The organism is Jannaschia pohangensis (assembly GCF_900113875.1).
GTDB lineage: Bacteria > Pseudomonadota > Alphaproteobacteria > Rhodobacterales > Rhodobacteraceae > Jannaschia > Jannaschia pohangensis.
Genome location: NZ_FORA01000007.1, coordinates 1 through 54,509, shown reverse-complemented (window position 1 = coordinate 54,509; position 54,509 = coordinate 1). Strand labels below are relative to the sequence as shown.

Here is a 54,509-nt window from a genome sequence, read left to right as displayed (position 1 = left end):
AACCCGCTGTCGAACACGCCTTCGTCTGACAGAAGCTGTGCGACGTGACTGCCGAAACCGCCCACGGCGCCTTCTTCGATGGTGATCAGGGCCTCGTGGTTTGCGGCCAGGGTCAGGATCATGTCCCGGTCCAGGGGCTTGGCGAACCGCGCATCGGCCACCGTCGGGGTGATCCCCCGGGCCATCAGCCGTTCGCGCGCCACCTCGATCTCGGCCAGCCGGGCACCGAAGGACAGGATCGCCACGCGCTCCCCCTCGTGGATCATCCGGCCCTTGCCGATTTCCAGCGGAACGCCGCGCTCGGGCATCTCGACGCCGACGCCTTCGCCGCGCGGAAAGCGGAACGCGATCGGACCCTCGTCATGGGCGGCGGCCGTGGCGACCATATGCCGAAGCTCCGCCTCGTCGGCGGCGGCCATCACGACAAAGCCCGGCAGGTTGGACAGATAGGCGATGTCGAAGCTGCCGGCATGGGTCGGCCCGTCGGCCCCGACCAGCCCGGCCCGGTCGATGGCAAAGCGCACCGGCAGACCCTGCAGGGCGACGTCGTGGACGATCTGATCGTAGCCGCGCTGCAGGAAGGTCGAATAGATCGTGCAGAACGGCTTCATCCCCGACGCGGCAAGGCCCGCGCAGAACGTCACGCCATGTTGTTCGGCAATCCCGACGTCGAAGCATCGCGCAGGGAAGCGTTCGGCAAAGAGGTTCAGGCCGGTGCCATCGGGCATGGCGGCGGTCACGGCCACGATGCGGTCATCGGCCTCGGCCTCCTGAAGCAGGCTTTCGGCAAAGACCTTGGTATAGGACGGCGCGTTGGACGGGGCCTTGGCCTGCTCGCCGGTGACGACGTCGAATTTCGCCGTCGCATGGCCGCCGTCGGCCTTGCTTTCGGCATGGCGGAAACCCTTGCCCTTCTTGGTGATCGCATGGATCAGGATCGGCCCGGTCGCCCGCGATTTCACCGCCCGCAACACGCCCAGAAGACCGTCCATGTCGTGCCCGTCAAGCGGGCCGATATAGCTGAACCCCAATTCCTCGAAGAGGGTGCCGCCCACGGCCATGCCCTTGAGCATTTCCTTGGCGCGCTTGGCCCCCTCCTGAAACGGCGGCGGCAGGAAGCTGACCGCGCCCTTGGCGACGGCCTTCAGTTCCTGGAACGGGCCCTGCGCGTAAAGACGGCTCAGATAGCTGGACATGGCGCCCACGGGCGGGGCGATCGACATCTCGTTGTCGTTCAGGATCACGATCAGGCGCTTGCCAAGGTGCCCCGCATGGTTGAGCGCCTCATAGGCCATTCCGCCCGACAGCGCGCCATCCCCGATCACGGCAATCGCGTCGCCGTTACCCGGCGCCCCCAATTCGCGCCCCATGGCAAAGCCGAGCGCGGCGCTGATCGAGGTGGAGGAATGCGCCGCGCCGAAGGGGTCATAGGGCGACTCGGTCCGCTTGGTGAAGCCGGACAACCCGTCCTTCTGGCGCAGGCTGTCCATCCGGCGGCGGCGACCGGTCAGGATCTTGTGGGGGTAGCACTGATGCGACACGTCCCAGATCAGCCGGTCGCGCGGCGTGTCGAACACCGCATGAAGCGCGACGGTAAGTTCCACCACGCCAAGACCCGCGCCCAGATGCCCGCCGGTCCGGCTGACCGCGTGGATCGTTTCGGACCGCAACTCATCCGCCAGCTGCCGCAACTCCCGGTCGGTCAGGGCCTTGAGGTCGGGCGGTCCGGCGATCCGGTCGAGAAGGGGCGTCTTCGGGGCAGTCATCAGCAAGGCCTCACTTGTCGCGCGTCACGACATATTCCGCGATTTGAGCCAGAGTAGCAGCCCGGTGGCCATAGGGCAAAATGGCGCCTTGTGCAGATTTCACAAGATCTTCTGCACGGGCCCGCGCGGCATCGACGCCCAGGATGGACACGAAGGTGGCCTTGCCGGCATCGGCATCCTTGCCCACGGCCTTGCCCACGGTTTCCGCGTCCCCCGTCACGTCGAGCAGGTCATCGGCGATCTGGAACGCCAGCCCCAGTTCGGCGGCATAGGCCAGCAGAGGCGCGGGATCGGCGCGGCCCAGGATGGCGCCGGCACGACAGGGCCACTCCAGCAGGCGCCCGGTCTTCTGGCGCTGCAATTCGGTGATCTGCCCCAGGGTCAGCGGCGTCTGCGCCGTCTCGGCCGCGATGTCGAGCGCCTGACCCCGGACCATGCCCGCCGCCCCCGATGCCTGTGCGAGCGTCAGGACGAGGTCTGCGCGCAACCCCGGGTCGGAGTCGGTGGCCGGATCGGCCAGCACTTCGAAGGCAAAGGTCTGGAGCGCGTCCCCGGCCAGAACCGCCGTCGCCTCGTCCCATTTGCGGTGAACCGTCGGCTGGCCCCGGCGCAGGTCGTCGTCGTCCATGCAGGGCAGGTCGTCATGGATAAGGGAATAGGCGTGGATCGCCTCGATTGCCGCCGCGACCCGCAGTGCCCGGCCGCGGGGCACATCGAACAGCGCCGCCGTTTCGAGCACCAGAAACCCGCGCAGGCGTTTGCCGCCCGACACCGCATAGCGCATCGCCTCGGCCACCGGCCCGTCGAAGGGTGACAGAAGGGTGTCGAGGGTGGTCTGAATGTCGGATTGCGCCGTCGCCAGCGCGGTCATGAGCGGAAGGGCCAGCGTCACATCCTCTCGGCCGGACGGGCGCCGGTCGGCTTGCCGTCGGCGTTGAGCGTGATCTGTTCGACCTTCTCTTCCGCCTCTTTCAGCTTGGCTTCGCAACGGGCCTTCAGCAGCGCGCCGCGTTCATAGAGCTTGATCGAGTCTTCCAGCGGCACGTCGCCGGAATCGAGCTGGTTCACCACCCGCTCCAACTCCTGAAGGGCCTGTTCGAAGCTCATGTCCTTGGTGTCATCCGCCATCGTCAGCCCGCCTTTCGCAACACGTTCACATGCGCCAGGACCGATGTCGCCAGCGCGTCGAGGTCATAGCCGCCTTCCAGGCAGGACACCAGCCGCCCACCCGCGTGACGCGCCGCAAGGTCGCAGAGTTCGCCGGTGATCCAGGCGAAATCATCCTCGACCCAATTGAGCTGTGCCAGAGGATCGTCGCGGTGCGCGTCGAACCCCGCAGACACCAGGATCAGTTCAGGCGCGAAGGCATCCACGCGGTCCAGCGCGGGCCGGATCGCGGCGCGAAACGTCTTGCCATCGCTGTCGGGCGGCAGGGGCACGTTGAGGATGTTGTCATGCGCCCCCCTTTCGGAGGTGTCGCCGGTGCCGGGCCAGAGCGGCGATTGATGGGACGACACGAAGAACGCGCGCGGCTCGTTCCAGAGCAGGTCCTGGGTGCCATTGCCGTGGTGGACGTCGAAATCGAAGACGGCGACCCGCGACAGGCCGTGATGCTCCATCGCGTGCCTGGCGGCGATGGCCACCGTCCCGAAAAGGCAGAACCCCATGGGCTTGGCGGTTTCCGCGTGGTGGCCGGGCGGGCGCATGGCGACGAAGGCATTGGCGACCGAGCCGTCCATCACCGCATCGACGGCCCCGATGGCCGCGCCGACGGCATGGCGCGCGGCGCGCAACGTTCCGGGGGACATCCACGTGTCGGCATCCAGCGGGATCGTGTCTTCCTCGGGCTCACGCTCGACCAGCATGTCGATGTAGGATTGCGGGTGACACAGGGTGATCTGCGCATCCGTCGCCGCCTCGGCGGGCCGTCGGTCCAGCGGCGTGTCTGCCAAGGCGCGGAGGATCGACTTCAGGCGGTTCACCTGTTCGGGGTGGCCCGGCGGCGTGACGTGCTTCAACGCGCAATCGTGGGTAAACAGGGCGGTGCGGCTGGCGGCTTCAATCGGGGGCAAGCATGTATCCTTCGCCGCGCACGGTCTGCAGATAGCGGGGTTGTTTCGGGTCGAGTTCCAGCTTGCGGCGCAGCCGCGTGATCTGCACGTCGACCGCCCGCTCGCCCGAGGCCTCGCCGTCGCGGCCCAGTTTCTCCACCAGATCGCCCCGGGTCACCGCCTCGTGCGGGGTCGCGGCCAATGTGCGCATCAGGACGGTTTCCGTGGCGGTCAGGCGGATCTGTTCGGACCCGCGCCACAATTCGCCCCGGTCGAGATCATAGCGGATCAACCCGAGGTGCAGCGTCTTGGGCATCGCACCGCCGCCCGACGGGGCACGGCGCAGGATCGCCTTGAGGCGCAGCAGCAGCTCCTTCGGCTCGAAAGGTTTGGGAAGGTAGTCGTCCGCCCCCGCCTCAAGCCCGGTGATCCGGTCCGACGTCTCGCCCTTGGCGGTCAGCATCAGGATCGGCATGTTGCGGCTTTCCCGGATCTCGGCGCAGAGCACGAAGCCGTTGTCGCCCGGCATCATCACGTCAAGGATCGCCATGTCGAAATCCAGCCCCGCCAGAAGGCGCCGGGCATGGTCGGCATCGCGGGCCGCCGTCGTCAGATACCCGTTTCGCATCAGGAATTTCTGGAGAAGGCCGCGAATGCGCTCATCGTCGTCGACCAGCAGAACATGCGCCTGATGGCCGGGAACCCCGTCGTCGTTCATCTCTCGCCTTCTTTCACGGCAGTGAAATACCGCCTGAGTTCGGGGTCCATCATATGTTCAAGAACCTCGCGAAATCCAGTGACCGCTGCGGGGCCCGCTTCGCGAAAGGCGGCGCGCATCCGGGTTCGCTGCGCATCCGACAGCTTGCGCTCCAGCGCCTCGCCCGCATCCGTCAGGTAGAGATGACGCTCCCGCCGGTCACGGGTGCCTACGCGGCTCTGGACAAGGCCGTCCTCGACCAGGGTGCGCAGCACGCGGTTGAGCGATTGCTTGGTCACCCCCAGGATCGCGAGAAGATTGTTCACCGTCGTCCCCGGGCTGCGGTGAATGAAATGGATCGCCCGGTGATGGGCGCGGCCATAGTCCATCTCCGACAGGATGCGGTCCGGGTCGGCGGTAAACCCGCGATAGGCAAAGAACATCGCCTCGATCGCGCGGCGCAACTGCTCGTCCGTCAGGAACAGAAGATTGTCGCTCATCCCTTGTGCCATGGTCTTTCCCGTCCTGTCGCTGACGCCCAAACTAAGTCAGTCTTGTTGACATTCAAAGGTCGCATTGCTAGCCACGGCCAGTTTTTACGCAAGAATATGTCCGAAGCGGGCGCATTCACGAAACGAATGGGATGGAGAGTGTCATGGCAGGGTCCTATGCGGAACTCGACGGCAAGATTTGGATGGATGGCAAGCTGGTCGACTGGAAGGACGCGAATGTCCACCTTCTGACCCATGCCATGCATTACGCCAGCGCCGTCTTCGAGGGGGAGCGCGCTTATTCCGGCAAGATCTTCGAGAGCCGCAAGCACTCCGAGCGGCTGATCGCGTCGGGCCGGGCACTCGACATGGAGATCCCCTGGACCATCGACGAGATCGAGGCCGCGAAATACGAGACGATGAAGGCCAACGGGCTGGAAGATGCCTACGTGCGCGTGCTGGCGTTCCGCGGCGCGGGCGAGGATATGGGCGTCAGCAGCCGTCGCAACCCGGTGCGCATGGCCGTGGCGACCTGGGCCTGGGGCAATTACTACGGCGACGCCAAGATGAAGGGCGCCAAGCTCGACATCGCCAAGTGGAAGCGCCCCAGCCCCGAAACCGCGCCGCATACCGCCAAGGCCGCCGGTCTGTATATGATCTGCACCATGTCCAAGCACGCCGCCGAGGCCAAGGGATGCTCGGACGCGATGATGTTCGACTATCGCGGCTACGTGGCCGAGGCGACGGGCGCCAACATCTTCTTCGTCAAGGACGGCGAAGTGCATACGCCCCTGCCGGACTGCTTTCTGAACGGGATCACGCGGCAGACGGTCAAGGGCATGCTGGCCGACCGTCAGATCAAGGTTCACGAGCGCCACATCATGCCCGACGAACTGGAAGGCTTCCAGCAATGTTGGCTAACCGGCACCGCCGCCGAGGTGACCCCCGTGGGACAGATCGGCGACTACAATTTCGAAGTCGGCAGCATCACGCGCGAGATTTCCGAAAGCTACGAAAAGCTGGTCCGCGCCTGAGCGGACCCCGTGCCCGTTCGGATGGGCCTGCCTTGAAATGAAAACGACCCCGTTCACGCATGAACGGGGTCATACTCACTACGGAAAAGCCGCAAGAGTGAGCTTGTCCGTGGAGGCCCCCGGCGGCGCACTGGGTGGGGGCAATAAGGCACCACCGGGGGCTGAGCGTTAGCTCCTGTCGACTTGTTTGATGGACCCTCGCGGCGAATCCGGGGAAGGCGCGGGGAATGGGCAAGGTCTTTTCATGGCCGCATCAAGGCATCGGCAATTGAAAACGCCTGCTTGGTTTCCCGCGCGGGCGATCAGATGCCATTCGGCGGTCAGACGTTCATTCGTTTTCCTGGCTCTTGGCCATCAGACGACGGAAAATCTCGGCTGCCATGGTCGGGTCACTCAACAGGATCGTGACGCCACCGGCCCCCGTTCCGGTCACATCCATTGCGCGGTCGGCGTCCATGTTCAGGTGGTTGAACACGTCGGACAGCGTGGAACCGGGGGTCAGCTCGACCTGGGTCAGGCCGGTCGGAACCATGCGGCGATCGGACGGGCTATCCTGACCCATGTTGAAATGCATGATCGCGAAACTTTGCGTATGACCTTCGGCAAACGCGGGTACCGCAAGAACCGCGGTCGCAAACGCCGCAGTGGCAAAAAAATTCTTCATAATCTTTCCTTCGCTTACAGTTTTATTAAACCAGCGCCGATATGTCGGAATTTGATTCAGCGCGTGTCTAATTCATGGTTTCTTCCGGTATTTCGCCAAAAGAAACATTGGCACGTTTCAATTGGCTATTTCCTGATTCCGAGTCTGTCTGGGAATAGACCGCCCAATAAACGTCCTTGTGATGGAAGCGGAGCGGATGTCATATCCGGACTTGATCTGGGAGCTTTCCCGCGCCACCTTCTGGGAATGAATGCACCGACCCCGTTCCCAGACCTGTCCCAGACGGTGAACTTCCACCGTACGGAGCTTTCGGTGATCCTGTCGCTTTACGGGCGGTTCGTCGCGGCGGGCGAATGGCGCGACTACGGCATATCGGGCCTGCGGGAGGTCGCGGTTTTCTCGATCTTCCGACGGACAGCCGAACAGCCGATGTATCGTATTGAAAAGCGCCCCAGGATGGCCGTCAAGCAGGGCATGTATGCCGTGATCGGGATGGACGGTCGTATCCTGCGGCGCGGTCACGATCTGAAAACCGTGCTGCGCGTGCTGGAACGCAAGCTGATCCGGGCCGTCGATTGATTGCCTTCCATCGCGGACAATCGTCCGGTCACACCAGAAAGACCAACCATGCATGTCCAGGCTGACAAGGTGCGCGCCCGGCTGACGATCCGCGACATCCCGGATCTCGCCCCTCTTGGCCCCGACGCGGATGCGCCCTTTGTTCCCGCATCCCTGGCCGAGCCGCTTTTCGGCGGGCCACAGGCCACCTATGCCGTCCTCGACGCCGCCACGATCCCGGTCTTGCCCGAACTCCTGGCGGCTCAGGATCTGCCCCACGTCTGCCTTGCGAAGGATGGTTCAGGTGACATCTTGGCCGCCGTCTCCCCCTGGCTGGTCAAGCTGGAGCCCGACACGCCGCTGCTGCGGGCGCTATTCACCAAGGGCGAGGCGCATATGACCTGCTTCTGGGGCACCGACGCCGGAATTTTTCTGCGCAGCGATGCACCGCTGGACAAGATCGCGAACCATCTGCGGGCGCTGCTCAAGGTACGGAACACCGACGGCAAGATGGTCTGGTTCCGGTTCTGGGATCCCGCCGTGATCGCCGCATACCTGTCTGCCGTGACCGATTGGCCCGAACGCATCGACAGCCTTTTCGCCTCCCGCTTCCTGAGCGATCCGACTCTCATCGCGGTCGAAACCGGCAAGGCGCGCGCCCGCGTCGTCGTGCCGTCCGGGGCAAGAAGCCGGGGGCTTCCCTTCACGCTGACCGAACGGGACCTCGCGATTCTGGCCCTGCCGCAACAGGGACGGATGAAGTCGGAACTGGCCGACTGGCTTCTGCGCCTCGACCCGGGGCGGTTTCGCCCCTTTGGGCCCGCGCGTCGGCTTGCGGTGGCCGAACACGTCGCGCTGCAAGGGGCACGCTACGGCTTCACCTTCTTCGAGGAATACGCCCATCTTCTCTACCGCATGACCTATCTGGGCGGCTGGTTCCACCTCGCACCAGACTTTGCGCCTTTCACCGAGGCCCTGTCCCCCGTGCGGCCCGCGCGCATGCCCGAGATGTCGGCTGATTTCCCCCGCGAATACGCGCGCCTCATGCCGTCAGAGGAGGAGCGGACGGCGATCCTGACGCGGCTTGCGCAGGCGGCCCGAAATCCTCGGGGCCGGTTCAACCGTGCCGCGCCGGAGGAGCTGCGCGCGCTGACCGCGATTGCGGAGGGGCTGCTGCCCAAGGGAGCGGGCCCCGAGGCCGCGCGCTCCGAAACGCGCGCCGCACTGCCCGACGCCGACATCCATGGCCGGGCCCTCTTCTATCTGCTGCGCCTGACCTGTGGCCCGCATCCCCACGGCGACCCACTCTATCCCGCGATCCGCGAGAAGGGTCTTGCGACATCGGCAACGGACGTTAACCTGGACACAGCAGCCGATTTTTACCTGCGACGATTGCAAAGATTGATTTAGAGACCATGGGCGGACCTTCCTCCACTCTTCCGGCGAGCCCACCAACGGGCACAACCTCCGGCACGGGGCTTTGTTGCGCATGCGAAGTGTTCGACTCGTTTTCAACGAACGGGTTCGGAAACTATTTCATCACAACATACCCGCACTGGCCGACGATGATGAACGAGGGTCTGATGGAGGTGACCCGGACCGAGACCGGCGGCAGGGTCAAGATCACGAAGACGGTAAGCTACGAATATATCAACGGTGCCGACCCGAACATCGCTGCCGGAGCGAACTATGTCAGTTGGGCAGTGAACGAGCTGAACGCGGGCGCGCGTATGTATCGTGTCGAGCTCAATCAACCCGGTTGCAAGACCCAGACCCTTTCGATCCTCTTTGAACTAAAGCCCGTCGCATCTGGTGGAAATGCCGTGATCAAGTTCGACGGCACGCCGAATACACCCGGAACGAACACCCGGTCCTACGTGTTGGACGGCAACGAAATGGTGTTCTTCTTGAATGGGGACGGTGACCCGAAAGAAGTGATGCTCCACGAGGTGTACCACCTCTTCGGGCAACCCGACGAGTATTCCGAGCTTCCCGGTATCGGCAGTCCACCATCTGCGGGTGGTGTCGTGACCTACAGCCCCCCGACGCCCGGCCCGATGGAAGTCACCTATATAGGTACTGCCACCCAAGGGGACACTCCGATCTCTCTTAGCTATTTTGGACCGACGCCGCACGATCCGGCCATGTTCCTCTGGAACGTTCCATCATCGTTGATGGGCGATGGATCGCTTGCATATTACGGCGAGAGCTTCTTCTGGATCGCCATCGAAATGGAGAAGATATTCGCGACAGAGGGCACTCCCGTGACGGCAAAGATCGTTTTGCCATGATCCACTTATCCACAACCCCGAGGCCGCGATGACTCCGCCAGATTGCGATACGACACCGCGCCATTTTGATTCGGTGGAATGGCCGAAGTACCGGCTGGATTTTCTGGCCTCGCCCGAAGGTTGCATATTCCAGACCGCCTTCAACGCATGGGATTCCGTGCCAGCCGTGGCATTGGTGCGGATGGTGAACACCTCCGACGAGACGATAGAGGTGTCTTTCGTCCCCTCCGGCGTCCTGACGCCCAAGGCTCTCTGGGATGCGGAATACCCCGAGCAGATCCTCGATTGGAACCGCCAGCGCAGCGCCGGCGGAGAGATCGTGACCGCCCCGCTCGTCCCCGGCGAGATGCGGGAATTCGGGCCGACCTGGATGACGCATAGCCTGTTGTCCGGTCGGATGGCCAAAGGGGTGACATTCGCGCAACCGCCCCTGCCGGTGGACTACATCGAAGGTCGAACCCTGGTCGCCGACCTCGAATTCGTGATCCGGATGGGCGGCCCCGAGAGCATGATGGCCCTGCGTCGGAAATTCCAGGCGACCTTCACGGCCCGCTATTTCCCGCTGCCGCCAGACCCGGAATAGCCGACCGTCAGCTCAGCTTGTCGAGGCGGCGACGCATCTCGATCTCGCCCTTGCCCTGACCTGCGCCCGAGTTGTTGGCGGCAATCCGGGACTTGGCCTGCGAGAGGGGTTCATAGGCGACGGCCATGTGGTGGGCGTTCGCGTGCAACAGGGTTTCGGCATCCGACATGATCCCGACGTGGCCCGCCCAGAAGATCAGGTCGCCCCGTTGCAGCGGCGCATCAGCGGGAATGTCGCGGCCAAGGCCCCTCTGCTGATCGCTGTCGCGCGGGCAATCCACGCCGCAGGCCACAAGCGCCTGCTGGATCAAGCCGGAACAATCGACGCCCCACCGGGACGACCCGCCCCAGAGATACGGCGTCCCGAGGAACATGTCCGCCACGCCGACCGGGTCGGAAAACCGTGCCCGCAGCGGTTGCAGATGACCGGACGGAATGAAGTGCCCGGTCGACACCTTCTGGAATTCCCCCATGTCGGAGGTGACGCGCACGTGGCTGCCAAAGAAGATCGCGACCTCTGGCGGGGCCTTCAGGCGAGGTTTCGGATACAAATGCGTGGCCGGGGCCGCGACCCAATGCGTCGCCGCCTCCTGCCGGGTCAGGGCGGCAGCAATCACATAGCCGCAATAGCCATCCCGCAGGCTTTGCCCGAAGGCAAAACCATCGCGTTCGTCGATCACTCGGAAGGCCTCGCCAAACAGTAGCTGGCTCGTCCGTTCCCCGCGCGGCGCACTGGACAGGTTGACCAGCGGCTGCTGCACCGTCTTGACTGTGCCCTTGACGTAGCGAGTCGCCTCGACCACGCCGCGCAGCTCGTGGGCGGCGGCATGGCCATTGGCCGGCGTCATCCGGGGATCGAACGCGCTCATAGGTCCAGAACCTTCGGCAGGGCGTCAAACAAGGCCCGCGCGCCCATGCCGACGCCCCCCTTGGGCCGCGCCGGGGCCGCCGTCGGGTTCCAGCCGTAGATGTCGAAATGGGCAAAGCGCGGCGTGTCCTGCACGAAGCGGTCGAGGAACAGCGCCGCCGTGATCGACCCTGCGAACCCGCCCGATGGTGCGTTGTCCAGATCGGCGATGCCCGGTTCGATCATCGTCTCATAGGGGCGGTGGAACGGCATCCGCCAGAGCGGATCGCGCACCCGGCGGCCCGCCTGTTGCAAGGCCATGGCCAGCGCGTCGTCGTCGGTGAAAAACGGCGCGAGATCGGGCCCCACGGCAACCCGCGCGGCCCCGGTCAACGTCGCCATGCAGATCATCAGATCGGGCGGCGTCTCGTCCGCCAGCGCCAGCGCATCGGCCAGCACCAGCCGACCCTCGGCGTCGGTGTTGTTGATCTCGACCGTCAGACCATTGCGCGCGGTCAGGATATCGCCGGGGCGAAACGCATTGCCCGCCACCGAATTCTCGACCGCCGGGATCAGCACCCGAAGCCGCAGCGGCAGCCCGGTCGCCATGATCATATGCGCAAGGCCCAGAACCGTCGCGGCCCCGCCCATGTCCTTTTTCATCAACCCCATGGAGGCGCCGGGCTTGAGATTGAGGCCGCCGGTGTCGAAACACACGCCTTTGCCCACCAGAACAAGCTCCGGCCCGCTGTCGCCCCAGCGCATGTCGATCAGGCGCGGCGCCCGGTCGGCGGCGCGCCCGACGGCATGGATCATCGGGAAGTTGGCGGTCAGCAAATCGTCACCCGTCGTCACCGACACCTCGGCGCCATGGGTCCGGGCCAGATCGCGAACGGCTGCCTCCAGGGCATCGGGCCCCATGTCGGACGCCGGGGTATTGATCAGGTCGCGGGTCAGGAACTCTCCGGCGGCAATCGCCTCGATCCGGGCGGCATCGATGCCACGCGGCGCGCGCAGCTGCGGACCCGGCTCGGATTTGCCTGCATATCGGCTGAACCGATAGGAGGACAGAAGCCAGCCGAGCGCTGCTTCTTCCCATTCGTTCGCCGTCAGATCGCCGTCGAGGGCATAGGTCCCGGTCTTCAGCGCCGTCGCGGCCTGCGCGGCGAGAAACCGGCTCCGCGCCCGGTCCTTGGCCCCGCCCCAGCCCAGAAGGACGCGGGCGACGGACATGTCGGGTGCGGGCAGGCGCAGGATCTGGCCCGCGGCGCCGTCGAACCCATTCGCCTCGACCCAATCGCGGACGGGTTCGTCCTGCGTCGCCAGCCAGTCGTCGAAGCCGCCCTTCGGTACGATACGGACAGGTGTGGCGCGCAGGTCCGGCGCGGCAAATCGAGGTGGCTCGGTCTGGGTCATATCGGTCTAGGGCTCCTGCGTCGCGCGGCCCGGCGCGGCGCAGGTCAATCTAGACGACAGGCCTGTCGCCGCAAGGTCTTGCGGCTCCGGCCGATCCCGGGGCTAGGCGACCGTGTCGGGCAGGGCACCCTCCTGCAGCGACCACGCGTCGGCTGGCGACGATTTCGACAGCCGCACAAGTCGATGCAGACAGGCCGCCGTTGCATGTGCGTCCCCCGCAGCCAAGCCGTCGAGGACACCGCGCGCCGCATATTCCACCGACAGCATCCCGATGTTGTCGGCCAGCTTCACGATATCTTCGCAGGTGCGTCGCAGCCCGCCCGGCTCGGCCGACAAATGGCGAGCCTGATCAATCTTGGCTTCGATATCGGTCAGGAAGGTGGCCAGTCGCGCCTCGGCGCGGTGACCGTGAGCATCGCAGATCGACGCCAGTTTGATATGGTCGAACACCACGCGCTCCGGTGTCATCAGGGCAAGCAAGGTCTGGGGCATGGGGGCCTCTGTCTTGGGCGGCAGCATCGCCGGTTTGACCCTTCGTGCCGCCGGATCGGGGCAAAATCTTGGCTGCGAATTGACGTCCGGCCCCAGAAATCTCTCGAATTGACCGGGTCTTGTGCGTAGAACCCGGCCAACAGCGACAAGAGGACCCCTCAGATGCGCCATGCCAAGCCGCTGCCCGGATCCCTGGTCCAGCGCTACCTGGGCTGGAAAGCCACCACATTCGCAGAAAATGCCCCCTGGTATCGACGCCTCGCGACCGAGGGTCAGCGCCCGCGCGCCATGGTGATCAGCTGCTGTGACAGCCGGGTCCACGTCACATCCATCTTCGGCGCCGAACAGGGTGAGTTCTTCATCCACCGCAACATCGCGAATCTCGTTCCGCCCTATGAGCCGGACGGCCTGCGCCATGGCACATCGGCGGCCATCGAATATGCGGTGACCGAACTCAAGATCGGACAGATCATCGTCCTGGGCCATTCGCTCTGTGGCGGCGTGCAGGGGTGCGAGGCGATGTGCTCCGGCCAGGCCCCCGAGCTCGAGAGGCCCGAAAGCTTCGTCGGGCGCTGGATGGACATGCTGCGCCCCGGGTATGAGCGCGTGAAGGGGATCACCGACCCGGCAGCCCGTCGCGAGGCGCTGGAGAAACAGGCGGTGCTCACTTCGCTCGACAACCTGATGACCTTTCCCTTCGTCGCCGATGCCGTCACCGCGAACGAAATCCAGATCCACGGGCTCTGGAACGACATCACCGAAGGGGTCCTGGAAATCTACGATGCCAAGGCCGACGCCTTCATCCCGCTCTGAGGGGTGTCCGGAGCACAGGTTGAATGTCACCTGTGGCCTCGCTAGCCCGTCACTATCCAACAACGAGGAATGATCGTGGACCTTCTCGACCTCGCCCTGGGCAACCTCCTGTCCCCCATCATCCTGTGTTTCGCCCTCGGCCTCTTTGCGGCCCTGGCGCGGTCGGACCTGACCATCCCGGAGGCCGTGGCCAAGGGCATGTCGATCTACTTGCTCTTCGCCATCGGGTTCAAAGGCGGCGTCGCGGTGGATACGGCGGGCTTTTCGGGCACCTTGGTCGGGGCGCTTCTGGCAGGTGTTTTCCTGTCCTTTGCTCTGCCCCTGATCGCCTTTGGGCTGCTTCGGGTGATGACGGCCCTGTCGACGCTGGATGCGGCGGCCGTGGCGGCGCATTACGGCTCGATCTCCATCGTGACCTTCGTGGCCGGAACCTCGGTTCTCGACAGCGCGGGGCTGACATATGACGGCTGGATGGTGGCCGTCGCCGCCGCGATGGAGGCCCCTGCGATTCTGTCGGCCCTCTGGCTGGTCGCGCGGTCCGGGTCGGGGCGACAGATGGACAGCGACCTCTGGCGCGAAATCCTGCTGAACGGGTCCATCGTCCTTCTGGTGGGCAGCTTCGCGATCGGCTGGATCACCGGCCCCGAGGGTCTGGCCCGGATCGAAAGCTTCATCGTCTCGCCGTTCCAGGGGGTGCTGTGCCTCTTCCTGCTCGATATGGGGCTGGTGGCCGGGCGCGGGCTGCGGGGCGCGCGCGGCATCCTGCGCCCGGGCCTGTTGGCCTTCGGCATCCTGATGCCCCTGATCGGCGCGACCGCGGGTGCAGCCGCGGGCGTGGGGCTTGGCCTCGGCACCGGAAGCGTCATGCTGATGATGGTTCTGGGCGCCTCGGCCAGCTATATCGCCGTGCCCGCCGCCATGCGCGTGGCCCTGCCCGAAGCGAACCCGTCGGTCTATCTGACCCTGTCGCTCGGCGTGACTTTCCCCTTCAACCTGACCCTGGGCCTCGCGATCTATCTGGCTGTCGCCCGCATGCTGACCGGAGGCTGACCCATGCAGACCCATCCCGCAAAACGCGTCGAGATCATCATCGAGGAGATGATGGAGAGCCGCCTCTGCGAAGCCCTGCTGAAGGCCGGGGTCAAGGGCTTCACGGTGCTGCCCGTCCATGGCGGATCAGGTCGGTCGGGCCACTGGACGCGCGCCGGTCAGATCGGGCGCGCGGGCGGCATGCGCGCCGTGGTCTGCATCGTCCGGCCCGAGGCGCTGGACACCCTGCTCAATGCCGCCTTCTCGGTGGTGGAGCGGCACATCGGCGTGGTCAGCATCGTCGATTGCGAGGTTCTGCGGGCCGAGCGGTTTTAGCGGATCGTTAACCATCCTGCGGCAAGGCTGCGGGCATGGAAACGCGTGACGTCACGATTCGAATGCCCCTGGAAATGGCTGCCGCGATCGAGAGGCTGGCCCAGCGGTTCGATGTAACGCCCGGGCAGGTCGTCCGCCGCGCCGTGTGCGAGGAATTGAAGCGCCGGTCGAAACCCCCGAAGACGCCCAATCGGGCGGATGAGGGGCTTGTCGCATCCTTGCAGTCGCTCCTCGCACCCGACATGGCCGAAGCCCGATCCTGGCCCGATCTGGAGGCCCGGCTCTCCAGACGGGGCTATCGCCTATCGGCGGCAGGCGGCGGCTGCGCCCTCTTCACCACCACGGGCCGACGTCTCTGCAAGGGCAGCGAGCTGGGCTTCACCTACCGCCAGCTTGTCCGCAGGTTCGGCGCCGCGATGCCGGGTCACCCCCACGGGGCCGTCGGATTGACCGACCCCGAAGGTGACCCGCTTCTCGACTGACCTTCCCTAGGGTTGCCAGATCAGGTCCAGACCCTCCGGCCATTCCAGATCGACACCGACCTCCACCGCGACTTCGGCCCCCGCCGCCACGTCGAGGGTCCACTGCGCCACCCCGCGCAGGTCTTCCACGTCGCGCACATCGGGGTTGGGCGATGTCGTCACGGTGACTTCGAGGGTCTCCTGCTCCGAGAACGGCAGCGCGATGCGCGTCTCCACGACCTCGGCGCTGGCCGACAGGTTGCGAACGCGGAACACCAGGTCCTGCGTCCTAGTCCCCGAGCTGACGAAGATGCCGCGATCTCCCGTCTCGTTCTCAAGTTCGCGGTATTCCAGCCGCAGATGCTGCTGCGGCCCGAAGGCCAGTTCGTAATCGCCGCCCGCAGGCATCAGCGGCAACCGCGCCTCGCCGACGCGGGCCCCCTCGCGGAACAGCGTCACCGGACCCGACAGCAAAGGCTCCGCCGTCGCGTTCACCATATCGGCCACCAGATAAGCGGTCTCATCGGCACGCGGAATCGCCCGGTTGAAGACCCGCGCCTCCAGCGTGATCCGGTCCAGCGACAGGGTCACGGGCTGGCCATTTCCGGACAGGCTGACCGGCACCGGATAGTCATAGGTCACGATCGGCCCGTCGGTGTTGGCCGCCATGACCACCATCGGCTCCGGGGCAAATGTGGCCACCGCGCCCATCTCCGCATCCATCGTGACGCTGCGCTGCATCGACGGGCCGCTCGTCGCCGCCGACTTCTTCGGGTCGAAGATCTGCGCGAGGTTCGGGAAGGCCTCGGACGGTTCGGTCCGGGCAAAGGGGTCCGCCGTGCTGAGCGTCAGCGCGATATCCGTCATCGGAACACCGCTGCCCTGCTGGACGACAAGGCGACGGGACAGCTCGACCTGATCGTCCGAATTCAGGTTCGCCTCGTATTCTGTCGACCACCCGGCGTTCTGCGTGAAGGACGCGAGGGTCAGCGACACCTCGGATGCCACGTCCAGAATTGCCGAAATCGCGACCAGCGACACGGGTCCGAAATCGGCCCCGGTCGCGTCCAGTTCCTGTTTGGCCTGTTGCAGGGCAAGGCTGGCGTCCTGGGCGCGCCGCTCGGCGGCCCGCAGCGCCGCCCGGGCATCGGCGCGGGTCACTTCGGCGTTTGCCGTGCCGTCAGCGACGGCGTCGGCGGTCGCCGCAATCGTCGCGGGGTCCAGCGTGGTCAGGGCCGCGCCCGTCATCGACCGCAGGAACGCCAGCCGATCCCCGGCCGCCGTCAGCGTGGCGGCGGCGCGAAACCGTTCATCCTCGGCCACCTGATAGGCCTCTGTCGCGGCGCGCCACGCCTCATGCGCCGCCGCCTGATCTGCTGTGAACAGCGCCCGTCCGTCGATGACGCCGCCCGCGACCATCTCGACCGCACCCAGGGCCGCCCCCGACAGCTCGACTCGTGGCAGCCCGTCGAAGTTGCCCGTTGCAGGCACCAGGATCCGATGGTCGCCGGCCGGCATGTCCAGCACGGCCCCGCGCGTCACCAACGCCCCCTGTTGAAACACGACCGCCGACAGGACCGGGGCGGGGATCGTGAAATCCTCGGCCATCAAGGTGCCCGGCATCAGCAGGGCAAGGGCGATTGGGATCTTCGGGATGCGCATGGCAGGCTCCGGCGGCTTCTGATGTTGACGCCCCGACTCTTTCAGCCCCGAACCCGCACGTCCAGCGGCACGTTGCACGCGTGCCGGATCGCCGGTCCAAACCGAAAGGGCCACCGCCGCGCCTGCGACGATGGCCCGATGCCCGACGGATACCGGCCCTCAGCGCTTGCTGAACACCCGCTCCACCAAAGTCTCGGCGATCTGCACCGCGTTCAGCGCCGCGCCCTTGCGCAGGTTGTCGCTGACGACCCAGATGTTGAGACCGTTGTCGATGGTGCTGTCCTGCCGGATGCGGCTGACGAAGGTGGCGAAATCGCCGACACATTCGACCGGCGTGACGTAGCCACCATCCTCGCGCTTGTCGACGACCAGAACCCCGGGCGCGGTGCGCAGGATGTCGCGGGCCTCGTCCTCGTCGAGGAACTCCTCGAACTCGATGTTGACCGCCTCGGAATGGCCCACGAAAACCGGAACGCGGACACAGGTCGCGGTGACCTTGATCTTGGGGTCGACGATCTTCTTGGTCTCGACCATCATCTTCCACTCTTCCTTGGTCTCGCCCGAGTCCATGAAGACGTCGATATGCGGGATCACGTTGAAGGCGATCTGCTTGGTATAGACGCTCGGCTCCCGCTCCTGACCCGGCACATACATGCCCTTGGTCTGGTCCCAGAGCTCGTCGATGGCCTCTTTGCCGGTGCCCGACACCGACTGATAGGTGCTGACCACGACGCGCTTGATGCGGGCGCGGTCATGCAGCGGCTTGAGGGCGACGACCATCTGCGCGGTGGAGCAGTTCGGGTTCGCGATGATGTTCTTCCTGGCATAGCCGTCCACCGCCTCGGGGTTCACCTCGGGGACGACCAGCGGGATGTCCGGGTCATAGCGATAGAGCGACGAGTTATCGATGACGACACAGCCGGACTTGGCCGCGATCGGCGCGTATTTCTTCGTCGCATCCGATCCGATGGCAAAGAACGCGATGTCCCAGCCGGTGAAGTCGAAAGTATCGAGGTCCTTGGTCTTCAGGGTCTTGTCGCCAAAGCTCACCTCCGTCCCGAGCGAGCGACGCGACGCCAGCGCCGTGATCTCGTCGACGGGAAACTCGCGCTCGGCGAGGATGTTCAGCATTTCACGGCCCACGTTTCCCGTGGCGCCGCAGACGACGACCTTATAGCCCATCTCATCTTCTCCTGAGGGGTTGGAAGCGGTCGTCGCCTATACCCGTTGCGGCGTCGGGTAAAGGCGGGGTTGGTGCACCCCCGGTTCCGCGCGCTGCGGCTCGCCTTGGCGACGACGCTGACAGCGGACCAGCGGACAGTTGCGCGTCGCAAGGGCAGCGGGCTCCGGGTATATTGAGAACACGCTGCTCCGGAAAACCCAATCTCAAGATCTTCTGTTGATTTTCCAACCAGTCAACGCTAGGCGCAGAACCCTGTTTCAACCCCGGATCCCGCGGAAGTCCGATGTAATCGTTGCACACAAATCTCGATCAACGCCCTGACAATTTGTGTCGGGCATTTCTGTGTGATCAATCGATAAAATCGTGAGACAGTGATGAATATCTACAAATACCCGCGCACGCGGCACGTTGAAGGTTCGCGCCTTCAATTGGGCGATATGGCGGATGATAAACCAATCAAGGATCTTAAAGGCGAACGCCTGGTTTTTGAGGAAAAGCTCGATGGTGCCAATTCCGCTTTGTCCTTTGACCCGGACGGCAACCTGCTTTTGCAAAGCCGGGGGCATTACCTGACGGGTGGTGGTCGTGAGCGTCACTTTGCCCTGCTCAAGACCTGGGCAGCGGCCCATGCTCATGTCTTGCACCCTGTTCTGGGCGATCGTTTCGTCATGTATGGCGAATGGATGTATGCCAAGCACACGGTTTTCTACGATCGCTTGCCTCACTACTTCATGGAATTTGACGTGCTGGATCGGGACAACGCCGCATTCCTCAGCACAGCCGCGCGGAGGTCTTTGCTGACCGGGTTGCCGATCATGCCTGTCCCCGTGGTGCATGAAGGGGAAGTTCTGTCCGTCGAACACCTGAGCGAGTTGACCCGCCCGACACCGTATAAGTCAGCGGATTGGCGGCAGGCCCTGGCGGTAGCCACAGAACGATCCGGCAGCCGTCCTGACATGGTCGATCAGCAGACAGAGGATAGCGACCTGGCCGAGGGGCTGTATCTGAAAAAGGAAGACGCGGACCACGTGCTCGAGCGGTTCAAGTTCGTTCGTTCCGATTTCCTTCAAGCTATCGAAGCGGCTGACGGTCATTGGCATGACCGCCCGATTTTGCCGAATATCCTGGCAGACGGGGTCGATATCTTTGCCCCGGTGCTCGGCGTGCAAGGGGCCTATGATGCGTAGGCCCATGAAACCCACAATTGCGCACGATGACCTGCTGTCGCTGGTTCCAGTCGGTCCACACTGGACCGTCGATTGGGCTGCGATCTGGCCGATTTGGCCTGAATTGACGACACTGGACACTTGCCCGCAGGACCCAATTCATCATGCGGAAGGCGATGTGGGAACCCACACCCGGATGGTCGTGGAAGCACTGGTCGCCGACCCCGATTGGCAAAACCTGTCGCCCGATGACCGGAGCTATCTGTTCTGGGCGGCGGTTCTGCATGATGTCGGCAAACCTTCAGTGACATTACATGAGGGAAATGGACGCATTTCGTCCCGTGGTCATTCACGGGTCGGGGCGTCCATTGCCCGACAATTGCTTTGGCATGCGCGATCGCCTTTTGCATGGCGAGAAGCTCTGTGCGGGATCATCGCGCATCATCAGCTGCCGTTCTGGCTTATCGAGCGGCCTGACCCGGTACGGCTGGCGATTGCAACGTCCTGGCGATGCAGACCCGATCATCTGTGTCTCCATGCCAAAGCAGACGCATTGGGCCGCCTGTGTCACGATCAACAGGCTATTCTGGAAAGTGTCAGCCTTGCCGGACTGACGTTTCAGGAAGGCGGATGTCTGAGCACGCCGTTCACCTTCGCCAACGACGAAAGCCGCGTCGCATTCTTAGAACTTGATGATCGCGATCCTCACTACACTGCGCATGAAGACTTCAAATGCAGCGTTACAGTGATGGCAGGCTTGCCCGGCGCTGGCAAAGACACATGGATATCCAGGCATCGTCCGGATCACCCTGTCGTCAGCCTGGACCTGATCCGTGATGAACTGGGTGTATCAGCCACTGACAACCAGGGCCAAGTGATCCAGGCCGCCCATGAAAGGGCCAGAGAATACCTGCGGGCCGGGACCGATTTCGTCTGGAACGCCACAAATGTAACACGGCAAAACAGGTCGAAGGTATTGCGGCTGTTGCGTGACTACGGTGCGTGGATCGAGATCGTCTACCTGGAAGTCTGTCCCGACCAATTGCGTCGGCAAAACAGAAACCGGTCAGACGCGGTCCCTAATGCAGTCCTTGATCATCTCGTTCGGAAGCTCGAACCACCCGAGATGTGGGAGGCGCAAAAAATAACCGTCGTATCCCGGTGACGGCGGGAGGCGTCGAAACAGTGCCTGCTTCACCCGCGATTCCTCGCGGCGGCACCTGCCACAGCCCCCGATACACAGAGCAGCCTGCTGTTGCGTGGGCGAGCCCCCGGCGAACGCTCGTGGCACACTATCGTATGTACGGGGGGTGTACAGGGGGTGTACCGCTGGTGCATCGCGCAAACCCCCGCAAAACAAGGCGCGCGGAGGCCGCTTGTTGCCGACAGGACGCAGCCGCTGGCCAAAGTCATCGCCGCCCCGACCGACCCCCTCAGTCCGTCTTGTCGGGCGCGAAGGCATAGACGAGGCAACCCAGAAGCAGGGCCAGGGCGAAGACCCCGAACAGCGCCTGATAGCCCGCGATGCCCCCGCCCGCCCTTTCGAAGAGCGGCCCGGTCGCGAATTGCATCACGCCGACTCCGCCGATCCCGAAGAGGTTCATGAGCGTGACGCCCCGCCCCACCAGACGCGGCGGAAAGAACGACCGGCCATGGGCGACGAGCATCGGAAAGCTGGACCCGAAGGCGCCGATCAGGGCCAGGGCGACCGTCGCCATCACCAGCCCCGGCATCGGCACCAACCACAGCAGGCCGCAGACGATTGCCCCCAGAAGGTTGCCCGTGAACACGATCCATTTGCGCGTGCCGAACACCCGGTCCAGCGGGCCATAGGCGAAACTGCCCAGGATCATCGCCACCCCCATGACCAGCGTGACCCTTCCGACGAAGGCCGGATCGTAGATATCGGCCACGTAGGGCCCGGCCCACAGCCCACGCAGGCCCGCTGCCGGGGCGTAGTTGACCATCATCATCGGCAGGATCGCCCACATCGCCGGGATCTTCAGCAAGTCGAGCAGGGAGCCTCTCGGTCCCGTGTCGTCGGTCGGCGCGGGGTCGCGCACCAGCAGGTGACAGGCGAGGGCGACCAGCATCGTCGCCGCCGCCAGAAAGCCCATGGCCCCGCGCCAGCCCAAGGTCTCGGCCGCCCATCCCAAAGGGACCGAGGCCGCGATATTCCCGAGCGAGCCGACGCCGATCAACACGCCGGCCAGCGTGGCGAAGACCGCCACCGGATAGACGCGGGCAAAGATGTAGTAGCTGGCCATCAGGACCGGCGCGCAGCCCGCTCCGATCAGGACCATCGCCACCTCGACCTGCCAGGGCGCCTGCGCCAGGGCGAAGAGCGCGGCCCCGCCTCCGCCGCAGATCCCCAGAAGGCCCGCCGCCGTGCGGCGCGGTCCGACCCTGTCCAGAAGCCAGCCAACCGGCAGTTGCAGCGCCGCGAAGGACAGGAACCAATATCCCGACGCGCGGCTCAGATCACCGGGGCCGAGGCCAAGATCGACCGCCAGGTCCGGGGCCAGGACCGCGAGAAATGCGCGGTAGAACTGGCTGAGCACATAGGCGAGGGTCAGGCTGACGAGACCGGCGTTCACAAGGCCGCCCTCCGCCATCCGCGCCCGACGCCGACCAACAAGAGGGACCAGCCGAGGAGACCTTGCCCATGCCGCGACAGCGATGCCTCCTGGGTGAAGGTCAGCAGACGCAGCAGGTATCCCGGGCCCGGCGGCGACTTGATCACGATCTGCACGGGCAGGTCGTCGAAGATCAGGAAGTAGTAGGCATAGTAGATCTGCGGAGAGAGCCAGACGAACAGGACGAACACCACCAGGGCCAGGACAGCGCCACGGATGGGCCCGCGCGCCAGACGCCAGACCAGCAGAACCGCAAGCGCCCAGAGGATCAGCGACAGGAGCGCGAGGCCCAGCTGTCCGCCGCCCGAGAGCGTGAAGAAGCTGTCTTCGCCATAGGTGACCAGATCGTTCATCGCGCCAGATTTCGCAGTTGCCCCGGCGACGCAAGGCGAATGTCTTCGGCGGCTTTCGGAACCGACGGTTGCCCGCACCCGGAAACCTGCGTTACTTCGCGGCGAAGTCCTGAAAGGTCAGACCCTGTCCAACCCGCGCAATTCCTTCGCCCGCCTGTGGCAGACCTACCTTCGGCCGCGGCTCTGGTGGATCGTGGCGGGCGCGCTCCTGATGGTCGTCGAGGGCGGCACGATCGGTATTCTGGCCAAGATGCTGGAGCCGATGTTCGACCTCGTCTTCGTCGAGGGGCGGGCCGACGCTCTGACCTGGGTCGGGCTGTCGATCCTGCTCTTGTTCGTGGTGCGCGGGCTGGCGGGGATCGGGCAGCGGCTCATCATGGGATGGGTCGCGTTCCGGTCGTCGTCGGAATTGCAACAGGACCTTCTGGGCCATGTGCTGCGGCTCGATTCCGCTTTCTTCAGCGTCAATTCGCCCGGACAATTGATTGAACGGGTGCAGGGGGATGTCCTCGCGATCCAGAATACCTGGATGCAGATCATCACCGGTGCGTCCCGGGATCTGGCGGGCCTCGTGTCGCTGATGATCGTCGCCGTCCTGGTCGATCCGATCTGGACGCTGGTGGCCATCGTCGGCGCCCCGCTGCTGATTGCGCCCTCGCTCATCGTGCAGCAGTACGTGCGCAAGAAATCGGTCCTGCTGCGCGAGAATGCGGGCCAGCGAACGACGCGGCTGGACGAGATCTTCCATGGCATCACGCCGATCAAGCTGAACGCGATGGAAGGCTATCAGCAGAACCGCTTTCGCATCGCGACCGAACAGATGGTCCGCATCACCCTGCGCACGCTTGCCGGAATCGCCGTGGTTCCCGCATTGGTCGATCTGGCCATCGGATTGGGGTTCTTCGCCGTCCTGATTTACGGCGGGCCGCAGATCATCGCGGGCGAGAAATCGGTGGGCGAATTCATGTCGTTCTTCACCGCCATGTCGCTGGCCTTTCAACCGCTGCGCCGTCTTGCCGGGCTGGCCGGGGCCTATCAGGCGATGATCGCGTCGCTCGACCGGATTTATGCGCTTCTCGATACCGTGCCCTCGATCGCCCTGCCTGCCAGGGTCGACGCGCTGCCGGACCGGACCGATATCGTGTTCGAGGGCGTGACCCTGTCGTACGGCGAAAACGAGGTGCTGCGCGGCATCGATTTCGTGGCCGAAGCCGGAACCACCACGGCGCTGGTCGGCCTGTCGGGCGCGGGCAAGAGCACCGTGTTCAACGTGCTGACCCGGCTGGTGGAGCCTTCGGCCGGGCGGGTCACCCTCGGCGGAATCGACATCGCGGATCTTGCGGTGGCCGACCTGCGCTCGCTCTTTTCGGTTGTCAGTCAGGATACGCTGCTTTTCGACGAGACGTTGCGCGAAAATCTTCTGATGGGGCGCGAGGATGTCACCGAGGCGCAGTTGCAGGCCGCATTGGACGCGGCCCATGTGACCGAGTTCCTCGGCGGTCTGCCCGGCGGCCTCGATGCGCCGGCGGGTCCGCGCGGCTCGAACCTGTCGGGGGGACAGCGACAGCGCATCGCCATCGCCCGCGCCCTGCTTCGCGACGCTCCGATCCTGCTTCTGGACGAGGCGACCTCGGCCCTCGACACCAAATCGGAACGTCTGGTTCAGGACGCGCTGGAGCGTCTGGCCCAGAAGCGTACGACCCTCGTGATCGCGCACCGGCTTTCGACCGTCCGGGATGCCGATCAGATCCTCGTCCTCGACCGGGGGCGGGTGGTGGAGCATGGCACCCACGATGCGCTTCTGGCGCGGGGCGGCATCTATTCCCAGCTTCACGATCTGCAATTCGGAGAGGGTGCGGCATGACCGAGGTCGTCATCACCAACCTCAATCCACGCTATACCGGAGTGTCCTCAACCGCCGCCCGGCTGATTCCGGTGCAGGCCAGGCAGTTCGACCTGGTGCTGGCGGGTCATGCGCTGCCCGCATGTCCGCCGCCGGTAACCGTGGCCGAGGCGCGCAAACTGACCGCCACCCCACCCGAGGGTCGCCCCTTCGCGATCTGGCACGTGCGGCGCAACAACGAGATGCGTGCAGCCCTTTTCGCGCGCGACATCCTGCGCCTGCCGATCCGGATCGTCTTCACCACGGCGGGCACGCACCGGCATTCGATCTTTCCACGCTGGCTGATGTCGCGGATGGATGCGCTGATCGCGACCATCCCCGCCGCCGCCGAGGGCAAGCCCCACGTCCGCGCCATCGTCCCGCATGGGGTGGATTGCGATGTCTGGCATCCCGCCCGCGACCGCGCCGCCGCCTGGGCCGCGACCGGCTATCCCGGCAAGCGCGGTATCGCCGCCGTGGGCCGCATCCGCACCTCCAAGGGCACCGACCGCTTCGTCGAGACGATGCTGCGGGTCCTGCCGCAGCATCCCGATACCACGGCGCTGGTCCTGGGCCGCGCCCGGCCCCAGGATGCCGCCTTTCTGGACGGGCTGAAGGAGACGGCCCGCGCCGCCGGGCTGGCCGACCGGCTGCTCTTCCCCGGAGAGATCGCGCCCGACGACATGCCCGCGCTGATCCGTGCCTGCACCCTGACCGTGCCCCTGCCGCGCTATGAGCCCTACGGGGTAACCCCGCTGGAAGGGATGGCGTCGGCGGTACCCTTCGTCGGGTCGCCGACCGGGGATTTCCGGACCTTCACCGGGGGCGGGGCCGCCGGGATCGTGGTGGCCGAAGATAATCTGGTCGAAGACGCCGCTGCCGCCATCAACGGGCTTTTGTCGAACCCGACACGCCTTGCGGCCATGTCGCAGATCGCGCGCCAGCGCGCGGTGCAGGTGCATTCCATCGAAAGCGAGGCCCGGGGGATCGCAGGCGTCTACGAGGCGCTCTGGTCCGAAGGCTGAAGCGCCCGCGCCTTCATCGCATTGTAGAACGGCATCGCGGATCGCAGCAGATCGTCCCGCGCCACGTCGGGCAATGGGCCTTCGGGGCCCGCGAACCCGGTGGAGCGATGGACCGCGTTGTACCAATGCGCGGCCCAGACACCGTCTGCAACATGACCGCCCGCAGGCCAGGACAGCATGGCCGGATCGAAGGGCACACCCGCCGCCGCACACAATCGCGCCAGCATCCCCGCCGGATCGTCGCGCAGATCGGCCGTGTCGAGAACCAGTCCGCCGACGCGGTCATAAAGCGCTGCCTGCGCGGCAAAGCCGATGTCCGCCTCGGCGATATCGTCGCGCTTGACGCCGTAACTCGCGATGACGCGGGCGGGGTGGCGGATCAGGTGGACATGCACCGCGCCCTCGGCCCAATCCATCGGGAAGCCGGGCAACATGTGATGGGCCATCTGCTTTTGATATCCATGCCGCGCAGGTTCGGCGGCACAGATTGCGGCGACCTCTTCGGGGTCGGTCGGCTGGCTGGCGATGACAGCATCGCGCATTGGATGGTCAAGGCCCGTGGCTGCCAGGTAGGCCGCATAGAACGGCTCGTCCATGACCTCGAAATCGGGGCGATTGCCGAAGCTGTACATCATGGCCGTCGACAGGTTGCGCGGGCCGGACCAGGCGATGATCTTCATCGGGTTTCCAATGGCTGTGGCCCCGTATCCTTCAGCGGTCTCGGGGCGCGGTTCCGCCCCTGTCTAGAGCCTGGCCGCCCCCGCCAGCAAGTCCACCTGGGGGTCGCAATGGCCCACGGGACACGTCCCGCGAGGCCTGAACACTATACTGACCGGCTCATCGGACTATACTGGGCCATGCTCCGGTCATGCCTCGGTTTCCTGTTTCTTGTTCTCGCCGCCTGCAACACGGCGTCGGGTCCCGGGGTCACGACAGTCACCTATTGCGGCAGCCAGAAGATGCAGATCCACGGCGCGCGCGACGCGGCCCTGCCCACCGTGCTCTATGTGCATGGCGGCGGTTGGGAAAGCGGGGATCGCACCACCGGGTTCGAACGTCGGATGATCGCACCCCTGAACGATGCGGGTATCGTTGTCGCAACGATCGACTACCGTCTTGCGCCGGCTCACCTCCACCCGTCCCAGATCGAGGATGTCACATGCGCGCTTCGCTCTCTCGCCTCTGACGGTGCCGATCTCGGGATCGATGCGGGCCGGATCGGGATCATGGGCGACAGCGCGGGCGGCCATCTGGCGGCCCTTGCCGCGCTTTCGGGCGACCGCTTCGGCGGTGTTCCCGGGATCGAGGCCGTCGCCACGTTCTACGGTGTTTTCGACTTGGTCAATCTGGAGCCGTCCCTGGCGGTTGCCGCCGTGGCCCAGAATTTTCCGACGCCAGAGGCGCGGATCAGCGGCACGCCGCTCCTTGATATCGATGGAACGGCCCCGCCTTTCCTGATCGCGCATGGCCGCGAGGACAGGTTCGTCAACCTCGCGCAAAGCGTGAAACTCGCGCAGCTTCTGATCAATGCCGGACATCGCCCGATCCTGGCCGTCGTCGAGAACGCCGACCATGGCTTTGTGCCGCGCGGTGGCGTGCCGGACCCTTCGGTCGAGCAGGTCATCGCTTTGACGGTGGCCTTCTTTCAGGATCACCTCTGAGGTGATGTCGTATTTCGACGTGCCACGATCATTTCAGCGGTCTTGCGGGCACTCGGCTTCGAGCGAGTAGAGCCCGTCTTCCCCGGTCAGCAGGACTGCCGCCCGGTCCGGCAACGCGGCGACATGGTCCAGGAGCGGGGCGGATGTTTCGACCTGTCTGTAGGTCCGAAAGTCGGATGTGACGTGGAAGGGTCTGTTCCCGTCCCCGACAAGGACGTGCAGATCGGATCCAGGGATCGGATGGTGACGGCTCCATGCGATGGCGCGGCCAGAGACCGGATACTCGGTGACCCGGTCGGCCGTCATATCGGCGTTCAGCAGGAACGACCCTTCTGTGCCCAGGATCACGGTCCGCTCGCCCACCTGATACACCTGCACATGACTGCCAATCCGGTTTGTCGACAGGTCGGGCGGAAAGACAGTCGTCTCGCCATCGAAGGCCGCGAAGCCGATATCCGTCCAGATCAGCGCAGGCCGGGAGGGCTGGAGGATGACGGGGCCTGTTGTGTGCAAGACGGACGTGTCGGTCGTCATTGTCCGCGCCAAGATGCCGTCGATCGCAACAGCCGCAACGTCGCCCCGCCGAACGACACGGAACCGGGGCGTGACGGGATCGCGCGCAAGGCCAAGCGCCACCTTCCAGCGGGACGGGATGTATTGCAATCCGGTGAAATCCCACCCCATCCATGCGCCAGACGCGGCGTCGAACCGATAGCGCCCGGGCGGCGCGCTGCCCGCAAAGACGGGTCCGGCCCCGGTCAGGCGCAGAAACAGCGGTGGCACCGTGCTCGCTTCTGTCGGGCCCGGAAACCACCTGAGGATCTCCCCGTCCCGATCAAATGTGGCGGCGTTCAGATCGGTGAGGAGGCTTTCCCCCTCGGGCAGGTCGACGGGAACGACGCGCCAATCGCCGTCCGGCGACCGGAACCACAGGGTTCGCGGCGCGCGTTGTCCGAAGGTTCCCCAGAGGTACGCGCTGCTCAGGGCGAAGGTGCCAAGACCGGGCACAGTGCGGATCGAATTGGTCCACTCCCCCGTGTCGCGGTCACCCGGAAGCGGATCGGTCGCGACTCGTTGCCCGTCCACGACCCTCGACGCCATCTGCAGGCCAGGGCGCCCGAAATAGAAATCACCGTTCCCGGTATCGAAAAGTGGCCAGACGGTTCGATCCGTCAGCGGGATGGCAGCCCAAGCTGACGCGCCCGGTAGCAATTGATACACAAGCCCACCCGCGTCGTGCCCGCGTCGGTACCGGGTTCCATCCGGTGCGGCCCACGCTTCCCACGGGAAGCGCGCGAGGGGACCATCGGGGAAGTAGGCCTCGATCTTGCGGAAGCTGTGACCATCAATCGCGTAGTGGCCTTTGGCCGGCCCGGCAGCCCAGACGATCAGATGGGGGAAATCGAACTGGGCTCGTGGGGAATCGGCGATCCGGTCGGCCCAGAGACGCCGGGTGTTACCTTCTGGTCCCGCGCGCACCTCCCGTTCGCGGAGGAGGGCGTCCAGAACCGCGCCGCTCCCCTCGACAGGCAGAACGCAGACCTCGGCCATCGCGGGTGTTGCCAGCAAAACAGCGGCGACGGCGGCACGGGTCAGGACGTGGCGGCACATAATGGCCATCGACGGACGGCGAGGGACGGATCCGGGGATGATCTGCATCAGCATTCCGTTGGCTTGGCCCCGATCTCGACCGCAGGCCCGGCGCAAGGTGTCCAACCCTTGCCGAATGGTCAACCGAGAGACTGGGCATATTCCTCGAGCTGCGTCACGACCGTTCCCCATCCGCCGAAGAATCCCATGTCTTCGTGGCGTTTGCAGGCTTCGGGGGATCGATGCCGGGCCGTCGCGGTATAGATCGTGCCGCCGTCGTCATCATCCGAAAGATCGAGGATCGCCGTCATGAAGGGATCGGCAGCCGGTTTCCAACCCTCGCCATAGGTATCGGTGAAGACCAGCCGCGCGCCGTCGATGATTTCCAGATAGACGCCTTTGTTCTCCATCCTGTTGCCATCGACGTTCATCGTCGTGTTGAACCTGCCGCCGACGCGCAGATCGATGTCGCAGGCTTCGATGGTATGCGGCCTCGGCACGAAGAAATTCCTGATGTGCTCCGGCGTGGTCCAGCACTTCCAGACCAGGGCGCGGGGGACCTTGAGCCTGCGCGTGAAGGTCAGGTCGGTGTTCGGGTCGAGGTTCATGTGTCGCGCTCCTTCGCGAGGGTGGTGATGTAGTCGTCGAAGCGGTCGAGCCGGGCTTCCCAGATGGCGCTCTGTTCGCTCAACCAGTCCCTGGCAGGCGCGAAGGCGTTCGGCGCCAGCTCGCAAATCCGTGTCCGCCCGTCTTTGCGGGATGTAACGAGGTTTGCCGCCTCGAGCCTTTTGAGATGCGCCATCAGCGACGGCAGCGCCATGTCGTGCGGGGCGGCGAGTTCGCTGACCGTTGCCGGACCCCTGGCAAGGCGCTCGAGCATCCTGCGCCGCGTGGGATCACCCAGTGCGGAAAAGTAGAGATCGAGTTGTTGCTCAAGCTTAGCCATTTCTCTAAGTAATACCGGCGACGGCCGGGAGTCAACGACAGTTAGGAAGTCATCTAAGTTTTCGAGCATCCGCGCGACCCGGTCACGGGCGCGTGATTTGCACCTGTCTCCGAGACGCGCATCATGGGCAGGTCAGGAGGACTTGCGATGACACGCCACAACCTGCGCCTCTTTGCGCTCAGCCTTGCGATCCTTGCGGGATTTGCCCTGCACCACGTCGAGACGGATAATATTGCCCGCTGCACGACCTGCGAGACGACGCCGGCCGCGCTCTAGCGATCAGAAGCCGGTGTAGAACGTCCGGACGACGATCATGCGGGCGATGATGATCCCGATGAAGAAGACCAACGGCGCAAGATCGAGGCCACCGGTCTGGGGCAGCACGCGCCGTATGGGCCGGTAGGCCGGTTCCAGGATCCGGTTCAGACCGTCCCACATCTGCGCGATGATCGGCTGGTTCATGTTCAGGACCCCGAAATTGATGAGCCAGGACATGATCACATGGGCGATGGCGAAGAACCACGCCACGTTGAGCAGCAGAAGCAGGATATCGGCGATCAGGAGCATGTCGGCCTCGGGGTTGGGTGATCCCGATCTAGGGTCGGTGGCCGCCGGGTGCAACCTGACCCGCAACCTGACGCATCGTTCAACTTGACGCGGCGGGGCGGCGCGCGCAGGTCAGCGCGATGTATCCATTCATTCGCCTTGCCTGGCAACTCTGGCTCAATCGCGACGCCGCCCCGATGGGGGTGACAGACGCCCATGTCTCCCGACACATCTGCATGCCCTGGGATATCGACCCCTGGATGGAGCTGAACAACGGGCGGACCCTGACGCTCTATGATCTGGGCCGGATGACGGCGGGCAAGCGGATCGGATTGATCCCGGTCCTTCGGCGCAAGAAATGGGGTCTGGCCGTCGGGGGCGTCAGCGTGCGCTATCGCCGCCGGATCACCGCGTTTCAGCGGATCGAGATGGTCACGCGCTGCGTCGGATGGGACGAACGGTTCGTCTATATCGTGCAATCCATGTGGGTCGGGGGCACCTGCTGCTCCCAGGCGCTGCTGCGCACCGCGGTGACATCGCGGGAGGGGACGGTGCCGCCGGCGCAGGTTATGGCTGAGCTTGGCCATGACGCCGCGCCGCCGGCCTTTCCCGACTGGGTCGCGGGCTGGATCGACGCCGAAGCGACCCGCCCCTGGCCACCGGAAGACACGCCGCGCGTGAATTGATCGCTCGGGCGTCATGCGCCTGTTGCGTGCCCGTGGTTTCGCGCGCAGCATACCCGCCGGGGATAGGGGAGTGATCATGGCCGACAGTGTTCTCAAACGCCGGATTTACGGCTGGATGATGTTCGACTGGGCGTCGCAGCCTTACAACACGCTGATGCTGACCTTCATCTTCTCGCCCTACTTCGCGAGCGCGGTGATGGACGACCCGGCGCAGGCACAGGGCACCTGGGGTCTGGCCATCGGGATGGCCGGGTTCACCATGGCGGTCCTCGCCCCGATCCTGGGCGCCATGGCGGATGCGTCGGGCCGACACCTGCAATGGATCTGGTTCTTTTCGGCCTGCTATGTGGCCGGGGCAGCGGCGACATGGTTCGCGGTGCCGGGCGCGGACAGCGTCTGGCCCATCCTCGTCATCTTCTGCATCGGGTTGATGGGGATGGAATTCGCCACCGTCTTCACCAACGCGATGCTTCCGGGCCTCGGCAACCGCGAGGAGATCGGGCGCATCTCGGGGTCGGGTTGGGCGCTTGGCTATCTTGGCGGTGTTGCGGCGCTGATCGTGATGCTGACCCTGTTTGCCGAGAACGAGGAGGGCAAGACCCTGATCGGGATCGCGCCCATCTTCGGGCTGGACCCTGACATGCGCGAAGGGACACGGTTCGTCGGGCCCTTCACCGCGCTTTGGTACATCGTGTTCATGATCCCGTTCTTCATGTGGGTAAAGCCGGTGCCCCGCGCGGTCACGACCGATGCGGTGCCGCTCGGGGCGGCGTTGCGCGGGCTTGGCCGCACCATCCGGAACCTGCCGCAATACCCGAGCTTTGCAGCCTACCTCGGCTCTTCGATGCTCTACAGAGATGCGCTGAACGGGCTTTATACCTTCGGCGGGATCTATGCGGCGGGGGTTCTGGGCTGGTCGCCGGTGGACATCGGCGTCTTCGGCATTCTGGCCGCCCTGACTGGCGCGCTTTTCGCCTGGCTCGGCGGACGCGCGGATTCCGCGAAGGGCCCGAAGCCCGTCATCATCTTCTGCATCTGCACGCTTCTGGTGGTGTCGCTTCTGGTGATCACGCTGTCCCCGACCAGTGTCCTGGGCTTCACTGTCCCCGAAGGGTCGTCCGTGCCGTCCATCGCCTTCTACGTTCTGGGGGCGATCATCGGCGCGGCGGGCGGGGCGCTGCAATCCTCCAGCCGGACGATGCTGGTGCGCCAGGCCGACCCCAAGCGCGAGACCGAGGCCTTCGGGCTCTATGCGCTGGCGGGGAAGGCGACGGCATTCCTGGCCCCGACCCTGATCGGGGTCGTCACATTGGCCTCGGGGTCGCAGCGGATCGGAATCCTGCCGATCGCGGCGCTGTTCACACTGGGCCTGATCCTGTTAATCTGGGTCAAACCGCAGGGAGAAGACAGATGAGCCGCTTTGCCGTCCTTAGCCGAGTCACCCGAACCTGCGCCTTGATCGCGGGGCTTGGACTGGTCGCAGCCCTTCCGGCGCAGGCCCAGGTCGCCAAGGAGCTTTTCGGGGCCGTCGGCGCCGCATCGGCCCAGAACCCGGAGCCGTTCGGGAGCTATTCGCGCGGCTGTGCCGCGGGCCTTGTGCCCCTGCCCGAGACGGGCGAAAGCTGGCAGGCGATGCGCCTGTCGCGCAACCGCAACTGGGGCCATCCGCAGATGGTCGACTTCCTCCAGGATCTGGGCCGTCACATGGACCGCATCGGGTGGGGCGGCATCTATGTCGGCGATATCAGCCAGCCGCGCGGCGGCCCCATGCTGACCGGACACGCCAGCCACCAGATCGGGATGGACGCGGACGTCTGGCTTTATCCCGCGACCGACATGAACCTCAGCCGTCGCCAGCGGGAGGATATCTCGGCCGTCTCCATGCGGCGGGCCGAAGGGGCCTATGTCAATTCCAACTGGGGCCGGGGTCAACACGAACTGGTCAAGAAGGCCGCGCAGGATCCGCGCGTGGCCCGGATCTTCATCTTCCCGGGCGCCAAGGTCCAGATGTGCAACGATGAGACGGGGGACCGGTCCTGGCTGCGCAAGGTGCGGCCCTGGTGGGGTCACCACTATCACATGCATGTCCGGATGACCTGTCCGCGCGGCGCGCGCTTCTGCGAAAACCAGGCCGCCCCGCCCGCCGGCGACGGCTGTGCCGAGGCGCAGGATTGGGTGAACAACATCCTGAACCCGCCGCCGCCTGATCCGAATGCGCCTGCCGCCACGCCGCGCCGGGATCTGCAACTGGCCGATCTGCCTCAGCAATGCGCTTCGGTCCTCTCTGCGCCCTCGCGCTAGTCGGCGCGCAGGCGCAGGCCGCCGACTACCTCGGCAGCTATACGTGGGATCCGGGCTATGACGGGGCCGGGGGTTACTCCGCCCTGTGGCTGGCCCCGGATGGCAGCGGGTTCGTGACGCTGTCCGATCGGGGCAACTGGGTTCGCGGCAGCCTCGGGCGCGCCGATGGGGGGGCTGTGGTGTCGGTCCTCGTGCAGGATCGCGGGCCGCTCCTGCGCTCGACGGGCGGCGATCTGCGGGGCGGCGAGACGGACGCCGAGGCAATCGCCTTCGCCGATGGGGCCTTCTTTGTGGCCTACGAGGGCGCGCACCGGGTCATGCGGCACGACGACATCGCGGCCCCGCCGACCCGGATCGCGCAGGACGACGCCTTTGCGGGCCTGCAGTCCAACTCGGGGCTGGAGGCGCTGGCCGCCGATGCCGACGGCGCGCTCTATGCCATTCCCGAACGCTCCGGGCAGCTGTCGCGGCCCTTTCCCGTCTATCGTTTCGCCGACGAAGCCTGGACCAAACCGTTCACACTGCGCCGCGACGGACGATATCTTGTGTCGGGGGCCGACATCGGCCCTGACGGGCGGCTGTATCTGCTGGAGCGGGATTTCGCGATCCTGGGCTTCCGCACCCGGGTGCGCAGTTTCGACCTGACCGGCGGGGACGAGCGGACCGAGCTGGAAACCGGGATCGGAACCCACGACAATCTTGAGGGGATCAGCGTCTGGCGTGACGAAGCGGGGCGCCTGCGGCTGACCATGATCTCGGACGACAACCTCAACCGCGCCATCCAGCGGACGGAATTCGTCGACTACGTGCTGGACGATGGGCCGGGCGGATAAGACCCGGACAGGGGTCATCGTTCTGGACAGCCACGGCCCGCGCCGATAGCCACTTGGCAATGCTGGCCATCTTTCTGAAAACCGTGCCGTTCTTCGCGCTGATCGCCCTGGGCTATGCCGCAGGCCGGACACGGTTCTTCACCAGCGAGGCGACGGCCTATCTGACCAAGTTCGTCTTCTACTTCGCCCTGTCGGCCATGCTGTTCAATTTCGCGGCCAACCTGACGCTGGCGGAAATCCTCGATTGGCGGTTCGTCACGGCCTATCTCTGGGGCTGCGCCATCGTTTATCTGCTGGCCACGGCGGTCGGATTTCTGCGCGGCCTCCCGGTGACGGAATCGGCGGTCGAGGCGCAATGCGCCGTCATCGGCAACGTCGGCTTCCTCGGCATTCCGATGTTCGTTCTGCTGCTTGGTCCCGAAAGCGCGGGGCCGATGCTGATGATTCTGGCGACGGACCTGATCGTCTTTTCCTCGCTCATCGTGATCCTGATCACTGGATCCAAGGAGGGCCGCATCGGGTTGCGCACGCTGCGCACCGTCGCCTTGGGCCTGGTGAAGAACCCGATGATCGTCTCGATCGTCCTGGGCATAGCCTGGTCATCGACGGGGCGCGATCTCTGGCAGCCGATCAACGAATTCCTGACGATCCTCGGGGCCGCCGCCACGCCGGGCGCGCTGTTCGCCATCGGCGCATCGCTGGCGGGCAAGACGGCCGAGCGGGTGTCGGTGGCGGGCTGGCTCACCTTCTGCAAACTGGTGTTGCACCCGGCGGCAGTCGCCTTGGCGGCGCTCGTCCTCTTTCCGATCGACGATCCCTTTGCCGCGACGGTGATGATTTCCGCCGCCGCCCTGCCTGTTGCAGGAAATGTTTACATGTTGGCGCAACACTACGGCGTCGCACCCCAACGGGTCAGCGCGGCGATTCTCGTCTCGACCACCGTTTCCATCGTCACCGTGTCGCTGGTGATCGGCCTATTGACCGGATAATCCCGAAGCAGGAGCCTTGCCATGAAGACCATTTCCGAAAACCGATGCTTTGGCGGCACGCAGGGGGTCTATTGCCACGCCTCCGACGCCACCGGGACCGAGATGACGTTCGGCCTGTTCGTGCCCGAGGGCGCGCCCGGCGCCCCGGTCCTGTGGTATCTGTCGGGCCTGACCTGCACCCACGAGAATGCGATGACCAAGGCCGGGCTTCAGGCCTGGGCGGCCGAGGCGGGGGTGGCCGTGGCCTTCCCCGACACGAGTCCTCGCGGCGACGATGTGCCCGACGACGAATCCTATGACATGGGTCAGGGGGCCGGCTTCTATGTCGACGCGACCGAAGGCGAATGGGCCCGGCATTTCCAGATGGAAAGCTATATCCTGTCCGACCTGCCCGAGACGATCTTTGCCGCCTTCGACCTCGATCATACCCGTCAGTCGATCACCGGGCATTCCATGGGCGGTCATGGCGCGTTGACCCTCGCCATGAAGACGCCCGGGCGCTTCCGCTCCGTGTCGGCCTTCGCGCCGATCTGCAATCCGTCGGCCAGCGACTGGGGCACGCCGCAGCTGACCGCCTATACCGGTGTGCCTTCGGCCCATGATGCGACGGTTCTGCTGGCGACCGGAGGCATCGACATCCCGCTGCTGATCGACGCCGGGACCAGCGACAAGTTCTATGACAAGCTCGGCCTCGACGCTTTTGCCGCGGCACTCGCCATGACGAAGACACCCGCCGATCTGCGCCTGCAGAAGGGCTATGATCACAGCTATTTCTTCGTCGCCAGTTTCGCCGCCGACCACATGGCCTTCCACGCAGAGCATCTGGCATGACGACGCCGACCCCCATCGAGGCCGTCATCTTCGACATCGGAAACGTCCTGATCGAATGGGTGCCCGAGAACTTCTATGACCGCACCATCGGCGAGGCGCGGCGGCAGGAGATGTTCGCCGCCGTCGACCTGCATGCCATGAACGACCGTGTCGATCTGGGCGAAGGGTTCCGCGACATCATCTATGAAACCGCCGAGGCCTATCCCGAATGGCGTGCCGAGGTGCGGATGTGGCACGACCACTGGCTGGAACTGGCGCATCCCGTCATCGACCGTTCCGTCCGCCTGATGCGGGCGCTGCGCGCGCGCGGCACGCCGGTCCATGCGCTGACGAATTTCGGGGTGGAGAGTTTCGCGCTGGCCGAGACGCATTTCGATTTTCTGAGCGAGTTCGACATGCCCTTCGTCTCGGGCGAGATGAAGGTGATCAAACCGGCCCCCCGGATCTATGAAATGGTGGAACAGGCGACGGGCCTGCGCGGCTCCGCAATACTCTTTGCCGACGACCGCGAGGCGAATATCACCGCCGCGGCCGCGCGCGGCTGGCAGACGCATCTGTTCGACGGGCCCGAGGGATGGGCCCGTCGGCTGGTGGCCGAAGGTCTTTTGACCGAAGCGGAGGCGGCATGACGGTTCCGTTTGTAGGACAGGACGCCGAAGGCGCGCTCGACTGGTTGGCGCTGACCCGTGCGTTGGCCGCCGGGCACGCCCTGCCGCGCGCCGAAGTGGGCGACACGTTCCTCTATCGTCGCGGGGATACGATGCTGACCCGGTCGGCCTGGATCGACGGGTTGGGCGTGCTGGTCAAGACGGCGACCATCTTCCCCGACAACCGGGAGGTACCTCCGATCAACGGGGCCGTCTCGGTCTTTTCGGACGACGACGGCACGCTGTCCGCCATGCTCGACTTCCATCTGGTGACCAAGTGGAAGACGGCGGGGGATTCCCTGCTGGCCGCCACGCGCCTGGCCCGACCTGACAGCCGCCGCATCCTGATCGTCGGGGCGGGGACCGTCGCGGCGTCGCTGCACGAGGCTTACGCCGCCGCCTTCCCCAAGGCTGCGTTCACAATCTGGGCGCGCGATCCGGCCAAGGCGCACGCCTTCGCGACAGGGCGCGACATGGCCGTGGCCGAGGATCTGTCCCGGGCCGTGCCGGAGGCCGATATCGTCACCTGCGCCACGATGGCCACGTCGCCGGTGTTGCGCGGCGACTGGCTGCGCCCCGGGCAGCACATCGACCTGATCGGCGCCTATCGCCCCGACATGCGCGAGGTCGATGACACCGCGCTGCGCCGCGCGTCCATCCACGTCGACGCCCGCGCGACGACCATGGATCACATCGGCGAGCTGAAGATCCCGTTGGCCAGCGGATCGATCACGCCGGAGGCGGTCCTGTCGGACTACTACGATGGGCCGGACGCCATGCTTCGGCGGTCAGCGGACGAGATCACGCTGTTCAAGAACGGCGGCGGCGCGCATCTGGACCTGATAACGGCGCGCTACATCCTTGACGCGACCGCCTGAGGCGCGACGTCACAGCAGGCCTTCGGACCGAAACGACACCTCCGCCGCCTTGCCGACGATCAGGTGATCGTGAAGCACGATCCCCAGAACTTCCGCGGCATCACGGATCGCGTGGGTCATGGCGATATCGGCCTCGCTCGGGGTGGGGTCGCCGGATGGGTGATTGTGCACCAGGATCAGGGCCGAGGCATTGAGCGCCAGCGCCCGTTTCATCACCTCGCGCGGACAGACCGGGACGTGATCCACGGTGCCTTCGCCCAGTTCCTCGTCCGCGATGAGCACATTCTTGCGGTCCAGAAACAGGACGCGAAACCGTTCCTTGTGCTGATGCGCCATTGCCGCGCGCAGATAGACGAGCAGGTCCGACCAGTTGGACAGGACGGGCCGCTTGATGACGCGCGCACGGGCCATGCGATGCCCCACGGCCTCGATTATCTTGAGCTGTTCGGCCACCGCTTGCCCCACGCCCTTCACCTCGGCCAGACGGTCGGGCGGGGCGGCCAAGACGTGGGCCAGATCGCCGAACGTGCGCAGCAAACGCTTGGCCAGTGGCTTGGTATCGCCGCGCGGCAGGGCGCGAAACAGGATCAGCTCCAGCAATTCATAGTCGGGCATGGCCGCGGCCCCACCCGCCATGAAGCGGTCGCGCAGCCGCGCGCGATGCGCGATGCGCCCTTCGGCATCGTCGGGGGCATCGAGCACCAGATCAGGACAGGGTCGGGGGACGGGCGCGATGGCCCCGCCAAACAGGTCCGGCATCGGCGCTTCGGCAAGGCTGCGGAGGGGGGCAGAGTGTGTCATGCCCCCGACATTCACCCCAAATCCGTAAAGATCGCGTTAAACGGAGGGTCGAGTCGGGTGGAACAGTCCGCCGGGCGACAGGGTGAAGATCTCGGCCCCTGTCGCCGTGACACCGACCGAATGCTCGAACTGCGCCGACAGGGATTTGTCGCGGGTGACGGCGGTCCAGTCGTCGGCCAGGACCTTGGTTTCGGGGCGACCCAGGTTGATCATCGGCTCGATGGTGAAGAACATGCCTTCCTCCAGCACCGGGCCATGACCCTGGCGGCCGTAATGCACGACATTCGGCGGGGCGTGGAACACCCGGCCCAGGCCGTGCCCACAGAAATCGCGCACCACGGACATGCGATGCCCCTCGGCATAGGCCTGGATCGCATGGCCGATGTCGCCGAAGGTATTGCCGGGTTTCACCGCCTCGATCCCCTTCATCAGGGCATCATGGGTCACCTGCACCAGACGCTCCGCCTTGCGAGACTGGGTTCCGGCCACGTACATCCGCGACGTATCCCCGAACCAGCCGTCGACGATCACGGTGACGTCGATGTTCAGGATGTCGCCGTCCTTCAGGATCTTGTCGCCCGGAATGCCGTGGCAGACCACATGGTTAACACTGATGCAGCTGGCGTGCTGATAGCCCTTGTAGCCGATCGTCGCGGATGTCGCCCCGGCTTCGGTCACCCAGTCGGTGATCAGCTGGTCCAGCGCGCCCGTGGTGACGCCGGGGGCCACGTGGTCCCCGATCCGGTCGAGGATTTCGGCCGCCAGCCGACCCGCCTTGTGCATGCCTGCAAAATCCGCGTCCTCGTGGATGCGAATACCGTCCCGGGTCAATCTGCCGCGATGTTCGTCCAAGGGTGCCTCCTGCGTTCCGGGCCCATTTAATGTGCCTGTCCGGAATTATCCACCGTTCAGCGGCAGGATGTGACCCGCCTCGACCCCGTCGACGGAGATCCGGCTGGAGAGGCAGATGATCTGCACCCCGGCGGTGCGCGCGGCGTCGAAAGCGCGGGCATAGGCGGGGTCGATATCGGCGGCGACGGCAACATGGGTGCAATCGGTGCGTTGCACGAGGAAGATCAGGACGGCGTGATGACCCTCCTCGACCATCTCGGCCAGGTCGCCCATGTGCCGCGCCCCGCGCGCCGTGACGCAATCGGGAAACTCCGCCAACGTGCCCGCGCGGCGCAGGTGGCAGTTCTTGACCTCGACATAGGTATCCGGCCCGGACCCGGTCAGCAGGAAATCGACCCGGCTGGCGGCGGCGTATTTCACCTCGGCCCGGACCGCTTCATAGGCGGGCAGGCCCGGGATGGCATGGGCGCGCAGGGCCTCACCCACCACGCGGTTGGGCACGGCGGTGTCGATGCCCGCCCAATGGTCGTCGGCCAATTCCACCAGACGCCAGCCGTATTTCAGCTTCTTCTTCGGGTCGTCATTCGGCTCCAGCCAGATGCGCATCCCCGGCTCGGCCAGACCCGTCATGGCACCGGGGTTCGGGCAATGGGCCGTCACCTCCGTCCCGTCGGGCAGCACCACATCCGCCAGGAACCGCTTGTAGCGGCGGATCAGTCTGGCGGGCATCAGCGGAGTGGCGAAGCGCATGGCCCCGCCCTATACCGACAGGCAAAGGAGATCGCCATGCCCAACCCCACTGCCGCCATGCTTGTCATCGGGGATGAAATCCTGTCGGGGCGCACCCGCGACGCCAACATGCACCACCTGGCCGGGCAATTGACCGAAACGGGGATCGACCTGAAGGAAGTGCGCATCGTCAGCGACGACCACGACGGGATCGTGGCGGCGCTGAATGCCCTGCGCGCGGCCTGGGACACCGTGTTCACCAGCGGCGGGATCGGTCCGACCCATGACGATATCACCGCCGATGCCGTGGCCGCCGCCTTTGGCGTCAAGGTAGATGTGCGCGACGACGCGCGCGCCCTGCTGGCGGCGCATTATGCCAAGACGGGGGCGGAGCTGAACGCGGCCCGTCTGCGGATGGCCCGCATTCCCGACGGGGCCACCCTGATCGACAATCCGGTTTCGGTCGCGCCGGGCTTCACCTTGGGCAACGTCCACGTCATGGCCGGGGTGCCTTCGGTCTTTCAGGCGATGGTGGCCAGCGTTCTGCCGACCCTGACGGGGGGCGCGCCGCTTTTGTCGACCTCGACCCGGATTGACCGGGGGGAGGGCGATATCGCGGGCCCCCTTGGTGATCTTGCCAAGGCCTTCGCGGATCTCTCCATCGGGTCCTATCCCTTCCAGAAAGACGGGAAATTCGGCGCCAACATCGTCATCCGCGGACAGGACAAGGCGCGGGTCGAGGCGGCGACGGCACAACTGGCCGATCTGTTTTCATGACCGATTGGCAGGCCACCATCGATGCCTGCTGGCCTGCCGAGCGAATGGTGCGGGTCGGCCCCTGGACCCACCGGATCACCCCCGGGGCCGGCGGTCGGGTCAATGCGATGTCGGGCGATGACGTTGCGGCCATCCCCCTGGCCGAAGCGACGGCACGTGCGGCGTCACAGGGTCCGAGTTTCCTGATCTGGCCGGGTCAGGAGGCGCTGGATGCCGCCCTTGCCGAGCGCGGCTATGCCATCGCCGATGCCGTCAACCTCTGGGCTGTGGATGTCGCCGCACTGACGCCCGCGCCGATGCCCTATGCGACGGCCTTCACGATCTGGCCGCCATTGCGGATCATGCGGGATATCTGGGCCGAAGGCGGGCACGTCGGCCCGGCGCGGCAGGCCGTCATGGCCCGGGCCGCCGATCCCGGCGGCGTTCTGGCGCGGGTGGACGACCGGGCCGCCGGGGTGGGGTTCGTGGCTGCCCATGGCGACCGGGCCATGCTGTCGGCGGTCGAGGTCCTGGCGCGACATCGCCGCAAGGGCGTCGCGGGCAACGTCCTGCGCGCGGCGGCGCATTGGGCAAAGGCGCGTGGCTGCCACCAGCTTGCGCTGGTTGCCGCCCGGGACAACCTGCCTGCGAATGCGGCCTATGCTTCCCATGGGATGCAATGCATTGCAGGATATCATTACCGCCGCCTTCCGGAGTGACCATGAACCCGACCGCCCTCGACCTGCCGCCCCTCGACCCGCTTCCCGCCGAGACGCAGCGCTATTTCGACATCTGCGTCGAGAAGCTGGGGTTCGTGCCGAATGTGCTGCGCGCCTATGCCTTCGATGTGGACAAGCTGAATGCCTTCACGGGGATGTACAACGACCTGATGCTGGCGCCCTCGGGGCTGAGCAAGCTGGAGCGGGAGATGGTGGCCGTCGCCGTCAGCGCCGAGAACCGCTGCTTCTATTGCCTCGTGGCCCATGGCGCGGCTGTGCGCCAGTTATCGGGCGATCCGGCCCTGGGCGAGATGATCGCGATGAACTACCGCGTGGCCCCCATCGATGCGCGCCAGCGGGCCATGCTCGACTTCGCGGTGCAGATGACACGCGCCTCGGCCACCATTCAGGAGACGGAGCGCACCGCGCTGCGCGCCCATGGCCTGACGGACCGCGATATCTTCGATCTGGCCTCGGTCGCCGGGTTCTTCAACATGACGAACCGCGTCGCCTCGGCGATCGCGATGCAGCCCAATCCCGAATATCACGGCCAGGCCCGGTGATCCGACCCCTGTTGCTCATGGTGCTGGCGCTGCCCGCCCAGGCGCAGGACCTGACCCTGCCCGCGCAGGCCCGCTCGACCTTCACCGAAACCCGCGCGCTGGCCAGTCACCGCGTCGCCACCGGACCGTTCCGGGACAGCCTGCCGTCGGTCACAGCCGAAGGGGCCGTCACGCGGCAGGTCTGGCAGGTGCCGATCCCGCAGGGCACGCTCGACCTTCTGGCGCCGCTTCGCGACCAGTTGGAAGCCGATGGGTGGGCCATCATCTTTTCCTGCGCGACACGGGCCTGCGGCGGTTTCGATTTCCGGTTCGAGATCGACGTGACCCCCGCCCCCGAGATGTTCGTGGACCTGTCCGATTTCCGCTATCTCGCCGCCCGCAAGAGTGACGCCTGGACGACCCTTCTGGTCAGCCGGTCCGGCGATCTGGGATATATCCAGACGACGCTGGTCGACCCTGAGGCCGAGGTGGAGACGACGGTCAAAAGCGCGTCCGCACCGGTGCCGCCGCCCGCACGTCAACCCCAGGGCGACCTGGCCGAAGCCTTGCGGGCGACGGGTCGCGCGGTGCTGGCCGATCTGGTGTTCGAGACCGGCTCCACCGATCTCAGCGCCGACAGCTATCCATCGCTGGCCGCCTTGGCGGAGTTCCTGACGGCAAACCCCGAGACGACTATCGCCTTGGTCGGCCACACCGATGCCGAAGGCGGGGCCGAAGGCAACATGGCGATTTCGCGTCGCCGCGCCCAAAGCGCGCGCACCCTGCTGATCGAGCGCTACGGGATTGCCGCCAATCGGGTTGAAACGCATGGCGTTGGTTTTTTCGCCCCGATCACCCGGAACGATACGCCCGAAGGTCGCGAGACAAACCGCCGGGTCGAAGCCGTGATCACGTCGACCGAGTAGGCTGCCGACATCCGCGTCCGAGTCTCGCAATACACCGAATCTTAAGACCAGCTTGGTACCTGAGCCATCGGGCAGTGCGGTCATGCTCGGCGGGCCTTTCGGGCTGCTCCGTTCCTGGGACCCACAACCTGCCGGAACGAGGAGCGCATGGCCGTGAAAGCACGATCGATCCACCGGGATATTCGGAAACTCGTCTGGATCGGCCTTGCCGCCCTTGCGGCCGTTTGCGTTGTCTTCGTCGGCAAGCAGCTGGTCGAGACAAGCGTGAACCGGACTCTGACGCAAGAGAACCAATTGCTGGATTCCATCTATGAGTTCGAGATCGACTTCCTGATGGCCCGTCGCGCCGAAAAGGATTTCCTGCTCCGCAAGGATCAGGACTACATCGACCGCCATGCCGAGATCACCACGCGAATGATCGAGCAGATCGACCGGATAGAGGGCCTTGCCGCCGCGCCTCTTGGATCCGCGTTGGATCAGGATATCGCGGGGCTGCGCGCTTCGGTCGATCAGTACATTGCGGCATTCGCCAGACTGACCGAGACGAACGTGATCCTTGGCCTCGATGAGGACAGCGGGCTGGAAGGCACGCTCCGGACGGCCGTAAAGACCGTCGAAACCTCCCTGAACGGCTTCGCGAACGCCGAATTGCAGGTCAAAATGCTCATGATGCGCCGTCATGAGAAAGACTTCATCCTGCGCGGCGAACAGGACTACGTCGACCGGTTCAACACCCGCATCGCCGAATTCCAGGCCTTCCCCGCAACGGCATATCCGTCACGGTCGACGCAGCTCGAGACACTCGGGCTGATCCGGGAGTACCAGGCGGCATTCAACGAATACGCATCTGTCCATGTCGCCGAAACCGAGGCCCGCCGCGAGGTGTCCTCCGCCTTCGCGCAGGCCGAGCCGTTTTTCGAGAATGTGAAGGATATCGTCAAAACCGATATCGTTGAAACGCGCGATACCGCTGAATTCTATTCCAACGCGGTGCTGATCCTTTCAATCCTCGCCGTCATGGGGACGATGCTCGTTTTCTTCGCGCTGGCCACCCGGCTTTCGAAAAGGATTGTACAACCGTGGCGCGACACGGTGAACGTCATCGCCAACCTGGCCGAGGGCAATGCGCGGATCGACGTGCTCAAGAACAATTACGAAGAAGTGGCCGATGTCGCCGTGGCGTTCGAAAAGTTCCATCAGGAGATCCTGGCGCAAGAGAAAGCCGCGCAGCAGGCGCGCGACACGGCCCGCCTTGAAATCGCAAATGCTCAGGAGTTGGCGCGACAGCAAAAGGCCGACTCAGAAGAGCGCGCGCGGAGCGATCAGGAGGCACAGCGGCTTCGTGAACGCGATGTCGTCGCAATGGTCGCAAAGGTGGTCGATGCCTGCGCCCAAGGCGATTTCACGCAGCGTTTGCCCGAAGAGGAGCAGGAGGGGCCGTTGGCACATCTCTGCATCGGCGTGAACCGGATCGGTGAAGTTGCAAACCAGGGTCTATTGGACGTCCGCGCGGCCTTGTGCGCGATGTCCGGCGGAAACCTGAACAAGCGAATGGACGGGGAATACTCGGGTATTTTCAAAGAAATCGCGACCACGATGAATTTGACGACCGAAACCCTCGCCTCCATCATCGGACAGATCGACCAGGGGAGCGACACGATCAATTCCTGGACGAAAGAGTTGGCGTCGTCGTCTTCCGAACTCGCCAAGCGGACCGAGAAAAACGCAGCCGCCCTGGAAGAGACCGCCGCCGCGACCGAAGAACTGTCGGCATCGGTCAAATCTGCCGCAACGACCGCCGGAGAAGTGAGCGACGAGGTCGGTCACATGAAAAAGCACGTCGATGAAAGCATCAAGGTCGTCACCAGCACCGTGGACGCCATGGACGGCATTCGGAAGGCGTCTTCCGAGATTTCCAAGATCACCGGCCTGATCGACGACATCGCCTTCCAGACCAATCTTCTGGCCTTGAATGCGGGTGTCGAGGCGGCCCGTGCCGGCGAGGCCGGGAAAGGCTTCGCCGTCGTCGCAACAGAGGTCCGCAGCCTTGCCGCGCGGTCTGCGGAAGCCGCCAAAAGCATTTCCGGCCTGATCGCGGAGAGCGCGCTGCAAGTCGAGAAAGGTGGAAATCTCGTCGATGAAACGGGGGCGTCCCTGGCCAAGATTTCCGAAGCGGTCGACGGTGTGGTGCGCGGCGTCTCGGAGATTGCCATGGCCGCCTCGCAGCAGGCCCGGACGATCTCCGAGATCACGGCGACCACAAACGAGCTCGACCGGGCAACTCAGTCCTACGCAACGATGTTCGAGGAAACCGCGCGCGCCAGCCGCTCGCTCGAAGCAGAGGCGCAATCCCTGGCTGCCATCGTGTCGTCCTTCGCGGGACGCCACCATCGGACCGGTCAGGACGAACAGTGCCGATCCGACGTCGCGAACGCCGCGCCGACCTCGACTGCTGCCTGAGTTCTTCGCCGGGAAGGGCCCGTCGTCAGGCGCCCCTCCTGCCCGAGGCAATGAAAAGTGTTCTTCGGGGTTCCGATCAAAGTCCCCTTCGCCGCCTCCGCCCGGATCGCCACGTTGTCCCGAACCCCATCTTGCCGTCGGGTACCAAGGGCTTCCTGGGGAACGCCCGTCATTCTGACGACGCCGTATTCGCAGATGCGGTAAGGTGATTTTCCGGGACGTCGTGCGGGTCCGCCGAGATGCCCGATTGGACAGGGTATCGCAGGCCTTTGCTCTCAACGCACATCTTGCGGCAGAACCGAAATCGGCGGGCCCTGTGAAGGGGCCCGCCGCAAGAATGGTGGTCGGCCAGCGATGGCCGTCGCGTCCGAGGTCACCAGATACCGGGGCCCTTTTCGCGGAAGCTGTCGACGAGAAAGTCGATGAAGGCGCGGACCTTGGGTTGGGTGTAGCGGCCCGGCGGATAGACCGCATAGATGCCCTGGGTCTCCGGGGCCATACCCTCGATCGCGGGGACAAGTTTGCCCTCTTTCATCGCCTCTGCGTAGAGGAAGTCGGGCAGGAACGCGATGCCCAGGCCATTGACGGCGGCGTTGAGAAGGCTTTGCCCGTCATTCACCGTCAACCAGCCGGCCGAACGAACCTGACGCTTTTCGCCCGAAGGGGCCGTCAGCTTCCAGACAGAGCCAGTCGCCTGGTTCGAATAATGCAGCAACTTGTGCTCGTTGAGGTCGTCGATGCGCTGCGGGCGACCGTATTCCTCCAGATAGGCGGGAGAGACGATCATCTGCTTGTGCGTTTCCGCCAGCTTGCGGGCCCGCAGGGAGCTGTCTTCCAATTCGCCGATGCGAACCGCAAGATCGAACCCTTCGGAGATCAGTTCGACATAGCGGTTGTCGAGCAGCATGTTCACCGTGATTTCCGGATACTCATGCAGGAACGTCCCCAGGATCGGAGAGAGGTGGTTGACCCCGAAGTCCGTCGCGACCGAGACGCGAAGGATGCCCGACGGCGCGCTCTGCATGGAGGTGACCAGCGCATCGGCCTCACCCGCATCGTTGAGAACGCGGCGGGCGCGGTCGTAGTAGGCCAGACCGATTTCGGTCGGGCTGACTCGACGGGTCGTTCGGTTGAGAAGCCGTGCCCCAAGGCGCGTCTCGAGTGAGGAAACATGCTTGGAAACGGCAGATTTGGAGATGCCCAATTTCTTGGCGGCATCGGTGAAGCCGCCCTGGTCGACGACCGTGGCGAAGGCTTCCATTTCAGACAGACGATCCATGTTCGGCAGACCCTTGGCGTTAGAAAAACTTGAACCTAGGTTTGTCGGAGGAATGCGGCGAGACCGTGCCGAACTACGGCCAATCTCGGGATGGTTTCGGGATTAAACAGGGGCAGGAAACAGCGAAACAAATGTATTAAGCATTTGTTAAATAGTTAATTTTCGCTCGATCAGGTGCGATTCAGGCGGCGAATTGCGGCCTTTAGCAAGGATATTTCGGCCCGCAACACGGACAGCTCGGCCCGCAGATCCTCGGGCGCGGACAATCCGGTGACAATCGTGACACTGTCCAGAATGTCGCCTGACACGGTCCGCACGACGACCGTTCGCGACCCGTCAGTCAAGGGGCCGGTCCCCATCTCGCCTTCGATCTGCCAGCCGTGATCAAGCTTCGCCGCAGTCATGGGCCCGATCACCTGTCCGTCGAGCGCCATCTCAAGGTCCGGCGGCGCGCCGCTTCCCACGAGAAGACCGCGATACAGGCCGCCGGTGATTTCGGTGCGATGCAAGGTCCAGGCCATCGTCTCGTTCCTCGGTCTCAGATGTCGGCGCGCGGGCGGCGCGTCAGGGTCAGATCGTCGATCCGCACCAGGTTCATCTCGGGACGCTCGAAGATCAGATCGATCCAGGCCTTTTCGACCTTCGCCGGGTTGATGTCGTGAAACCCCAGGTCGAAATCGGCGCTGAGCGGGCTGTCGGGCCGGTCACCGGGCCGCAACTCGCTCACCAATTGTTCGGTGTTCGGTCCCTGCTTGATGTTGAGCCGGACAAAGATCTCGGCGGGATGTTCCATCCAGACGCGAAGGTCGATGCCCACGATATGCGACGGACGAAGGCCCGTGGCCCCCTCTTCCGGCAAGTCGAGCGCCAGGGACAGGAACGACCCCTCGAAGCCGAGCGCATCCAGCGTCAGGTGAAACGGGGCCTTGGCCTTGGGGGTCGTCGCGCGGGACTGGCGCAGCGAAATCTCGGCCAGCGGACAATCGTGGAACAGCGTGACACCCTCGGCCAGCTTCGTTCCGCCAACCGCGCCCGCCACAGCCGTGGGCGTCAGCGCTGCGGCCCAGGGACGCGGACGCCAGGCCCAGTCGCATTGCGCTGGACGGTCGATGCCGGCCTGCCCGATCTGCCGCCCGATCAACCGACGGTCCGCTTCCTCGGCCAGGCGACCCGTCAGGCCGACCATGTCGCGCAGGCGTGGCGCAAGCCGGGCGAGCGTCACCGTATCAAGACCCTCACCGGCGTCGACGGCCTCCTGCCAGCGGCGCAGCGCGCGCCGGGACTGGAGGCTTTCGATCAGCCCGGGAAGGCGGCGGTCGGCCATGGCCGGTCAGAGATCCATATAGATGTGCTGCTCGGCGGCGGCGCCGGGATGGGTGCAGGCGCCGTATTTGGCAGACCCGACAAGTTGCGCATATTTCCACAGCGCGCCCGAGGCATAGATCGTGGGCTTCGGCCCTTTCCACTCGGCCTTCCGCTCCATCAGCTCTTCGTCGCTGAGCGCGACGCTGATCGTGCCTTCGATGGCGTTGAGCGTGATGACATCGCCATTCCGCAACAGCGCGATCGGGCCGCCATGGGCCGCTTCCGGCCCGACGTGACCGACGCAGAACCCGCGCGTCGCCCCCGAAAAGCGGCCATCGGTGATGAGCGCGACCTTCTTGCCCATGCCCTGACCCGACAGGGCGGCGGTGGTGGCCAGCATCTCGCGCATGCCGGGGCCGCCCGCGGGGCCTTCATTGCGGATGACGATCACTTCGCCTTCCTTGTACTGGCGCGCCTTGACGGCGGCGAAGGCCTCTTCCTCGCTCTCGAAACAGCGGGCGGGGCCGGTGAAGATCTGGTGCTGCGCCTCCATGCCCGCCACTTTCACGATGGCACCCTCGGGGGCCAGGTTGCCGATCAGGCCGACAACGCCGCCGGTCTTGGTGATCGGCGTCTCGACGGGATAGATCACCTTGCCGTCGGCCTCGCCCCGCGTCTCGTCGATGACTTCGCCCATGGTCTTGCCGGTGGCGGTCATGCAATCCTCGTGGATCAGACCGGCCTTGCGCAGCTCCTTCATGACGATTGGCACGCCGCCCGCCTCATAGAGGTCCTTGGCGACGTATTGCCCCCCGGGCTTCAGGTCGACAAAATAGGGCGTGTCGCGGAAGATGTCGCAGACGTCCTGAAGCGTGAACTCGATCCCCGCCTCGTGGGCGATGGCAGGCAGGTGCAGACCGGCGTTGGTCGACCCGCCGGTGCAGGCCACGACACGGGCCGCATTCTCGAGCGACTTTCGCGTCACGACATCGCGGGCCCGGATGTTCTTTTCCAGCAGGTTCATCACCGCCAGACCCGAGGCGATGGAGTACTGGTCGCGGCTTTCATAGGGAGCGGGGGCACCGGACGAATTGGGCAGCGCGAGGCCGATCGCCTCGGAGACGCAGGCCATGGTATTGGCCGTGAACTGACCGCCGCAGGCCCCGGCGGACGGACAGGCGACCCGCTCCAGGATTTCCAGCTCTGCGTCCGACATGTTGCCGGCCTGATGCTGGCCCACGGCTTCGAAGACGTCCTGCACCGTCACGTCCTTGCCGTTCAGACGCCCCGGCAGGATCGACCCGCCATAGATGAAGACCGACGGCGTGTTGAGCCGCACCATCGCCATCATCATGCCCGGCAGCGACTTGTCACAGCCCGCAAGCCCCACCAGCGCATCATAGCAATGCCCGCGCATCGTCAGCTCGACCGTGTCGGCAATCGCATCGCGCGAGGCCAGCGACGACCGCATCCCCTCATGTCCCATGGCGATGCCGTCGGTCACGGTGATCGTGGTGAATTCGCGGGGGGTGCCGTTGCCCTGCTTTACGCCGAGCTTGACGGCCTGCGCCTGGCGGTTCAGCGCGATGTTGCAGGGCGCGGCCTCGTTCCAGCAGGTGGCGACCCCGACCCAGGGCTGGTGAATCTCGTCATCGCCCAGGCCCATGGCATAGAAATACGACCGGTGCGGTGCGCGTTCCGGACCTTCGGTCACGTGACGGCTGGGCAGGTTGGTCTTGTCGGTGTGGGCCTTCGCCATGGCGGTCTTCCTTCATCGCTGTTTGGCACGGGGATAGACCCCCGACCCAGACGGGACAAGCACAGTTGTCGGGATTGCCACCTGCGTCTAGGGTCCTGCGAAAACAGGCAGAGGGTATCGGGCATGTGGACCCCAGAATTCGAACGCTTCGTCGCACCGGCGACCAGGCGACCCCAGATCTGGCGCATTCTCGTCGGTCTGCTGGTCATATTGGTGTGCTGGATCATCAGCACGGTCGGGGCCTTCCTGGCCCTTGGTCTGATGATCGGCTTCGGCGAAATGGAGGCCTGGATGTCCCGCTTCGTCGCGGGCAGCTCGCCCACGGGCACCTTGCTGACGCTGTTCACCTTTACGGGCATGGCACTTGGCACTATCGCCGCCGGCTACATCCATGGCCGCAAGGCGGCATCCCTGATCGGGCGGCGACAGCTGATGCCCTTCGTGGTCGGGGCGGGCGCCGTCGTCGCGGTCAATCTGCTCGGCGCGCTGATCCCCACATCCCTGGCCGTGGTCGAAAATACGCCACGGGACGTCTTCCTGACCTTCCTGCCGCTCGCCCTGATCGGCCTCCTGCTGCAAACCGGGGCGGAAGAGCTGGCCTTTCGCGGCTATCTTCAGACGCAACTGGCCGCCCGTTTCCGCAGCCCGATCGTCTGGATGGTTCTGCCCAGTGTCCTGTTCGGGGCGTTGCATTTCCAGCCCGGCCAGTTCGGGGCCAACACCTTCTATGTCGTCGGCATCATCACGGTCGTCGGCCTGATCGCCGCCGACCTGACTCGGGTGACCGGCGGGCTTGGCGCGGCCTGGGGCCTGCATTTCGCCAACAATTGCGCGGGCCTTCTCATCGTGGGCAGCGAAGGACCGCTTGGCGGGCTTGCCCTCTATCGCCTCACCACGTCGCCGGATGATCCGACACTGGGGCCGCTGATGCTCCTCGACATGGGCTTTCTGCTGCTGGCCTGGGCCCTGATCCGATTCTGGTGGTCGCGCCAGACACACGCGACTTGATCCCGCATCTGCGCACGCGCGCCTTCGAGGTCTTCATCGCCTCGGCCCGCACATACCCCCAGGTCTGGCGCGTGATCCTGGGCTTCCTGCTGGTCGAGGCGGCGTTCAATCTTGGCGGTCTCTTCACGGTGCTGACCATCATGGAGTTCGAGGCTCCCCCGCTCGACGGACGCTGGACCATCGGGACAACGCCGCTTGGCGTGATCGTGATCCTCGCGTCTTTCATCTCGCTGGTTGCGGGCACGGCGCTTGTGGCCCGGCTCCTCCATGACCGCCCGCTGTCGTCCCTTCTGGGGCCAGAACCGCTTCTGTGCTTCATCCCCATCTTCGGGCTGACCCTTGCGTCGATGGCCCTGATGGAGCTGTTGCTCTTCGACACCGACGGGATCGCGGCGCATCGCCCGCTGGCGCTTGTCCTGGCCTGGACGCCGCTGATCCTGCCGGCCCTCCTGTTACAGACCGGGGCAGAGGAGCTGTTCTATCGCGGCTACCTGCAATCCCAATTGGCCGCCCGCTTTCAAAGCCCGGTGGTCTGGATGGGTGCCCCCTCGCTTCTGTTTGCGGCGGCCCATGTGGACCTGTTGCATCTTCTGGAATTCGGGACCTGGGCCGACAATGACGGGCTCTGGTTCGTGTCCATCCTTCTCTCAGGCCTCTTTGCGGCTGATCTGACGCGGGTCACCGGGTCGATTGGGCCGGCCTGGGCCTGGCATTTCGCCAACAACCTCTATGCGATGTTCATCGTGTCGATGGCGGGCGATCTGACGGGGCTGTCGCTCTACCTCTTGCCTTTCGCGCCCTGGGATCCGGTGTTCGGCTGGACCGACCTTGCCATGATCCTGCTGTCGCAAATCACCCTCTGGGCGCTGCTGCGATTGTGGCTGGCACGGCGGGGGTATCCGGAATGACCCGGCGCACCCCCGCAATTGCAATCCCGCCGCCCCATGGCTATCTCGGCCAGAACACGCGCAGGGAAACACCATGAACTGGATTTCGAACTACGTCCGGCCCAAGATCAACTCGCTCTTCTCGCGTCGCGAAGTGCCCGAGAACCTCTGGACGAAGTGCGACGACTGCGGAACGATGCTGTTCCACCGCGAATTGGCCGACAACCTGCGCGTTTGCTCCAGCTGTGGCCATCACATGCACATCGCGCCGCGCGAACGGTTCGAGGCGCTGTTCGATGGCGGCATCTTTACCGAAGTGGCGGTGCCGAAACCCATCGAAGACCCGCTGAAGTTCCGCGACCAGAAGAAATATCCCGAACGCCTGCGCGCCGCCCAGAAGGCCGCGAACGAGGCCGAGGCGATGCTGGTGGCCGAGGGCGAGATGCACCGCACGCCCATCGTCGCCGCCGCTCAGGATTTCGGCTTCATGGCCGGGTCCATGGGCATGTATGTCGGCAACGCCATCATCGCCGCCGCCGAACGCGCCGTCGCCCTGAAACGCCCGCTGGTCCTGTTTTCCGCGGCGGGCGGCGCGCGAATGCAGGAAGGCATCCTCAGCCTGATGCAGATGCCCCGCACGACCGTCGCGATCGAGATGCTCAAGGAGGCCGGCCTGCCCTATGTGGTGGTCCTGACCCATCCGACGACGGGTGGCGTCACCGCTTCCTATGCGATGCTCGGGGATGTCCATATCGCCGAGCCGAATGCGCTGATCTGTTTTGCCGGCCCCCGTGTCATCGAACAGACCATCCGCGAGACGTTGCCCGAAGGGTTCCAGCGGGCCGAATACCTGCTCGATCACGGCATGCTCGACCGCGTGACTCCGCGCGGCCAGTTGCGTGACGAGTTGGCCACGATCCTGCGGATGTTGACGGGGCAAAGTCCCGTGGTCCATGGCGACCTGCCGCAACCGTTGCCCGAAGAGGCCCCCGCCGCCGATCCCGCCCCCGAGACGGCCGCCACGCCCCCTGCGACCGAGACCGCCAAGGGATGACCCAAGGTTCGGATGTCATCCTCAGCCGGTTGATGTCGCTTCATCCCAAGGTGATCGACCTCGTCCTCGATCGGGTGCATCACCTGCTTGCGGCCCTGGGTCACCCGGAACGTCGCATTCCGCCGGTGATCCATGTGGCCGGCACCAATGGCAAGGGGTCGACGGTGGCGATGCTGCGCGCCGGGCTGGAGGGCGCGGGCGAGGTGGTTCACATCTATACCTCCCCGCATCTCGCGCGCTTTCACGAACGCATCCGCGTCGCGGGCGATCTGATCGCCGAAGACGACCTGGCCCGCCTGCTGGAGGAGTGCGAACGCGCCAACGGCGAGGCCCCGATCACCTTCTTCGAGATCACGACCTGTGCCGCCTTCCTGGCCTTTTCCCGCGTGCCCGCCGACTGGACCCTGCTGGAAGTCGGGCTGGGCGGGCGGCTGGATGCGACCAACGTCATCGACCCGGCCCTGACGATCATCACGCCCGTCTCGATGGACCACGAGGCCTTCCTCGGCAATACGATCGAGGCCATCGCGGGCGAGAAGGCCGGGATCATCAAGCCCGGAACCCCCTGCATCGTCGGCCCGCAGGAAGAGCGCGCCCTCGAGGTGATCGAGTATCGCGCGGCCCGCATGGGCGCCCCGTTGCAGGTTCACGGCCAGCACTGGCACGTCACCGAGGAGAACGGGCGACTGGTCTTCGAGGACGAGGGCGGGCTGATGGACCTGCCCCTGCCGCGCCTCATCGGCGCGCATCAGGCTCAGAATGCCGGCATGGTGATCGCCGCCCTGCGCGCCCTGAAACGGCCCGGGGCCGCCGATGCCGCAATGACCCGCGCCGTCTGGCCCGCACGGATGCAGCGGCTGAAGACCGGCCCGCTGGTTCAGGCCGCAGGTCGGGCCGAGCTGTGGCTGGACGGCGGCCATAACCCCGCCGCAGGCCTTGCCCTGGCCGAGGTGCTGGACCGTCTGCCACCGAAGCCGCTGCACCTGATCTGCGGAATGCTCAATACCAAGGATGCGACCGGCTACATGACACCTCTGGCTCGCCACGCGGCCTCGTTTCAAGGCGTCTCCATCCCGGGCGAAGCGAACACCCTGAGCGCCGCCGACACCGTTGCCGCCGCTGCCCGCGCGGGTATCGCGGCCACCACGGCGGACAGCGTGGCATCGGCCATCGCGACGATCACAGCGACCGACCCGGATGCCCGTATCCTGATCTGCGGCTCGCTCTATCTTGCAGGCAGTATCCTGAGGGAAAACGGATGATCCGCGCGGCGGCCCTTGTCCTGGCCCTGGCCTCGCCGGCACAGGCAGTCACGCATTCGTTCTGCTGGTTGGGTGCGAACGGCTACCGGATCGAAGGCTACATCTCCTATCCCGACACCCTGGCGGACAGCATCGTGACCGAAGACGATGTGGACGGCTTCGGCATCACCGGCTGGCTGGAAGATGTCTGGCTCGGGGAATGGTCGCTCAAGGACCGCACGCCCGAGACGTCCTTCACCCTCCGCTTCGACGCCCGGGCATTGGCCTTCGCCATGGGCGGCTATCCGGCCGAAGGCACCTATCAGGAGTGGAACGCCAACGGCTTCGCCGACGACTGCGGCAATCCGGGGTTCGGCTTCAACGGCGGCAACCGGGCGCAGGATGTCTGCGTCAACGGCCAGTTCATCGAGGAATCCGGCATCTCGCCCGATACGCCGCTGGCGATTTCGCCTGATGCGTCAAATCCTTGCGGTATCCTGCCCATGTCCGGACTGCCCGGTCCGCGCAAGACACACAGCTGACAAAAGAACACCCCCCGGCAGCTTTCGCTGAACCGGGGGGTGTCCGTGCCGCAACGCACCTCGGGGGAGAGAGATTGGCGGGATGCGGGGTCGTCTAGATCATTTGTCTTCGGCGCTTGCGGCCTTGATCTGGGCGAAAATGTCAGCGCCGACAGTGGGTTGGCCCGAGAAGGACGTGGCGCCGTTCAGGCCGCGCAGGTCGGAGGGGCTGTCCTGGTCGGCGTTGAAGATGTCGTAGGCGAGGCCCGAAGTGCCCGAGCGGGTCGAGACGGTCACGCCATTGTCGGCCTGGCCGAGCTTGGCGAC

General features: G+C 65.2%; 60 protein-coding genes (1 of these 60 running past the window's edge). 33 read left to right on the top strand and 27 right to left on the bottom strand.

Translation table 11 applies throughout. From position 1 onward, the window contains the following. The 6 genes in view from dxs to BM002_RS17575 are tightly spaced (at most 17 nt apart) and all read right to left on the bottom strand, a layout consistent with a single transcriptional unit that may run on beyond the window. Positions 1-1,769 carry the 5' portion of a 1-deoxy-D-xylulose-5-phosphate synthase gene (dxs, locus tag BM002_RS17600; protein ID WP_092784670.1) on the bottom strand. 148 nt of this gene lie to the left of the window's left edge, so 1,769 of the gene's 1,917 nt are visible here — the first part of the coding sequence; its start codon is at positions 1,767-1,769; the stop codon falls past the left edge of the window. A 7-nt stretch (positions 1,770-1,776) separates the two neighbouring features. After that, on the bottom strand, positions 1,777-2,637 hold the full coding sequence (locus tag BM002_RS17595) for a polyprenyl synthetase family protein (protein WP_092784481.1): 861 nt from the start codon (positions 2,635-2,637) through the stop codon (positions 1,777-1,779). A 17-nt stretch (positions 2,638-2,654) separates the two neighbouring features. Then, complete coding sequence (locus BM002_RS17590) at positions 2,655-2,894, bottom strand: exodeoxyribonuclease VII small subunit (RefSeq protein WP_092784478.1); 240 nt, start codon at positions 2,892-2,894, stop codon at positions 2,655-2,657. Between the two features lie 2 nt (positions 2,895-2,896). Beyond that, on the bottom strand, positions 2,897-3,838 hold the full coding sequence (locus tag BM002_RS17585; protein WP_245749313.1) for a histone deacetylase family protein: 942 nt from the start codon (positions 3,836-3,838) through the stop codon (positions 2,897-2,899). Continuing rightward, the gene (locus BM002_RS17580) at positions 3,825-4,535 is read right to left on the bottom strand and encodes a response regulator (protein WP_092784475.1); all 711 of its coding nucleotides are present in this window, start codon (positions 4,533-4,535) and stop codon (positions 3,825-3,827) included. The genes BM002_RS17585 and BM002_RS17580 overlap by 14 nt, the downstream gene beginning before the upstream one ends. Beyond that, a complete protein-coding gene (locus BM002_RS17575; protein ID WP_175484954.1) occupies positions 4,532-5,014 on the bottom strand; it encodes a MarR family winged helix-turn-helix transcriptional regulator in 483 nt (160 codons plus the stop codon). The genes BM002_RS17580 and BM002_RS17575 overlap by 4 nt, the downstream gene beginning before the upstream one ends. A 155-nt stretch (positions 5,015-5,169) precedes the next feature. On the opposite strand from BM002_RS17575, the gene BM002_RS17570 reads away from it, so the two are divergent. Next, positions 5,170-6,039: a branched-chain amino acid aminotransferase gene (locus BM002_RS17570; protein WP_092784664.1), complete on the top strand. Its 870-nt coding sequence runs from the start codon at positions 5,170-5,172 to the stop codon at positions 6,037-6,039. A 328-nt stretch (positions 6,040-6,367) separates the two neighbouring features. Here the strand turns inward: BM002_RS17570 and BM002_RS17565 are convergent, their stop codons facing one another. After that, positions 6,368-6,703: a hypothetical protein gene (locus BM002_RS17565; RefSeq protein WP_092784469.1), complete on the bottom strand. Its 336-nt coding sequence runs from the start codon at positions 6,701-6,703 to the stop codon at positions 6,368-6,370. A 246-nt stretch (positions 6,704-6,949) separates the two neighbouring features. On the opposite strand from BM002_RS17565, the gene BM002_RS17560 reads away from it, so the two are divergent. The 4 genes from BM002_RS17560 (at position 6,950) to BM002_RS17545 (ending at position 10,135) form a co-directional block, all read left to right on the top strand. Continuing rightward, positions 6,950-7,282: a DUF2794 domain-containing protein gene (locus BM002_RS17560; protein WP_092784466.1), complete on the top strand. Its 333-nt coding sequence runs from the start codon at positions 6,950-6,952 to the stop codon at positions 7,280-7,282. A 48-nt stretch (positions 7,283-7,330) separates the two neighbouring features. Then, entirely contained in the window at positions 7,331-8,671 is a 1,341-nt protein-coding gene (locus BM002_RS17555) for a DUF4123 domain-containing protein (protein WP_092784463.1), read from the top strand. 158 nt (positions 8,672-8,829) lie between these two features. After that, the gene (locus tag BM002_RS17550; RefSeq protein ID WP_139212413.1) at positions 8,830-9,552 is read left to right on the top strand and encodes a hypothetical protein; all 723 of its coding nucleotides are present in this window, start codon (positions 8,830-8,832) and stop codon (positions 9,550-9,552) included. Positions 9,553-9,580: 28 nt separating this feature from the next. Continuing rightward, positions 9,581-10,135: a hypothetical protein gene (locus BM002_RS17545; RefSeq protein WP_139212412.1), complete on the top strand. Its 555-nt coding sequence runs from the start codon at positions 9,581-9,583 to the stop codon at positions 10,133-10,135. A 7-nt stretch (positions 10,136-10,142) separates the two neighbouring features. On the opposite strand, the gene BM002_RS17540 is transcribed toward BM002_RS17545, so the two are convergent. The 3 genes from BM002_RS17540 to BM002_RS17530 form a co-directional block, all read right to left on the bottom strand. Next, a complete protein-coding gene (locus BM002_RS17540; RefSeq protein WP_092784454.1) occupies positions 10,143-11,003 on the bottom strand; it encodes a C40 family peptidase in 861 nt (286 codons plus the stop codon). After that, positions 11,000-12,397, bottom strand: coding sequence for a leucyl aminopeptidase family protein (locus BM002_RS17535; protein ID WP_092784451.1), 1,398 nt, complete (start codon positions 12,395-12,397; stop codon positions 11,000-11,002). The genes BM002_RS17540 and BM002_RS17535 overlap by 4 nt, the downstream gene beginning before the upstream one ends. Positions 12,398-12,499: 102 nt before the next feature. Beyond that, a complete protein-coding gene (locus BM002_RS17530) occupies positions 12,500-12,916 on the bottom strand; it encodes a hypothetical protein (protein ID WP_092784448.1) in 417 nt (138 codons plus the stop codon). Positions 12,917-13,051: 135 nt separating this feature from the next. Here BM002_RS17530 and BM002_RS17525 point away from each other — a divergent pair, with 135 nt between their 5' ends. The 4 genes from BM002_RS17525 (at position 13,052) to BM002_RS19585 (ending at position 15,549) form a co-directional block, all read left to right on the top strand. Further along, positions 13,052-13,702, top strand: coding sequence for a carbonic anhydrase (locus tag BM002_RS17525; protein ID WP_092784445.1), 651 nt, complete (start codon positions 13,052-13,054; stop codon positions 13,700-13,702). 69 nt (positions 13,703-13,771) lie between these two features. After that, positions 13,772-14,752: a sodium-dependent bicarbonate transport family permease gene (locus BM002_RS17520; RefSeq protein WP_425431879.1), complete on the top strand. Its 981-nt coding sequence runs from the start codon at positions 13,772-13,774 to the stop codon at positions 14,750-14,752. A 3-nt stretch (positions 14,753-14,755) separates the two neighbouring features. Beyond that, positions 14,756-15,067: a P-II family nitrogen regulator gene (locus BM002_RS17515; RefSeq protein ID WP_092784442.1), complete on the top strand. Its 312-nt coding sequence runs from the start codon at positions 14,756-14,758 to the stop codon at positions 15,065-15,067. A 35-nt stretch (positions 15,068-15,102) separates the two neighbouring features. Continuing rightward, positions 15,103-15,549, top strand: a complete 447-nt coding sequence (locus tag BM002_RS19585; protein ID WP_245749312.1) for a ribbon-helix-helix domain-containing protein — start codon at positions 15,103-15,105, stop codon at positions 15,547-15,549. A 6-nt stretch (positions 15,550-15,555) separates the two neighbouring features. Here the strand turns inward: BM002_RS19585 and BM002_RS17505 are convergent, their stop codons facing one another. After that, a complete protein-coding gene (locus BM002_RS17505) occupies positions 15,556-17,190 on the bottom strand; it encodes a DUF4139 domain-containing protein (RefSeq protein ID WP_092784439.1) in 1,635 nt (544 codons plus the stop codon). A gap of 159 nt (positions 17,191-17,349) precedes the next feature. Continuing rightward, positions 17,350-18,372 carry an aspartate-semialdehyde dehydrogenase gene (locus BM002_RS17500; protein WP_092784436.1) on the bottom strand — a complete coding sequence of 341 codons (1,023 nt, stop codon included), beginning with the start codon at positions 18,370-18,372 and terminating at the stop codon, positions 17,350-17,352. 375 nt (positions 18,373-18,747) lie between these two features. Between BM002_RS17500 and BM002_RS17495 the strand changes: the two genes are divergently transcribed. Together BM002_RS17495 and BM002_RS17490 are read left to right on the top strand one after the other, a co-directional pair. Beyond that, the gene (locus tag BM002_RS17495) at positions 18,748-19,560 is read left to right on the top strand and encodes an RNA ligase family protein (RefSeq protein WP_092784433.1); all 813 of its coding nucleotides are present in this window, start codon (positions 18,748-18,750) and stop codon (positions 19,558-19,560) included. Positions 19,561-19,564: 4 nt separating this feature from the next. After that, positions 19,565-20,704, top strand: coding sequence for an AAA family ATPase (locus tag BM002_RS17490; protein WP_245749311.1), 1,140 nt, complete (start codon positions 19,565-19,567; stop codon positions 20,702-20,704). Between the two features lie 268 nt (positions 20,705-20,972). Here the strand turns inward: BM002_RS17490 and BM002_RS17485 are convergent, their stop codons facing one another. Both BM002_RS17485 and BM002_RS17480 read right to left on the bottom strand, forming a co-directional pair. Next, a complete protein-coding gene (locus BM002_RS17485) occupies positions 20,973-22,136 on the bottom strand; it encodes an MFS transporter (RefSeq protein WP_092784652.1) in 1,164 nt (387 codons plus the stop codon). Next, positions 22,133-22,528, bottom strand: a complete 396-nt coding sequence (locus BM002_RS17480; protein WP_092784430.1) for a hypothetical protein — start codon at positions 22,526-22,528, stop codon at positions 22,133-22,135. Before BM002_RS17480 ends, BM002_RS17485 begins: the two co-directional genes overlap by 4 nt. On the opposite strand from BM002_RS17480, the gene BM002_RS17475 reads away from it, so the two are divergent. Both BM002_RS17475 and BM002_RS17470 read left to right on the top strand, forming a co-directional pair. Further along, entirely contained in the window at positions 22,512-24,392 is a 1,881-nt protein-coding gene (locus tag BM002_RS17475; RefSeq protein WP_245749310.1) for an ABC transporter ATP-binding protein, read from the top strand. The two genes, BM002_RS17480 and BM002_RS17475, sit on opposite strands and share 17 nt — an antisense overlap. Further along, on the top strand, positions 24,389-25,435 hold the full coding sequence (locus BM002_RS17470) for a glycosyltransferase family 4 protein (RefSeq protein ID WP_092784427.1): 1,047 nt from the start codon (positions 24,389-24,391) through the stop codon (positions 25,433-25,435). Before BM002_RS17475 ends, BM002_RS17470 begins: the two co-directional genes overlap by 4 nt. On the opposite strand, the gene BM002_RS17465 is transcribed toward BM002_RS17470, so the two are convergent. Then, on the bottom strand, positions 25,408-26,115 hold the full coding sequence (locus BM002_RS17465; protein ID WP_092784424.1) for a sulfotransferase-like domain-containing protein: 708 nt from the start codon (positions 26,113-26,115) through the stop codon (positions 25,408-25,410). The genes BM002_RS17470 and BM002_RS17465 overlap by 28 nt on opposite strands. A 177-nt stretch (positions 26,116-26,292) precedes the next feature. Between BM002_RS17465 and BM002_RS17460 the strand changes: the two genes are divergently transcribed. Further along, complete coding sequence (locus tag BM002_RS17460) at positions 26,293-27,096, top strand: alpha/beta hydrolase (RefSeq protein WP_175484953.1); 804 nt, start codon at positions 26,293-26,295, stop codon at positions 27,094-27,096. A gap of 33 nt (positions 27,097-27,129) precedes the next feature. On the opposite strand, the gene BM002_RS17455 is transcribed toward BM002_RS17460, so the two are convergent. From BM002_RS17455 to BM002_RS17445, 3 genes are all read right to left on the bottom strand, one after another. After that, on the bottom strand, positions 27,130-28,716 hold the full coding sequence (locus tag BM002_RS17455; protein ID WP_139212411.1) for a hypothetical protein: 1,587 nt from the start codon (positions 28,714-28,716) through the stop codon (positions 27,130-27,132). A 110-nt stretch (positions 28,717-28,826) separates the two neighbouring features. After that, positions 28,827-29,294, bottom strand: coding sequence for an SRPBCC family protein (locus BM002_RS17450; protein WP_092784414.1), 468 nt, complete (start codon positions 29,292-29,294; stop codon positions 28,827-28,829). Next, complete coding sequence (locus tag BM002_RS17445) at positions 29,291-29,632, bottom strand: ArsR/SmtB family transcription factor (protein ID WP_092784411.1); 342 nt, start codon at positions 29,630-29,632, stop codon at positions 29,291-29,293. Before BM002_RS17445 ends, BM002_RS17450 begins: the two co-directional genes overlap by 4 nt. A 147-nt stretch (positions 29,633-29,779) precedes the next feature. On the opposite strand from BM002_RS17445, the gene BM002_RS19680 reads away from it, so the two are divergent. Beyond that, on the top strand, positions 29,780-29,908 hold the full coding sequence (locus tag BM002_RS19680) for a hypothetical protein (protein ID WP_281243849.1): 129 nt from the start codon (positions 29,780-29,782) through the stop codon (positions 29,906-29,908). 3 nt (positions 29,909-29,911) lie between these two features. Here the strand turns inward: BM002_RS19680 and BM002_RS17440 are convergent, their stop codons facing one another. Continuing rightward, the gene (locus BM002_RS17440; RefSeq protein ID WP_092784408.1) at positions 29,912-30,199 is read right to left on the bottom strand and encodes a YggT family protein; all 288 of its coding nucleotides are present in this window, start codon (positions 30,197-30,199) and stop codon (positions 29,912-29,914) included. A gap of 119 nt (positions 30,200-30,318) precedes the next feature. Between BM002_RS17440 and BM002_RS17435 the strand changes: the two genes are divergently transcribed. From BM002_RS17435 to BM002_RS17400, 8 genes are all read left to right on the top strand, one after another. Further along, complete coding sequence (locus tag BM002_RS17435) at positions 30,319-30,864, top strand: acyl-CoA thioesterase (protein ID WP_092784405.1); 546 nt, start codon at positions 30,319-30,321, stop codon at positions 30,862-30,864. A gap of 76 nt (positions 30,865-30,940) precedes the next feature. After that, positions 30,941-32,278: an MFS transporter gene (locus BM002_RS17430; RefSeq protein WP_092784646.1), complete on the top strand. Its 1,338-nt coding sequence runs from the start codon at positions 30,941-30,943 to the stop codon at positions 32,276-32,278. Beyond that, the gene (mepA, locus tag BM002_RS17425) at positions 32,275-33,165 is read left to right on the top strand and encodes a penicillin-insensitive murein endopeptidase (RefSeq protein WP_092784402.1); all 891 of its coding nucleotides are present in this window, start codon (positions 32,275-32,277) and stop codon (positions 33,163-33,165) included. The genes BM002_RS17430 and mepA overlap by 4 nt, the downstream gene beginning before the upstream one ends. Further along, positions 33,132-33,998 (top strand): esterase-like activity of phytase family protein, encoded by an 867-nt coding sequence (locus tag BM002_RS17420; RefSeq protein WP_092784400.1) that lies wholly within the window; start codon positions 33,132-33,134, stop codon positions 33,996-33,998. Before mepA ends, BM002_RS17420 begins: the two co-directional genes overlap by 34 nt. 59 nt (positions 33,999-34,057) lie before the next feature. Further along, positions 34,058-34,987: an AEC family transporter gene (locus tag BM002_RS17415; protein WP_092784397.1), complete on the top strand. Its 930-nt coding sequence runs from the start codon at positions 34,058-34,060 to the stop codon at positions 34,985-34,987. A 21-nt stretch (positions 34,988-35,008) separates the two neighbouring features. Beyond that, positions 35,009-35,818, top strand: coding sequence for an S-formylglutathione hydrolase (fghA, locus tag BM002_RS17410; RefSeq protein WP_092784395.1), 810 nt, complete (start codon positions 35,009-35,011; stop codon positions 35,816-35,818). Next, positions 35,815-36,447 carry an HAD family hydrolase gene (locus BM002_RS17405; protein WP_092784392.1) on the top strand — a complete coding sequence of 211 codons (633 nt, stop codon included), beginning with the start codon at positions 35,815-35,817 and terminating at the stop codon, positions 36,445-36,447. Before fghA ends, BM002_RS17405 begins: the two co-directional genes overlap by 4 nt. After that, positions 36,444-37,343 (top strand): ornithine cyclodeaminase family protein, encoded by a 900-nt coding sequence (locus tag BM002_RS17400; RefSeq protein ID WP_092784389.1) that lies wholly within the window; start codon positions 36,444-36,446, stop codon positions 37,341-37,343. Before BM002_RS17405 ends, BM002_RS17400 begins: the two co-directional genes overlap by 4 nt. Before the next feature lie 9 nt (positions 37,344-37,352). Here the strand turns inward: BM002_RS17400 and radC are convergent, their stop codons facing one another. From radC to sfsA, 3 genes are read right to left on the bottom strand one after another with little or no spacing between them, the layout of a single operon-like run. Then, on the bottom strand, positions 37,353-38,144 hold the full coding sequence (gene radC / locus BM002_RS17395; protein WP_245749309.1) for a RadC family protein: 792 nt from the start codon (positions 38,142-38,144) through the stop codon (positions 37,353-37,355). Between the two features lie 36 nt (positions 38,145-38,180). After that, entirely contained in the window at positions 38,181-38,996 is an 816-nt protein-coding gene (gene map, locus BM002_RS17390) for a type I methionyl aminopeptidase (RefSeq protein ID WP_092784386.1), read from the bottom strand. Between the two features lie 45 nt (positions 38,997-39,041). After that, positions 39,042-39,746, bottom strand: a complete 705-nt coding sequence (sfsA, locus tag BM002_RS17385; RefSeq protein ID WP_092784383.1) for a DNA/RNA nuclease SfsA — start codon at positions 39,744-39,746, stop codon at positions 39,042-39,044. A gap of 36 nt (positions 39,747-39,782) precedes the next feature. Here sfsA and BM002_RS17380 point away from each other — a divergent pair, with 36 nt between their 5' ends. The 5 genes from BM002_RS17380 (at position 39,783) to BM002_RS17360 (ending at position 45,128) form a co-directional block, all read left to right on the top strand. Further along, on the top strand, positions 39,783-40,502 hold the full coding sequence (locus BM002_RS17380) for a competence/damage-inducible protein A (RefSeq protein WP_092784380.1): 720 nt from the start codon (positions 39,783-39,785) through the stop codon (positions 40,500-40,502). Next, entirely contained in the window at positions 40,499-41,200 is a 702-nt protein-coding gene (locus BM002_RS17375; RefSeq protein ID WP_092784377.1) for a GNAT family N-acetyltransferase, read from the top strand. The genes BM002_RS17380 and BM002_RS17375 overlap by 4 nt, the downstream gene beginning before the upstream one ends. Before the next feature lie 2 nt (positions 41,201-41,202). Continuing rightward, positions 41,203-41,763, top strand: coding sequence for a peroxidase-related enzyme (locus tag BM002_RS17370; protein ID WP_092784374.1), 561 nt, complete (start codon positions 41,203-41,205; stop codon positions 41,761-41,763). Continuing rightward, the gene (locus BM002_RS17365; RefSeq protein ID WP_139212410.1) at positions 41,760-42,668 is read left to right on the top strand and encodes an OmpA family protein; all 909 of its coding nucleotides are present in this window, start codon (positions 41,760-41,762) and stop codon (positions 42,666-42,668) included. Before BM002_RS17370 ends, BM002_RS17365 begins: the two co-directional genes overlap by 4 nt. A 147-nt stretch (positions 42,669-42,815) precedes the next feature. Continuing rightward, complete coding sequence (locus tag BM002_RS17360) at positions 42,816-45,128, top strand: methyl-accepting chemotaxis protein (protein ID WP_092784368.1); 2,313 nt, start codon at positions 42,816-42,818, stop codon at positions 45,126-45,128. A 373-nt stretch (positions 45,129-45,501) separates the two neighbouring features. On the opposite strand, the gene BM002_RS17355 is transcribed toward BM002_RS17360, so the two are convergent. The 4 genes from BM002_RS17355 to ilvD form a co-directional block, all read right to left on the bottom strand. Continuing rightward, positions 45,502-46,407 carry a LysR family transcriptional regulator gene (locus BM002_RS17355; RefSeq protein ID WP_092784365.1) on the bottom strand — a complete coding sequence of 302 codons (906 nt, stop codon included), beginning with the start codon at positions 46,405-46,407 and terminating at the stop codon, positions 45,502-45,504. Positions 46,408-46,577: 170 nt separating this feature from the next. After that, entirely contained in the window at positions 46,578-46,928 is a 351-nt protein-coding gene (locus BM002_RS17350) for a hypothetical protein (protein ID WP_092784362.1), read from the bottom strand. Positions 46,929-46,945: 17 nt separating this feature from the next. Further along, positions 46,946-47,731, bottom strand: a complete 786-nt coding sequence (locus BM002_RS17345; RefSeq protein ID WP_092784359.1) for a DUF6478 family protein — start codon at positions 47,729-47,731, stop codon at positions 46,946-46,948. A gap of 6 nt (positions 47,732-47,737) precedes the next feature. Next, a complete protein-coding gene (ilvD, locus tag BM002_RS17340; protein WP_092784356.1) occupies positions 47,738-49,471 on the bottom strand; it encodes a dihydroxy-acid dehydratase in 1,734 nt (577 codons plus the stop codon). A gap of 123 nt (positions 49,472-49,594) precedes the next feature. On the opposite strand from ilvD, the gene BM002_RS17335 reads away from it, so the two are divergent. From BM002_RS17335 to BM002_RS17315, 5 genes are all read left to right on the top strand, one after another. Further along, a complete protein-coding gene (locus BM002_RS17335) occupies positions 49,595-50,479 on the top strand; it encodes a CPBP family intramembrane glutamic endopeptidase (RefSeq protein WP_092784353.1) in 885 nt (294 codons plus the stop codon). Further along, complete coding sequence (locus BM002_RS17330) at positions 50,476-51,387, top strand: CPBP family intramembrane glutamic endopeptidase (protein WP_092784350.1); 912 nt, start codon at positions 50,476-50,478, stop codon at positions 51,385-51,387. The genes BM002_RS17335 and BM002_RS17330 overlap by 4 nt, the downstream gene beginning before the upstream one ends. Before the next feature lie 73 nt (positions 51,388-51,460). Beyond that, positions 51,461-52,420 (top strand): acetyl-CoA carboxylase, carboxyltransferase subunit beta, encoded by a 960-nt coding sequence (gene accD / locus BM002_RS17325; RefSeq protein ID WP_092784347.1) that lies wholly within the window; start codon positions 51,461-51,463, stop codon positions 52,418-52,420. Next, complete coding sequence (locus BM002_RS17320; RefSeq protein WP_092784344.1) at positions 52,417-53,682, top strand: bifunctional folylpolyglutamate synthase/dihydrofolate synthase; 1,266 nt, start codon at positions 52,417-52,419, stop codon at positions 53,680-53,682. Before accD ends, BM002_RS17320 begins: the two co-directional genes overlap by 4 nt. Continuing rightward, a complete protein-coding gene (locus tag BM002_RS17315) occupies positions 53,679-54,203 on the top strand; it encodes a hypothetical protein (protein WP_092784341.1) in 525 nt (174 codons plus the stop codon). The genes BM002_RS17320 and BM002_RS17315 overlap by 4 nt, the downstream gene beginning before the upstream one ends. A 99-nt stretch (positions 54,204-54,302) precedes the next feature. Here BM002_RS17315 and BM002_RS19380 read toward each other — a convergent pair. Next, positions 54,303-54,509: hypothetical protein (locus tag BM002_RS19380; RefSeq protein WP_425431878.1), on the bottom strand; the 207-nt coding region annotated here is incomplete at its 5' end.

What these genes read in the sequence shown, in the direction of transcription:
- BM002_RS17595 (WP_092784481.1), bottom strand. Translation starts at nt 2,637, where the DNA reads ATGACCGCGCTGGCGACGGCGCAATCCGACATTCAGACCACCCTCGAC.
- BM002_RS17590 (WP_092784478.1), bottom strand. Translation starts at nt 2,894, where the DNA reads ATGGCGGATGACACCAAGGACATGAGCTTCGAACAGGCCCTTCAGGAG.
- BM002_RS17580 (WP_092784475.1), bottom strand. Translation starts at nt 4,535, where the DNA reads ATGAACGACGACGGGGTTCCCGGCCATCAGGCGCATGTTCTGCTGGTC.
- BM002_RS17575 (WP_175484954.1), bottom strand. Translation starts at nt 5,014, where the DNA reads ATGAGCGACAATCTTCTGTTCCTGACGGACGAGCAGTTGCGCCGCGCG.
- BM002_RS17570 (WP_092784664.1), top strand. Translation starts at nt 5,170, where the DNA reads ATGGCAGGGTCCTATGCGGAACTCGACGGCAAGATTTGGATGGATGGC.
- BM002_RS17565 (WP_092784469.1), bottom strand. Translation starts at nt 6,703, where the DNA reads ATGAAGAATTTTTTTGCCACTGCGGCGTTTGCGACCGCGGTTCTTGCG.
- BM002_RS17560 (WP_092784466.1), top strand. Translation starts at nt 6,950, where the DNA reads ATGAATGCACCGACCCCGTTCCCAGACCTGTCCCAGACGGTGAACTTC.
- BM002_RS17555 (WP_092784463.1), top strand. Translation starts at nt 7,331, where the DNA reads ATGCATGTCCAGGCTGACAAGGTGCGCGCCCGGCTGACGATCCGCGAC.
- BM002_RS17550 (WP_139212413.1), top strand. Translation starts at nt 8,830, where the DNA reads ATGAACGAGGGTCTGATGGAGGTGACCCGGACCGAGACCGGCGGCAGG.
- BM002_RS17545 (WP_139212412.1), top strand. Translation starts at nt 9,581, where the DNA reads ATGACTCCGCCAGATTGCGATACGACACCGCGCCATTTTGATTCGGTG.
- BM002_RS17540 (WP_092784454.1), bottom strand. Translation starts at nt 11,003, where the DNA reads ATGAGCGCGTTCGATCCCCGGATGACGCCGGCCAATGGCCATGCCGCC.
- BM002_RS17535 (WP_092784451.1), bottom strand. Translation starts at nt 12,397, where the DNA reads ATGACCCAGACCGAGCCACCTCGATTTGCCGCGCCGGACCTGCGCGCC.
- BM002_RS17530 (WP_092784448.1), bottom strand. Translation starts at nt 12,916, where the DNA reads ATGCTGCCGCCCAAGACAGAGGCCCCCATGCCCCAGACCTTGCTTGCC.
- BM002_RS17525 (WP_092784445.1), top strand. Translation starts at nt 13,052, where the DNA reads ATGCGCCATGCCAAGCCGCTGCCCGGATCCCTGGTCCAGCGCTACCTG.
- BM002_RS17520 (WP_425431879.1), top strand. Translation starts at nt 13,772, where the DNA reads ATGATCGTGGACCTTCTCGACCTCGCCCTGGGCAACCTCCTGTCCCCC.
- BM002_RS17515 (WP_092784442.1), top strand. Translation starts at nt 14,756, where the DNA reads ATGCAGACCCATCCCGCAAAACGCGTCGAGATCATCATCGAGGAGATG.
- BM002_RS19585 (WP_245749312.1), top strand. Translation starts at nt 15,103, where the DNA reads ATGGAAACGCGTGACGTCACGATTCGAATGCCCCTGGAAATGGCTGCC.
- BM002_RS17505 (WP_092784439.1), bottom strand. Translation starts at nt 17,190, where the DNA reads ATGCGCATCCCGAAGATCCCAATCGCCCTTGCCCTGCTGATGCCGGGC.
- BM002_RS17500 (WP_092784436.1), bottom strand. Translation starts at nt 18,372, where the DNA reads ATGGGCTATAAGGTCGTCGTCTGCGGCGCCACGGGAAACGTGGGCCGT.
- BM002_RS17495 (WP_092784433.1), top strand. Translation starts at nt 18,748, where the DNA reads ATGAATATCTACAAATACCCGCGCACGCGGCACGTTGAAGGTTCGCGC.
- BM002_RS17490 (WP_245749311.1), top strand. Translation starts at nt 19,565, where the DNA reads ATGAAACCCACAATTGCGCACGATGACCTGCTGTCGCTGGTTCCAGTC.
- BM002_RS17480 (WP_092784430.1), bottom strand. Translation starts at nt 22,528, where the DNA reads ATGAACGATCTGGTCACCTATGGCGAAGACAGCTTCTTCACGCTCTCG.
- BM002_RS17470 (WP_092784427.1), top strand. Translation starts at nt 24,389, where the DNA reads ATGACCGAGGTCGTCATCACCAACCTCAATCCACGCTATACCGGAGTG.
- BM002_RS17465 (WP_092784424.1), bottom strand. Translation starts at nt 26,115, where the DNA reads ATGAAGATCATCGCCTGGTCCGGCCCGCGCAACCTGTCGACGGCCATG.
- BM002_RS17460 (WP_175484953.1), top strand. Translation starts at nt 26,293, where the DNA reads ATGCTCCGGTCATGCCTCGGTTTCCTGTTTCTTGTTCTCGCCGCCTGC.
- BM002_RS17455 (WP_139212411.1), bottom strand. Translation starts at nt 28,716, where the DNA reads ATGGCCATTATGTGCCGCCACGTCCTGACCCGTGCCGCCGTCGCCGCT.
- BM002_RS17450 (WP_092784414.1), bottom strand. Translation starts at nt 29,294, where the DNA reads ATGAACCTCGACCCGAACACCGACCTGACCTTCACGCGCAGGCTCAAG.
- BM002_RS17445 (WP_092784411.1), bottom strand. Translation starts at nt 29,632, where the DNA reads ATGGCTAAGCTTGAGCAACAACTCGATCTCTACTTTTCCGCACTGGGT.
- BM002_RS19680 (WP_281243849.1), top strand. Translation starts at nt 29,780, where the DNA reads ATGACACGCCACAACCTGCGCCTCTTTGCGCTCAGCCTTGCGATCCTT.
- BM002_RS17440 (WP_092784408.1), bottom strand. Translation starts at nt 30,199, where the DNA reads ATGCTCCTGATCGCCGATATCCTGCTTCTGCTGCTCAACGTGGCGTGG.
- BM002_RS17435 (WP_092784405.1), top strand. Translation starts at nt 30,319, where the DNA reads ATGTATCCATTCATTCGCCTTGCCTGGCAACTCTGGCTCAATCGCGAC.
- BM002_RS17430 (WP_092784646.1), top strand. Translation starts at nt 30,941, where the DNA reads ATGGCCGACAGTGTTCTCAAACGCCGGATTTACGGCTGGATGATGTTC.
- mepA (WP_092784402.1), top strand. Translation starts at nt 32,275, where the DNA reads ATGAGCCGCTTTGCCGTCCTTAGCCGAGTCACCCGAACCTGCGCCTTG.
- BM002_RS17420 (WP_092784400.1), top strand. Translation starts at nt 33,132, where the DNA reads ATGCGCTTCGGTCCTCTCTGCGCCCTCGCGCTAGTCGGCGCGCAGGCG.
- BM002_RS17415 (WP_092784397.1), top strand. Translation starts at nt 34,058, where the DNA reads ATGCTGGCCATCTTTCTGAAAACCGTGCCGTTCTTCGCGCTGATCGCC.
- fghA (WP_092784395.1), top strand. Translation starts at nt 35,009, where the DNA reads ATGAAGACCATTTCCGAAAACCGATGCTTTGGCGGCACGCAGGGGGTC.
- BM002_RS17405 (WP_092784392.1), top strand. Translation starts at nt 35,815, where the DNA reads ATGACGACGCCGACCCCCATCGAGGCCGTCATCTTCGACATCGGAAAC.
- BM002_RS17400 (WP_092784389.1), top strand. Translation starts at nt 36,444, where the DNA reads ATGACGGTTCCGTTTGTAGGACAGGACGCCGAAGGCGCGCTCGACTGG.
- radC (WP_245749309.1), bottom strand. Translation starts at nt 38,144, where the DNA reads ATGACACACTCTGCCCCCCTCCGCAGCCTTGCCGAAGCGCCGATGCCG.
- sfsA (WP_092784383.1), bottom strand. Translation starts at nt 39,746, where the DNA reads ATGCGCTTCGCCACTCCGCTGATGCCCGCCAGACTGATCCGCCGCTAC.
- BM002_RS17380 (WP_092784380.1), top strand. Translation starts at nt 39,783, where the DNA reads ATGCCCAACCCCACTGCCGCCATGCTTGTCATCGGGGATGAAATCCTG.
- BM002_RS17375 (WP_092784377.1), top strand. Translation starts at nt 40,499, where the DNA reads ATGACCGATTGGCAGGCCACCATCGATGCCTGCTGGCCTGCCGAGCGA.
- BM002_RS17370 (WP_092784374.1), top strand. Translation starts at nt 41,203, where the DNA reads ATGAACCCGACCGCCCTCGACCTGCCGCCCCTCGACCCGCTTCCCGCC.
- BM002_RS17360 (WP_092784368.1), top strand. Translation starts at nt 42,816, where the DNA reads ATGGCCGTGAAAGCACGATCGATCCACCGGGATATTCGGAAACTCGTC.
- BM002_RS17355 (WP_092784365.1), bottom strand. Translation starts at nt 46,407, where the DNA reads ATGGATCGTCTGTCTGAAATGGAAGCCTTCGCCACGGTCGTCGACCAG.
- BM002_RS17350 (WP_092784362.1), bottom strand. Translation starts at nt 46,928, where the DNA reads ATGGCCTGGACCTTGCATCGCACCGAAATCACCGGCGGCCTGTATCGC.
- BM002_RS17345 (WP_092784359.1), bottom strand. Translation starts at nt 47,731, where the DNA reads ATGGCCGACCGCCGCCTTCCCGGGCTGATCGAAAGCCTCCAGTCCCGG.
- ilvD (WP_092784356.1), bottom strand. Translation starts at nt 49,471, where the DNA reads ATGGCGAAGGCCCACACCGACAAGACCAACCTGCCCAGCCGTCACGTG.
- BM002_RS17335 (WP_092784353.1), top strand. Translation starts at nt 49,595, where the DNA reads ATGTGGACCCCAGAATTCGAACGCTTCGTCGCACCGGCGACCAGGCGA.
- accD (WP_092784347.1), top strand. Translation starts at nt 51,461, where the DNA reads ATGAACTGGATTTCGAACTACGTCCGGCCCAAGATCAACTCGCTCTTC.
- BM002_RS17320 (WP_092784344.1), top strand. Translation starts at nt 52,417, where the DNA reads ATGACCCAAGGTTCGGATGTCATCCTCAGCCGGTTGATGTCGCTTCAT.
- BM002_RS17315 (WP_092784341.1), top strand. Translation starts at nt 53,679, where the DNA reads ATGATCCGCGCGGCGGCCCTTGTCCTGGCCCTGGCCTCGCCGGCACAG.